Consider the following 54,488-nt stretch of genomic DNA (forward strand, 5'->3'; position numbering starts at 1 on the left):
TGGGAGTGGACACCTGCCTGGCGGAGGTCATGTCGATACCGGGCGCGCTCGACGCCATGCTGGTCGACGGCACGAGCGGCATGGCGGTCGCCTTCAGCAGCGCGTCCGGCGTGGACGCCGACAGGTCCGCCGCGGCGCTGACCGAGGCGCTGCGCGCCACGACCGACGGGCTGACCCGGACGTGTCCCGGCGAGATCGTGCGCATCGACGACATGCTCGTCACCACCGACCGGGGGCACCACCTGCTCCGGCTGCTGGAGACGGTCTTCGAGGGGCCGCTGGTCATCTACGTCCGCCTCGACCCGGAACGGTCGAACCTGGCCCTGGCCCGGTACCGCCTGCGGGCCATCTCCGACCTGCTGACCACCTGAGCCATGGCCGCGCTCGACTCACTCCTCGCCGGACTCGCCCGCGAACGCGCGACGGGGGCGCTCCGCGTGGGCCGGAACGGCACGATCTACCTGTCGGACGGGCGCGTGACGTACATGGAGTGCGCCCAGACGCCGGGCGTCGAGCGGCTGTTCGCGGCCAGGGGGCGGGTGCCGGAGTCGGCCCTGCGCGCCCTGCAGGCCGACGGCGGCCGCGCCCGGCTGCTCCAGGACGGCCCGGTCACCCTGGCCGAGCTCCAGTACGCCGTGCTCGGCGTGGTCCAGGACGCCGCCTTCTTCCTGCTGCCGGTGACGGGTGTGCGGCCGAAGTTCCGGCCCGGCGAGGAGCACTGGCTGGGCGGGCAGTGGTTCTTCGACGTCCAGGAGCTGGTGCGGGAGTCCGCCCGCCGCCGGGAGCAGCTGGCCGGCATCTGGCCCTCGCCGGAGGTGGACACCCAGCCCGTGCGGCCGGTCCCGCGCCTGCCCGGGCACGGGGTGGCGCTCAGCCAGGTGCAGTGGGAGGTCGTCGTACGGGCCGACCACAAGGCGACCCCGCTGGAGCTGGCCCGGCACCTGGGCCGGTCGGGCTACTCGGTGCTGCTGGCCGTCAGGAGGCTGGCCGCCGCCGGCCTCCTCGTCCCGCCGGATCCGGTACGGCCCGCGCAACGCCGTCCGGACGACGGGGAGGCGCTGCCCAGGCGGGTGCCCGGCGCGGTGGCAGTTCCCGCCGGGAACGGACGGGCGGGGGCCGCCGGGCCGGTGCCGACGGGCGACCCGACCGATCTGACGCTGCTGCTGCGGCTGAAGAAGGCGCTGGAGGAGATGCCGTGAGGTTCCCCTCACGACGCAGGAGGAGGCCACCCGTGGAGCTACGGCAAGAGCTCCTGGCGGAGATGGAGCTCCTGCGCGGCCGCACGCCGGACGTCACCGGCAGCGTCGCGTGCACTGTCGACGGCCTGCGGATCGCCTGCGACCTGCAAGGAGACACCGGCGAGCAGGTGGCGGCGCTGTCGGCGGCGCTGCTCGCGATGAGCGGCCGGATGCTGACCATGGCGGGCCGCGGGACGTTCGAGGAGACCCTCGTGTCCGGCACCGCCGGGTTCGTGGCCTTCTACGCCGCGGGCCCCACGATCGTCCTCACGGTTCTGGCAGGACCCGGCGCCAACGTCGGGCTCCTCCGGCTGGAGGGCAGGAAGACGGCGGCCTCCGTGGCCGCCGTGGCACGCAAGCACTGACCATCCCCACCGAAGCGGAGGAAAGCATGGCAGGCATGGACGTCTCCCTCAAAGAGATGATGAGCATCGACGGCACGATCGGGGCGGCGATCGTCGACCACGGCAGCGGCATGGCGCTCGGCACGCTCGGCGGCTCGAAGGAGCTGGACCTGCAGGTCGCGGCGGCGGGCAACACCGAGGTCATCAAGGCCAAACTGCGCACGATGGACTCGCTGGGCCTCAAGGACGGCATCGAGGACATCCTGATCACGCTGACCGCCCAGTACCACATCATCCGCCCGCTGACCGGCCGCAGCGGCAAGGGCCTGTTCCTCTACCTCGCCCTCGACCGCAACCGGGCCAACCTGGCCCTGGCCCGGCACATGCTCAAGGTCATCGAGGAGAAGCTGGAGCTCTGACCGGCCCGCGCAGCGAGGCTCCGCGGCGGGTCACGCGGCGGGCTCGGGCCGGGCGGGCGTCGCGGAGCCGGTGTGGGCGGTGATCTCGGCGACGATCGCGGGCCACAGGGCGCGGGGCAGGTCGTGGCCCATGCCGGGGTAGGTGACCAGGCGGGCGCCCGGGATGGCGGCGGCCGTGGCCCGCCCGCCGGCGAGCGGCACGAGCTGGTCGTCCTCGCCGTGGATGACCAGCGCGGGCACCTTCAGCCCGCCCAGCGCGGACGTGCGGTCGCCGGAGGCCATGATGGCGGCGAGCTGGCGGGCCGTGCCGGCCGGGTCGTGGCAGCGGTCGAAGGCGAGCCCGGCCAGCCTGGTGACGCGTTCGCGGTCCAGCTCCCAGCCGGGGGACCCGAGCACGGCCCAGGTCTTCAGCGCGCCGGCGACGACCCCCTCGCGGTCGGTCGCGGGCTTGGCGAAGAGCACCGCGGCGGCCGCCTCGGTCGGCGGGGCCGCCTGCGGGCCGGGCGTGGACATGATCGAGGTCAGGCTCAGCACGCGGGCGGGGTGCCGGATGGCCAGCGCCTGGGCGATCATCCCGCCCATCGAGGCGCCGACGACGTGCGCGGCGGGCAGGCCCAGGACGTCCATGAGCCCGGCGCTGTCGTCGGCCAGGTCGTCCAGCACGTACGGCGAGGGCGCGCCCCATGCGGGCACGCCCTCGTCGTGGAGATGGGTGGACAGGCCCGCGTCGCGGTTGTCGAACCTGACGACGTGGTGGCCCTGCTCGGCCAGGAGTTCGCAGAACTCGTCGTCCCAGTGGATGAGCTGGGCGCCGAGTCCCATGATGAGCAGCAGGGGCCTGCCCGCGGGTGAGCCGAAGCTCTCGTAGGCGATCTCGATGCCGTTGGCGGCTGCGCGCTGGATCACAGCGACCAGAATGTCATTCTGGTTGCGAGGCGTAAAGAGCGGTCTGTCCGGAGATCAGTCGTTGAGCAGCTTGCGCAGGCGCTCGCCGCCGAGCACCACGCCGCCGCCGGCCAGCACGAGCACGCCGGCCATGACGGTGCCGCCCATCGCGACGGTCTTCCCGACCTGGCCGCCGGCGGAACCGGCCGCGTCCTCGGCGGGCTTGTCGGCCAGCACCTTGGGAGGCTCGGCCGGGTTGTCGTCGAACCTGCCCCACGCGCCGGTGGAGAAGGCCACGGGGTAGTTCTTCTTGCCCTTGCCGTCGCCCCACTTGGTGATGACGTAGTCGATCTTGATGTGGCCCTGGCCGCCGTTGCCGTCCACGCCGAGGGTGTCGGGGTTGAAGGTGCCGCCGGTCAGCTCGGCGAAGGTCTTGGCGTCGAGGTCGAGCATGACGCCACGGCTGGAGGGCTCGCCGGGGCCGCGGTCGCCCACGAAGAACGGCATCTTCTTGCCGTTGTAGGTCACGTAACCCTCGGTCATGAGGGGCCAGCTCGGGCTGGCGGCCAGGCCCTTCTGCATGGGCTTGCCGCTGGCGGGGAGCCCGGTGTCGCCGGCCCGGCCGGAGGAGTCGTCCCAGAAGTAGGAGGCCTTCGTGGAACCCTTGAGCAGGATCTTCTGGTCGTCGCCGGTGTCGGCGTGGGCGCCGGTGGCGGAGATCGTCAGCGCGCCCATGGCGGACACGGACAGCAGGGCGAGAGAGCGCAGGCCAAATCGAGACATGAAGCAGTGAAGTCCTTCGCGAGGGGACAGGGGGAACGCGCGTGACTACGGTGCGTAACCGGGCAGAGCGCCGAAAAGGTGGTTACGCGGCGCGTGGGGGAAGTCAGGGAAGAGACCGCTCAGCAGGCGGTCGTCACTACACTGTCCGGGGGTACGACGAGGTGGTACATGCGTGAAGTCCTCTCCATCTCGCCTACCGGGTTAGCTGACGGGTTCGGGCGTGGAGATGCCCTACCGGCACATGGCCGGATTCACCCCAATGAGATGGGTCCCCGGTTCCCGACAAGTCGGGATTCGGCGCCAGCTGTCGTCCCTCTCCTGGTAGGGACTACGCCACCAGCTGGTAATTGGTTAAGACGGTACCCAGAGATTCGGACAAATACAAACGAATCGTCATGAACCGGGTAAAGATCTACCTATCGAGGTAAAGAGAAAGGGGGCACGGCATGCCGTACCCCCTGCTAAATCGGGCCTTTCAGCCGCCGCTCTTGCGCCTGAAGGATCTTTTACTCGCTGCCGGACCGTGCGCCCCGTGGATCTTCGACGGGTCCACGCCCCTGCCACCCGCGGCCGAGTCGGCCTGCTGCCCGCGCTTGCGTTCCAACGCCTCGCGGAACTTGCGCTTCATCTCGTCCTCGGGAGTCTCGCTGACTTCCGGCTCCGGTGTTTCCGCCATGAGGACCTCCTGGTTCTGGGGACATCCACAGCTTCGCACGACGTCGCTTACGACGCGAAACCGGCCTCCACTCTGCTTTCCGCCGCGGGCGCCTGCTCCAGCCGCCTGCCGGGCATCATGACCAGCGCGACCAGGGCGATCACCGCGCCCGCCACGCCCAGCGACGGGATGACCACGGCCGCCGCCGAGGCGTGCGCGGCCGCGAGCCCGTGGACCGGCGCGTCCGTGGTGATGACCGACGTGTACGCGGTGCCGGCCAGCGCCAGCGCCACCGAGCCGCCGATCTGCCGGAAGAAGGTGAGGTTGGCCGAGGCCGTGCCGATGTACCGCGGCGCGACGGCCTGCTGCACGGCCACGGTCAGCCCCGACAACATCGGCCCCATGCCGAGCCCGAGCAGCGCCATCCACCCGGCCAGCAGCAGGCCGTCGGTGCGCACGGTGAGGTTCAGGCAGAGCAGGCTGCCGGCCACCAGCAGGAACGGCGCCCCGACCAGCCACGGCTTGTACGTGCGCGTCCTGGACATCAGCGTGCCCATGAGCGCGCTGCCTGCCACCATCGCCAGCGTCATCGGGTAGATCCTCAGCCCGGACTCGGTGGCGCTGACGCCCAGCGCCTGCTGGAAGTAGCGCGGCAGGAACACCACGCCGGCGTACATGCAGAAGGCGGTGAAGAAGGAGGTCGCGTTGACCAGCGTGTACGTGCGGTCCCGGAACAGGTGCATCGGCATGACCGGGTTCGCCGCCCGCCGTTCGACCAGCACGAACGCGGCCAGCAGGACCAGCGCCAGCAGGATCGGCCCGGCCACGGGCGGGGAGGTCCAGGAGTTGCCGTCCAGGCCCTTCTCGGTCAGGCCGAGCAGCAGGGCGCTGATGGCCACGCTGAACACCGCGATGCCCGCGTAGTCCGGCCGGCCACCGCCGCCGGTGCCCGGACGGAACGGCAGCCGCAGCACCACGATCGCGATCAGCACGATCCCGAGCGGCACGTTCACGTAGAAGGCCCACCGCCAGCTCGCGTGGTCGGTGAACAACCCGCCCAGGAAGGGCCCGGCCAGGTACGTCAACGCCATCACGCCGCCGAGCGCGCCCTGCACGCGGGCGCCGTTGCGTCCGGGCGGGAACATCTCCATCACCAGGGCCAGCGACAGCGGCAGCAACGCGCCCGCGCCCAGCCCCTGCACGGCGCGGAAGGCGATGAGCTGGGTCATGTCCTGGGCGAGCCCGCACAACGCCGATCCGACGACGAACACCGACATCCCGACGAGCAGCAGCGGCTTCCTGCCGTGCTGGTCGGACAGCCGGCCGTACAGCGGCACGGTCAGGGTGGAGGTGAGCAGATAGGCCGTGACCACCCAGGTGTAGAGCCGGGTGCCGCCCAGCTCGCCGGTGATGCGGGGCAACGCGGTGCCGACGATCGTCTGGTCGAGCATCGCCAGGAACATCCCGCCGAGCACCGCCAGCAACACCAGACCGTTGCCCTTGGTCTTCATGTCATTAGTCACAGGTGAAGATTGATATGTAAGAGCTGACATGTCAAGCCTTCGCTATGCTGGCGGGCATGTCCCTGCGGATCGCGCTCCTCGGCCTGCTCGCCACCAAAGGCCCGGCCAGCGGCTACGACCTGGCCAAGAAGTTCGAGCACTCGCTCAACCACGTCTGGCAGGCGGGGCACACGCAGATCTATCCGGAACTGGTCAAGATGGCCGCCGACGGCCTGGTGACGGTCGAGCACGAGGGCGCCCGGGGCCGCAAGATCTACGCCATCACCGCCGAGGGCCGCGCGCTGGTCACCGAGTGGCTGGTCGGCCACGACCCGTCGGCGACCGTGCGCAGCGAGACCGCCCTCCAGGCGTTCCTGCTGGCCCTGCTCGACACCGGGCAGGCCGTCGCCGTCGTCGAGCGCATCAAGGCCCACTTCCAGGCCCGCCTCGCGACGCTCGACTGCCGGCCCGGGGGCCTGTTCGGCCAGTACGCGCTGTCCCTCGGCCTGCACCAGGCGCGTTCCGGCATCGAGTGGGCCGACGAGACCCTGGCCGCCCTGCGGCGCGAAGGGTAAAACGGAACTCTGCGGTTCCTGGTGTTGCGTTGGAAAAGCGCCGGATATACACCCAGGCATGATGCTCAACCTCCCAGTACGGCGATGAGCCTCCTGGGTCGTGACCTGGCGATCGACCTCGGCGCGGCCGGCACGAGGATCTACGCCAAGGGCAGGGGCATCGTGCTGGACGAGCCGTCGGTCGTCCTGCGCGACAGGCAGACGGGCAGGGTCGTCGGCTTCGGCGCCGAGGCCCTGGACGGCGCGGACGGCGCGGACGGCGCGGACGGCGAGACGTACTGGCCGATCAGCGACGGCCTGCCCCAGGACGGCGAGCTCGCCCGGCGCATGATCAGGCACTTCCTGCGCAAGGTGCACCGGCACCCGTTCCCCCGGCCGCGCCTGGTGATGGCCGTGCCCGACGAGTTCACGCCGATCGAGCGGGTGGCGCTGCGCGACGCCGGCTTCGAGGCGGAGGCCCGCGGGATCCTGCTGGTCAAACACGCGATCGCGGCCGCGCTCGGCGCGGGCCTGCCGGTCCGCGACGGCGCCGGGCACATGGTCGTCGACATCGGCCGGGACGCCACCAGGGTCGCCGTGCTCTCCTGCGGGGCCGTGGTCGCCGCCGGGACCGTGCGCGGCGGCGGGAACGCCGTGACCCGCGCGGTCGCCCGCCTGGTCGAGGACGAGCACGGCCTGCTGGCCGACGAGCGGGAGGCCGAGTCGGCCAAGCTGCGCGCGACGCGGGAGCCGGCCGGGAACGTGCTGATCCGCGGCAGGGACGCCGGCACCGGCGAGGAGCGCGCGGTGGCGCTGCCCGCGGCGCGCGTCCGCGAGGCGGCCGTCCAGCCGGTCGAGCACATCGTGCGGGCCGCGGAGTACACCATGGAACGCTGCCCTCCCGAGCTGACCGCCGACCTGGGCGAGCGCGGAATGGTGCTGGTCGGCGGCGGCGCGCTGCTGCCCGGACTGCGCCGGCGGCTGCAGGAGGGGCTGTCCATGCCGGTGCGGCGCGCGGAGCGGCCCAGCGACTCGGTGGCCCTGGGGCTCGGACGCTGCGTGGAGGACCTGGGGCTGATCGCCAAGCTGAGGCGCCGGTGAGCGACCTGTTCGACCTGGGGGTCTCCGTCGCCGACAAGACCGTCAGGACGATCGCCGTCTACGTGACGATCGCCGTGCTGCTTCGCATCGCCGGCAAACGCGGCATCGCGCAGCTCAACAACTTCGACTTCGTGGTCATGCTGCTGATGAGCAACGTCGTGCAGAATGCGATCATCGGCCCGGACAACTCGCTGATCGGCGGTCTGGTGGGCGTGGTGATCCTGGTGGCGGTCAACTCGGTCGTGGTGCGGCTGGCGGCGACCGTGCCCTCGGTCGGCAGGGCGTTCGAGGGCACGCCGGTCGTCCTGGCCCGCGACGGGCACTTCATCCCCTCGGCGCTGCGCCGGATGGGCGTCCGGCAGGCCGACCTCAACGTGATGCTCCAGCTCCGGGGGGCCGAGAGCGTCACCGACACCGACCTGGTACGCCTGGAGCCCGGCGGCTCGCTCCTGGTTCACCTGCGCCCCGAGGAGGAGGGAGCCGAACGCGGTGACCTGGAGGACCTGTGCCGGCGCCTCGACCGCATCGAACGCAAGCTGGACGAGCTGAGAACCGGCCCCTCCTGAGAATGCGCGGCCGGATTGCCTTTTGATATCGGCCATTAATATTGCGTTAATCCCCCTGCGCCCGGAATTGATCTCCGATATCGTCCCAACGTGCGCCTGGCTGGTCGCTCGGTCGTGATGTCCGCGGTGCTTGTATGCGTCGCGGTCGCGGCAGCCTGTACCTCCGGCCGCCAGTCCTCCTTCGAGGAGGCGGCCAGGCAGCTCACCGCCGACACCGACACCCTGCTCACCAGCGCCGCACTGCATGTGTCGCCGGCCGACCGCTCCGACGAGACCGAGGACCGCTCGTGCGTGCCCGGCCAGGTGCGCCGGCTCGTCCGGGCCGAGGGCGAGGCCGCCGACACCCCCGACGGCCTGCTGCACACCCTCCAGGACATGGGCTACGACCAGATCGTCGAGGATCTCGACCTGCGTGACGAGACCCCTGTCGTCTCGGTCGTGCGCAACCCCCGGACGAACCTGACGTTCGAGCTCACCGTGCTCGACGGGCCGAACGTCAGGATCGTCGGCAGGACGACCTGCTACTCCCCCGCCCCCGGGGCCGCTCTGTCCTGACCCGGGGCGCTTGTCTCAGGGCGCCGACAGCGCCTCCGTCGGCGACAGCCGGGAGGCGCGCACGGCCGGGTAGAGCCCGGCCACCGCGCCGATGAGCAGCGTGGCCGCCAGGCCCCCGACGGTCGCCCACGCGGGCACCACGGCCGGCCACCCGCGGGAGAAGGCGTAGCCGACGGTGACGCCGGCCCCCAGCAGGATCCCTCCCGCGCCGCCCAGCGCGGACAGCAGCAGCGACTCGGCGAGGAACTGGGTGCGGATCTGGCCGCGCGTCGCGCCGAGCGAACGGCGCAGGCCGATCTCCGCGCGGCGCTCCAGAACCGAGATGACCATCGTGTTGGCCACGCCGACGCCGCCCACGAGCAGCGCCACCGCCCCGACGCCGAGCAGCAGCCCGGCGAAGGCCTGGCTGGTCGCCTGCTTGGCGGCCAGCGCGTCGGACGGGCGGGAGACGTCCACCTCGTTGGGCGCCTCGGGGTTGGCCGTGCCGGCCAGGACCGACCGCACGTCCTCCAGCCTCGCCTCCTGCGAGCGGGTGTAGAGCGTGGTCGGATGCCCGTCGAAGTCCAGCCTGGACTCCGCGACCGGCCAGCCGACCAGGGCCGCGCTGTCCAGTTCCTCGGCCAGGGGCACCGGGTCGAGCAGCCCGACCACCGTGAACCGGATGCCGCCGATCACCACCTGCGTGTCGGGGGTGACCGTGCCGATGCCGAGCCGCTGGGCGGCGGCCGAGCCGAGCACCACGGCCGGGTAGCGTTCGGTGGCCGCGTTGAGCCAGGTGCCGCGGCGGACCGTCGCGCCCACGGTCGGCAGCAGGTCGAGGCGGGCGGCGATCGTGACCAGGCCGTTGGTCTGGGGCGTCGGGATCTCCTCGCTCCGGTAGACCTTCGCCTCGGGCACCTTGCCCGTGGACGAGACCGACTCCACCGGGCCGATGCGCTCGATCATCGCCTCGGCGTCCGTCGGCATCTGGGCCGCCTCGCCCAGGAGCGTGGTGCCGGAGGAGACGGTGAGCAGGTTCGTGCCCAGCGCGGACAGCGTACGGTCCAGCTCGGCGCTGGAGGAGGACGAGATGCCCACCACGCCGATCATCGCGGCGATGCCGATCGCGATGCCGAGCGCCGACAGGAACGCCCGCAGCGGGCGCGTACGCAGGCCGACCGCGCCCACCCGCATCACGTCGCGCGGGCGCATCCTGGCCGGGGAGAGCCTGGGACGCTCCAGGGTCGCCATCACGCCACCTCGGATTCGACGGGCTCGCGCACGCACCGGCCGCCGCCCTCTTCGCCGCGCCCGCGCCGCTCCGCACCGGGTTCAGAACCCGAGTCGGAGACGATCCGGCCGTCCCGCATGCTCACCTGGCGGGGAAGGCCGGCGGCGATCTCCCGGTCATGGGTGATGATCACGATGGTGGTGCCGCTCCCGTTCAGCTCGTGCAGCAGGTCCATCACGCCGGCGCCCGACACCGAGTCCAGCGCGCCGGTGGGCTCGTCGGCCAGCAGCAGCGGCGGGTCGCCGGCCACCGCCCTGGCGATGGCCACGCGCTGCCGCTCGCCGCCCGACAGCTCGTGCGGCTCGTGGTCGACGCGGTGCCCCAGGCCGACGCGGCGCAGCGCCGTCCCGGCCCGGCGGCGGCGTTCGGCCGGCGGCAGGCCGGTGTAGATCAGGCCGTCGGCCACGTTGTCCAGGGCGGTGACCTTGGCGGCCAGGTGGAAGTGCTGGAAGACGAAGCCGATCGTGGTCGCGCGCAGGGCCGAGAGCTGGTTGTCCGACAGCTTGGAGACGTCGTGGCCGTCGATCTCGACGCGGCCCGCCGACGGACGGTCGAGGGTGCCGACGACGTTGAGCATCGTGGACTTGCCCGAGCCCGACGGGCCGACGATGGCGACCAGCTCGCCGTGCCGGACCTCCAGCGACACCGAGTCCAGCGCGGTCACCCCGCCCGGATAGGTCCTGGACACGTCGGTGAGCACGATCATGCCCCGCCCCGCACCCGCGGGGGACGGGGTGGTGGGTTCGGAGGGAGTCGGGGTGGGGGTCATTTCGGGATTCCCACTGTCATGCCGTCGGTGAGCCCGTCGCCGGAGATCTCGACGCGGCCACCGGCGAACAACCCGGTCCGCACGGCGACGTACCGCGACCTGCCGCCCTCCACCACCTCCACCCCGAACCCGCCCTCCCGCAACGCGACCAGCGCCGACACCGGCACGGTCAGCACGCCCTTCCGCCGGTCGGCGGTGAACGTCACCTTCACCGCCGCCCGGTCCAGCCCCTTGGCGGCCTTGGCGTTCCCCAGCGAGACCTGCGCCTCCAGGCGGGTCTCCGGGTCGGCGTTCTGCCCGTCACCGGGGTCGATGATCGTGGCCACCTCGGTGATCCGGCCGGTGACGTCCCTGCCGTCCGGCATGGTGACCGAGACCTTGGTGCCCTTCCTGGCCATCCGCTGGTCCTCGGCGGCCAGTTCGGCGGTGACGACCTTCTTCGTGCCCGTGTAGGTGAGGATCTTCTGGCCGGGGCCGGTGGGCTGGCCCTGCTCGGCCTCCAGGCTCTCCACCCGGACCTTGCCGGGGGCGAAGACGACCCGTCCCAGCTCCACCACGCCGGTCTCGTCGAGGCCGCGGTCCTCCTGCCACTCCCGCACCGCCTGGGCGGTGTCGTAGGTGTACTCGTCGTCCACGGTGAAGCCGTCGTAGCCGAGCTTGCGCAGGTTGCGCTCCAGGTTCTCGACGTCCTTGCCCTCGCTGCCGATCCGCAGGTCCCGGTAGGCCGGGGTGGTGCCGTACAGGAGCATGACCGGCTTGTTGTCCAGGCGGTACAGGGACCGGCCGCGGGTGATCAGGTCGCCGCTGTCCGGGAGCCAGGTGACGGTGCCGGCCTTCCTGGCCATGGCCGTGGTGACCGGGCCGTAGCCCAGCTCGCCGTCGGCGTCCCTGGTGTCGTTCAGCGTCTGGCGGGTGACCGGGGTGGTGGCCGGCGGCAGCGCGCCGGCCGACGCGGAGGGGGCGGCGCCGCCGTCCAGCACCCCGCCTGGATTGACCGCCAGGACCGCCGCCCCCGCGACGGCGGCCACCCCGAGGAGGGCGAGGACCGCCCGCCCGCCGCGGCGGCGGCGGGCGCGGGGGGAAGGGGCGTCCGGCTCGGCCTTTCCGTCGATGGTGGCCGTGCCCATCAAGAGCCCCCCTGTCCCCCGCCGATGTTCATCCGGCACTTCTCCTGCGCGGCCTTGAAGTCGGGGTCCTCGCCGACCTCGGGCGTGATGCGCATCATGCCGCCCTCGGGGTCGGGGAACGCCTCCACGCCGTTGTCCCGCATGCACTGCGCCTGCTTGCGCATGTTCTCGGCCTGCTTGGGGTCGCCGCCCTTGCCCAGGTTCATGCCCGCGGGCTGGAGCGCCTTGCAGGCGTCCATCGCCTTCTGGACCTTCTCCGGGCCGCCGGAGCCCTTGTCGAACTTCATCTGGATCCGGCCGTCCGGGCCGGGGTCGGCGATGTCCAGGCCCTGTTCGCGCAGGCAGGTGGTGTACTTCACGGCCTGCGCGTTGCGGTCGGCGGTGGCCGGGGCGCCGGCCGTCGGCTTGGCGCCGGTGCCGGTCACCGACGCCACGTCCGATCCGCCTTCCTGGGCGCCGCACGCCGTCAGGAACAGCGCGGCCGCGGCCAGCGCCATGAGGGATCGTCCTCGCATGAATGTTCTCCTCCATCGAAAGCCGGTGGCCTTACGAGGGGAGATGCAATACGCGGACGTGTTTCTCCAGCGTTTCCATCTCCGGCTTATCCGGATCAAATACCACCCGCGCAAGAATCGAGCCGGAGGTACGGAATGCGGGTGCTGGTGGTGGAGGACGAGCGCGTGCTCGCCGGCGCGATCGCCGAATGGCTGCGCGACGAGACCCACGCGGTCGACCTCGCGCACGACGGCGCGGCGGCGCTGGAGCGGATCGCGGTCAACGACTACGACGTGGTCGTCCTGGACCGCGACCTGCCGCGCGTGCACGGCGACGACGTGTGCAGGGAGCTGGTCGCCTCCGAGTCCGACGCGCGGGTGCTGATGCTCACGGCCGCCGCCCAGCTCGACGACCGGGTCAGCGGGCTGTCCATCGGCGCCGACGACTACCTGTCCAAGCCGTTCGCCTTCCCCGAGCTGGCGGCGCGCGTCCTGGCACTGGGACGGCGCTCGCGGCCGGCCACTCCCCCGGTGCTGCGCCGGGCCGGGATCACGCTCGACCCGGGGCGCAGGGAGGTGTTCAGGAACGGGCGGTTCGTGCCGCTGTCGAAGAAGGAGTTCGCCGTCCTGGCCGAGCTGATGCGGGCGCAGGGCACGGTCGTCTCGGCCGAGCACCTGCTGGAGAAGGCGTGGGACGAGCACGCCGACCCGTTCACCGGCGCGGTGCGGCTGACGATACTCAAGCTGCGCCGCAAGCTGGCCGACCCGCCGGTGGTGGAGACGGTGCCGGGAGTGGGGTACCGGATCGCATGAGACTGCCCCACCCCACCCTCAGGCTGCGCCTCACCCTCGTGTACGGCGCCCTGTTCCTGGTGGCGGGGCTGGCCCTGCTGGGCGTCACGTACCTGCTGTTCAACCAGCAGCTCGCGCAGTCGTTCGAGAACCGGTTCGTGACCACTGCCGGCACCCGCAAGAACGTGATCTTCCTCAAGCAGGACGGCGTCGAGCTGGTCGGCCCCGCCGCCGTCGACTGGATGCGGCAGCAGGAGGAAGGGGTGCGGGAGGCCGCCGTGACCTCGCTGCTCACCCAGGGCGCGATCGCGCTCGTCGTCGTGTGCGGAACCGCCATCGGGCTCGGCTGGGTGGTGGCCGGACGCGTGCTGGCCCCGCTGCACCTGGTGACCGAGGCCGCGCGCAGGATCGCCGCCGCCCCCATGGCCGAACGCGGCCTGCACGAGCGCATCGCGCTCGGCGGCCCCCCGGACGAGGTCAAGACGCTGGCCGACACGTTCGACACGATGGTGGAGCGGCTCGACCACTCCTTCGACGGCCAGCGCAGGTTCGTCGCGAACGCCTCCCACGAGCTGCGCACGCCCCTGACGCTCAACCGGGCCCTGGTGGAGCTGGCGATGCACCGGCGTACCGCCTCCGACGACGTCAAGGAGCTGGGCGAGAGCCTGCTGCAGATCAACGCCCGCCACGAGCGGCTCATCTCGGGCCTGCTGCTGCTGGCCCGCTCCGAGCAGGAGATCGCCGACCGCTCCCCGGTGGACCTCGCCGACATCGTCTCGCACGTGGTCGCCCAGACCGCCCGCGCCGCCGCGGAGGCGAACGTCGTCGTGAAGGAGGAGGCCGGGCCCGCGCCGACCGCGGGCGACGCGCTGCTGCTCGAACGACTGGTGCACAACCTGGTCGAGAACGGCATCCGGCACAACCTGAGTGACGGCGGATGGGTCCGGGTGGTGAGCCGGGCGGCGCCCGGCGGCCTGGCCGAGGTCGAGGTGACCAACAGCGGGCCGAGCGTGCCGCCGTACGACGTGCCGCTGCTGTTCAAGCCGTTCCACCGGCACGGCGCCGAACGGGTGGTCACCGGGATGAGCGCGGGGCTCGGGCTGTCGATCGTGCGCTCGGTGGCCGTCGCGCACGGAGGCGACGTGACGGCCCGCCCGCGCGAGGGCGGCGGCCTGGTCGTCACCGCCACCCTCCCGGCCGGCTGACCCTGCTACTGGTGGGCGGCCGTGCGCAGTGAGCGGTAGAGCAGGCGCGGGTCGCCCAGGTGGTGGCGGAGCAGCTTCTCCAGGCCGCCGATCGGGACCAGGTTCTGGGGGGCGCGCGGGTCCTTGTAGTCGACGCCGGCCAGCCCCGGCAGGGCCAGCGTGACGGCGTTGGCCAGCTCGACGACCTGCGCGGGGTTGAGCTCGGCGCTGGCCTCGCAGCGGGCGATCCCCGCCCACGGCGCCGTCGACTGGACCGGCAGCCGCAGGTACCAGGCGTGCCGGCGCCAGCTCGTGCCCATGAGGAACACCGGCGTGCGCTGCCCCGGCGTGAGCGCGGCCACCACGGCCGACTGCGGCTGCGGCAGGTACGCCGCGTGGTGCGTCTTGATGTAGCCGACCGTCCGCGGCAGGTGGGTGCGCCCCCGCAGCGGGCCGTCCACCAGCAGCAGGTCGTCGCCCAGCGACCGGTGGCGGACCGCGAGGTCCACCTCCAGCTGGGTGACCTGGCGTTGCAGGGCGAGCGACAGCTCCTCGAAGCTGGAGTCGGCGGCCTTGTTCGGCAGGTAGGAGGCGTGCGCGGTCTTGACCTCGGGCGCGTACGGCGAGGCCGAGATCAGCGTCCTGTTGACCTCGATCGCGGCCAGCTCGGCCCCCTCACGCCCGCAGCGGACGATCCCGGCGGCGTAGGAGGCGGCGATCCCGGGGACGGGCATCGGCAGGTCGGGATCGTGCACCCACACGCGGGCGTCGATCCGGCGCACCCCGTCGGCGACCAGCAGCGTCTCGGGGGCGGCGGCGCCGGGGCCCGGCGTGACCGGCTTCCAGTCGGCGGCCGGCCGCTCGATGTCGAGGACCAGCTCGGCGCTGGTGGCGCCCAGCTCGGACAGGGCCTCGACGGCGATCGCGGCGGCGTAACCTGGATCCCAGGGGTCGACGGTGAAGCCCGGGCTCACGGCCCCACCTTGCGCACGTGCGAGCCCTTCGCGTCGCGCAGCACCTCGAAGCGCGCCGGCACCCGGTCGGCCAGCGCCGGGACGTGGGTGACGACGCCGATCATGCGTTCCTGACCGGCGGCCAGGCGTTCGAGGGTGGTGGCGACGGTGTCGAGGGTGGCCGGGTCGAGGGTGCCGAAGCCCTCGTCCAGGAAGATCGAGTCGAGCCCTCTGGCGACGGCCCCCGACAGCGCCAGGGCCAGGGACAGCGCGGCCTGGAAGGTCTCGCCGCCGGACAGCGTGCGGGCGCTGCGCCGCAGGCCCGCCTCGCCGTGGTCGATGACCTCGATGTCGCCGGTGCGTTCGCCGAGCGCCAGCTCGTACTGGCCGTCGGACAGCTCCATCAGCGTCTCGGACGCCGCGGCGACCAGCACGGCCAGCGCCTCGGCGCACAACCACCGCTCGAAGGCGTTGGCCCGCAGGCGCAGCGCGAGCTCGTGGGCGACCTTGGCCTCGTGATCCTTCTCCGCGACGGCGGTCTCCAGCTCGGCGGCGCGCCTGCGTTCCTCGCGGACCCGTTCGAGGGCGCCGTCGGCCCGCGCGACCGCTCCGGCGACGGCCGCGCCGAGCTGGTCGGGGGTGGCGTTGCGTGGGACGGTGACGCCGTGCTCGGCCAGGCGTTCGGTCAGCCGGTGGCGTTCGGCGGCGAGCCGGGCGGTGGCCTGGGCGAGCTCCTGCTCCCGCTCGGTCAGGGCGGCTCGGGCGGCCTCGGCGGCCCGGTCGCGCCAGCCGAGCAGCTCGGTCCAGGCGCGGTGGAGGTCGTCGCGGGTGAGCGGCGGCGGGGCCTCGCCGGAGGGCGCGAGCACGAGCATCCGGTCGCGGGTGGCCGCGAGGGTCTGCCAGGCGCTCTCGGCCTGCCGTTCGACCTGTTCGGCGGCGGTACGGGCGCGTTCGAGCTTCTTGCGCGTGTTGCGCATGGCCGTACGGGCCTCGGTGGCCAGGGCCTCGGCCTTGGCGATGGCGGCCAGGCGGCCTTCGATCTCGTTGCGGTCGCCGGGGGCGGGCAGCGCGGCCAGCTCGGCGTCGAGCCTGCCCGACTGCGTGGCCAGCATCGACGCCGACGTCTCGGCCTTGGCCAGGGCCGCCCGGCCGCGGGTCGCGTGGTCGCGGGCGGCTGCCAGGGCGCGGTCGGCGGCGCCGAGATCGGCGGGCCGGTCATGGTGGGGCAGCTCGGTGAGCGGGCGCAGGCAGAGCGGGCACGGCTCCCCCACGGCCAGCCGGTGGCTCAGACCGGCCGCGGTGTGGGCGTCGCGCAGCCGTTCGCGCTCGTGCTCGGCGTCGGTCAGGGCGCGTTCGGCGTCGGCGACGGCGGGGGTGAGGCGTTCCAGCGCCGTGGCGGCCTCGGCCGCCGCCCTGCGGGCGTCGGCGGCCTGGGCGGTGAGGCGCTCGCGGGCGTCGAGGGCGGCCAGCGCGGCCACCGGCTCGGCGCGGTCGCCCAGCGCGGCCAGCGCCTCGAACGCCTCGTGCTCGTCGGCCTCCACGGAGGCCGCCTCGGTCTCCAGCGCGGCGACCGCGTCGGCGGCCTCGCGGCGGGCCGAGGCCAGCGTCGGCACCGCGGGCGGCATGCGCAGCGCGGCCAGCGCCGACTGCCGCTCGGCCACGGACGCGCGTTCCTGCTCGGCCCGCCCGATGTCGGCCTCGCGGGAGCGCAGCAGGTCGAGGTCGGTGTCGATGGTGCCGGCCAGCCGCCGCAGCGCGGCCAGCCGGTCGGCCAGCTCGCGTTCGGCCTCGTCGGACGCGCCGGCCAGCTTGGCGAGCTGGTCGCGGGCGAAGGCGGCGGCGTTGCGCGCGGCCTCCTCGTCGCGGGCGGCCCGCTGCCTGATCAGCTCGTAGACGTCGGCGTCGAGGAGCTGCACCAGCAGGTCCTGGCGTTCGCGCGGCGCGGCGTGCAGGAACTCGGCGAACCGGCCCTGCGGCAGCACCACGCACTGGGTGAAGAACTTGTACTCCAGGCCGGTCACCCGCTGCACCTCGGGCGTGACGTTCTCGCCCTCGGCCAGCGGTTTCAGCACCATCTCGTACGCCGCGTCGAGCGGCGCCGCCGGGTCGAGCTCGTCGATCCTGGCCTCTTTGGTGCGGACGGTCCCCTTGGCGTCGCGGACCAGCGAGCGCACCACGCCGTAGCGCCGCCGGTCGCTCTCGAACACCAGCGCCACCTTGCCCGAGCTCGCCGACGGCGCCAGGGCGTGGGCAATGACGTTCTCCTTGCCCCAGCGCGGGACGGTGCCGTACAGGGCGAAGCAGATGGCGTCGATGATCGTGCTCTTGCCGGCGCCGGTCGGCCCGACCAGGGCGAAGTACTCGGTGTCGGAGAAGTCGACGGTGGCCGGCTCACGGAAACTGCCGAAGTGGTCGAGGTGCAGCAGCAGGGGACGCATCAGCCGGTCACCTCGTCGTAGAGCCGGTCGAACAGGGCGGCGACCTGGTCGTCGTGGCGGCCGGTCGCGGTCAGGTACTCGCGGAACAGCTCGCGCGGGCTGCGCGCGGCCGACCCGGCCCGGCGCACCGCGGGCACCGGCCGGAACCGCTCGTCGAGGACGACGTCGACCGAGCCGGGCAGCAGGTCGCGCACCTGGTCGGACAGGCCGACCCGGGGCTTCTCCTCCACGATGACCTTGAGCCAGTCGTCGCCCGCCTCCAGGCCCTCCAGCTGCTCCAGCGTGCCGCGCACCGTGCGCAACCGGCGCGCCGAGGCGAACGTCAGCTCCCGCACCACCGCGGGCCGCCCCGGCGTGACCTCCACCAGCAGCGCGCCCGGCGTGTTGCCCTCCTCGCCGAAGTCGACGGCCAGCGGCGAGCCGCTGTACCAGATCGGGCACGGGCCGGGGATCTGCTGCCTGCGGTGCAGGTGGCCGAGCGCGGCGTACTGGGTGGAGACCGGGAAGGCGTTGGACTCGAAGTAGTAGGAGAAGATCGACTGGGCCTCGCGCTCGCCGCCGCCGAACGCGCCGCCCGGCAGGGTGCCGTGCGTGGTGATCAGGTTGACGGTGTCGCTCTGGAAGCCCGCGGTCAGCGCGCCGATCAGCTCGGAGATGCGGGTGGCGTAGTCGCGGTTGTGGTCGGCGGTGGTGCCGGTGAGCACCTCCGCGGCGCGTACGACATAGCGGTGGGACAGGAACGGCAGCACGCCCAGCCGCACCGGCTCCCCCGAGCGCGCGGTGAAGGCCAGCGTGCCGCCCGCGTCGGGACGGCGGAAGACGCCCACCACGTGCATGCCGAGCTTGCCGAGCACCGGCCGGTAGACCTCGAAGAGCTGCGGGTTGTCGTGGTTGCCGGCCAGCACCACCACGTCACGGCCGTCGCCGCGCAGCGCCATGAGCGCGTTGAGCACCAGCGACTGGGCCTCCGGCGTCGGCGCCGAGGTGTCGAACAGGTCGCCGGCCACCACGACCGCGTCGACGTCGTGGGTGCGGGCCGCCGCGACCAGCTCGCGCAGCACGGCCCGGTGCTCGTCCATGCGGGAGCGGCCCTTGAGCACCTTGCCCACGTGCCAGTCCGCGGTGTGCAGGAATTTCACCGAGCTCCCTTCAGAACGGCGGAATGTCGTCTTCGACGCCCGGCAACCCCTGGAACGGATCGGCCGACGGGCTGACCCGCGAGGCCGCCTCGGCCGGCCGGGTCGCCCAGGCGGGGAACGGGAAGGCGACGGCCAGCGGCACCGGGATCTCCGGCTGGGCGACGAACATGGTGCCCGGTTTGGCGATCGTGGCGCGTTCCCTGACGGCCGGGGGCAGCCAGCCGTACTCGGAGCGGGCGGCCTCGGCCGGGTCGAGGCGACCGGCGACGCGTACGGCGCTGTTGGAGACGATGCGGCGCTCCACCTCGGAGGCGGTCTGCTGGGCGCCGATGAGGATCACGCCGAGCGACCGGCCGCGCTCGGCCACGTCGAGCAGGATCTCCTTGATCGGCGAGTCGCCCTCGCGCGGCGCGTACTTGTTCAGCTCGTCGAGCACCACGAACAGCAGCGGCTTGGCCGTGCCCGAGGTCTCCTTGCGGTGGAACTCGCCGCGCAGCACGACGCCCACCACGAACCGCTGGGCGCGTTCGGGCAGGTTGTGCAGGTCGACGATGGTGACCTGGGCGTCGGACGTGCGCACCGAGTGGGCCCGGAAGAACGGCAGGTCGCCGCGGACGATCGGGGACAGCGGCTTGACCGCGCTGCGCAGCCGGCGCAGGAAGGCGTTGACCGTGCCGAGGGGGGTCTGGGCGCCGGTCCACTCGATGCGGGTGGCCTCGTCCTGCAACTGGTCGGACAGCAGCTCGACCAGGTCGCCGAAGGTGCGGCAGGCGGTGCCCCTGATCATGACCGCGCCGCCGTCGCCGACCGGCTCGGCCCACGACTTCAGCCGGGCCGCCACCTGGCCCACCAGCAGGGAGTAGCCGGCGCGCTCGTCGTCGGCGTCGGCGAAGACGAACCGCAGCAGCTCCTCCTCGCACAGCTCGACCAGCGTCCAGTAGAACGAGCTGACGCCCTGGGTGCGGGCGGACACGTGCGGCACGCCGTTGGGGTCGCCGGGCCGCGGCGGCGCGAACACGTGCACGCTGCCGAACGGCTGGGCGGGCAGCCCGAGCCGGGCGTACGCGGCCCGCGCCTGCTCGTCGAGGCGCACGTTGTCGTGGTCGAGGAAGAGCAGGTCCTCGCCCTTGACGGAGAAGATCAGCGCCTTGGTGTTGGCCGACTCGGCGTCGAGCACGCCCGAGTTGAAGATCGAGTAGAGCAGGAACGTGGCGAAGGACGTCTTGGTGGCCACGCCGGAGACGCCGGAGATCGACACGTGCGCGCCGCGGGTGCCGTCGAGGAAGTCGAAGTTGACGTAGAGCGGCAGGCCGTCGCGGCCCATGCCCATGGGCACCCGGCGATCCATCACGTCGAAGTAGAGCGCCTGGTCGCGGTCGCCGGCCCCGGCCAGGAAGACCTTGGCGCCCGGCAGCGGCGGCACGAACACCTCGGGCTCGACCCTGGTCACCCGCACCTCGGCCACCTCGACCACGGCGGCGGGCAGCGCGCCCTCGGCGATGAGGAACACGTCGGAGTCGTAGGCGGCGCCCTCGTGCCTGGCCTCGACCGTGGTCACCACGCCGGCGACCAGCACCGGGCCGTGGCCGGGCACGTCGCGCCTGGTGACCACGACGTCGTCGAGCTGGAGCACCTTGCCGGGCTCCAGACCGACCCAGAACGACAGCGGCGAGGCGGCCTGGGTGCCCAGGACCCGGCCGACCGCCTCACCGGTCGCCATCGCCGCAGAAGACGCCTCGCGGCTCGCAGCCCCGTTGACCGTCACGAATCCCTCCACCACCAGACATGCCCTTCCAAAGGAGAGTAGTCGGGGGCCGGGGATGCGTCCGGCTCATTGCCGCCTTCGCCGCGCCGCGTCAGAGCGCGAAGGCCGCCTTGGTCCAGGCGAACTGGGCGTCGAGAACCTCGCCCAGCAGGCCGGCCAGCGCGGGATCGGGCCGCCCGGCCGACTGCCTCGGCCCGATGCGGCCGCCCTCGGCGCTCCGCCCGGCCACCAGCAGCACCCGCGCGCCCGCCCGGTCGACCGCCAGGGCCGCGGCCGGCTCCCACGCGCCGTCCCGGTGCGCCGCGGCGGGCCTGCGCGGCCCCTCCCGGTGCGCCGGAGGTCGCCACGCGGCCTGGCCCTCCGCGGGCGCGAGGGCAGGCGCGGGGGCGACGACCACCATCGCGTCGACCCGCATCGCCGTCGCCACCCGCCGCCGGGACTCGTCGAAGGCCGTCTCGGGCGGCACGGGCTGGGCCCGCATCGACTCGGCCATGGTGCGCAGCAGCGCGGGCAGGTCGAGCTCGCCCGCCGGCGGAGCCAGCTCGTACTGCAGATAGCCGACCAGCGGGAACGGCGGGTCGGGGAGGGTGTTGTAGCCGAGGAACAGCCTCGGCCACCCGGCCGACTCCGAGGGGCCGGTCAGCGCGCCGTGAGCCACCCGCCCGAGCTCGCCGCACCCGTGGTGGGGCAGGCCATTGACTGACCGCAACATCGCCATGCACGAATTGTTGCAGACCGATTACCTTCAGTTGCGCGTTCTCCACGAGAGCCCGGGGCCTCCGCCGTCCAGCGTGATCATCTTGATGGGAGCCATGGATACCACCCGGGTCCGACAGAACCGGCCCAGAACCGGCTCCGCACAGCACGTGTTGTCCGGATGTGGACGGTCCGGTCAACCTGTCGCATCCGTCCGCCGTCCCTTCTGTGTCACATCCGTCGCAAAGGGAAAACGTCGTGCGCCTGCCACTGATCCTGCCCTTGGCCGTCCTGCTGTTCGCCACGCCCGCGCCCGAGAGCGGCACGGTGGCGGCGTACACGTGCAGGACCACCGGTACGAACGAGACGCAGATCGTCAAGATGGACATCAAGCTCACCGTGCCCGCCACCGCCTCCGCAGGCCGGCAGATGACCATCGGCTGGCGCGGCTCGTACGTCGAGGGCGCCGAGCTCCGCGCCCCCGCCACCGGCCTGGACGGCGAGGTCAACCTCTACGCCTACGCCGCCGTCAGCGGGATCGACCGGCTGACCTCGGCGACGGGCGTCGGCAGCCCCGGCCTGATCGTCCCCGGGGCGGTCATCCCCCTCCCTCGGGACACGGTCGAGCTGCGGACCACGCCACGGGACCCGGGAACGGGCACGGTCCGGCCCGCGTCGGTGAACTTCGGGCCGACCCCGCAGAAACGCCTGATCGAGTGCGAACTCCAGGACAAGGACGCGCCGGCGTCGTACCCCCTGACCGTCACCGCCGCCGGCAGCACCCCGAGCACCCCGGACACGTCAGACACCCCGGACACCTCGGACACGGAGGCCACGCCACCGGACGAGAGCGCCGAGGACACGCCCACCGCCACGCCGACGGGCGGCGCGAACACCGGCGGCGGGGGCGAGGCGGGCCCCGACGGGCGGGCGCTGGTGCTGGCCGGCTCGCTGGTCCTCGCCGCCGCCCTCACCGGCTTACGCCTCCGCCGCCCGTCCCGCCCGTAGACGATCCGCGCCGGGCACGTGACTCGGCCGTCCGGGCCGGGCCACGTGTCATGCGTGCAGGTACGTGCTCCTATGATCCGATGCGTGGCCAAGTACTTCGACGTGCACCCTGACAATCCCCAGCCTCGCCTGATCGGCCAGGTGGTCGAGTCCCTGCATGCCGACGGGCTGATCGCCTACCCGACGGACTCGTGCTACGCGCTGGGGTGCCGGCTGGGCAACAAGGACGGCCTCGACCGGATCAGAGAGATCCGGCACCTCGGCAGCGATCATCACTTCACCCTGGTCTGCAAGGACTTCGCGCAGTTCGGTCAGTTCGTCCATGTGAGCAACGCGGTGTTCCGGCTGGTCAAGGCGGCGACGCCGGGCGGGTACACGTTCATCCTGCCGGCGACCAAGGAGGTGCCGCGGCGGTTGCTGCATCCCCGGAAGAAGACCGTCGGCGTCCGGATCCCCGATCACGTCGTCACCCAGGCGCTGCTGGCCGAGCTCGGCGAACCGCTGGTGTCGAGCACGCTGATCCTGCCCGGCGAGACGGAGCCCTCGACGCAGGGCTGGGAGATCAAGGAGAGCCTCGACCACATGGTGGACGCCGTCATCGATTCGGGGGAATGCGGCGCCACGCCGACGACCGTCGTGGACCTCTCACAGGACGAGCCCGAGATCCTTCGTCGCGGCACCGGAGACCCGTCCCTCTTCGAATAGGGCCGCCCGGCCGGCCCCCTTCGGGAGGCCGGCCGAGCCCGCTCTCACCCTGGACGGCCGGGAGCGGTGACCAGGGCGCTCTGCCCCGGTGCGACCTGCGTGACCACGGCGGGGGCGTCCGGGAAGCGGGCCTCCCAGCGGTAGGTGGTGGCGCTGGAGGTGTTGGTGAGCGTGGTGGCGGTCCTGCCGTCGTGCCGGACGGTGATCGTGCCGTCGCCCAAGGGGATGCCCGAGACCTCGGCCCAGGCGATGTCGTCGGGCAGGTGGGACAGCGTGGTCACGGCGTTCACGTCGGGTGTGACGCCGAGCAGGCCCTCGACGACCTGGCTGACGAGGGTGAAGGACACCTCCGGGTAGTCGCCGTTGAGCCCGCCCGCGACGTGCGGTTCCGCACGCCGGTCGAAGACGTGCCGCATCCAGCGCCAGGCGGCCGCGTTCCTGTCGTGGCGGAAGAAGGTGTCGGGCAGGTACGTGTAGGCCTCGATGTTGCGGGGACGCCCGGGGCCGGCGGCTTGGCCGTCGATGAAGTCGAGGTAGGCCTCGTTGCGCGGACCCGGCTCGATGAGGTCCTTGAGCGGCATGAACCAGCTGTTCTCACAGCCCCATCCGGTGACGGGGACGCCGTCCACGGTGTAGCCGCGCACCAGGTCCGCGGGGTTCTCGCCGACGCTCCAGACCTCGTTGAAGTGTCGCCTCAGCTCGGCGGCCCGGCGGGCGAAGTCCTCGCCGTCCAGGCCGCGGGCCCGGCTCAGGGCGCTCATCGCCAGGTATGCCTGGTACCGGGAGCCGACGGAGTCCCCCGCCTCCGCCAGGTGCTCGCCGGCCAGCTCGTTGTAGCTGGCCACGCCCTCGAAGATGCCCCTTCCGGTGGCACGCGGCACGATCTCCGTCAGCGCGTTGCGGTAGTAGGACCACAGCGCGGGATCCTCGGCGTAGGCGCGGTCCCAGGTCCATCGGTAGGCGGTCCCGGCCTTCTCCACCAGCTCGTACACCGCGGGCAGCTCGCGGACGAAGGAGTCGGGGCCGCGGTAGTCGATGGACAGGTAGGAGCCGTCGAAGTTGAACGCCCACACCGGGTGGAAGCCGTGCTCGGGGGTGGCCGAGGCGGCGAAGCAGCGCAGCATGGTGAGGTTGGCCTCGGCCATGCCGAGCAGGTGCGCGCCGACGATCTGGTGGGCGAAGTCGCGGGCGTAGAAGCCGCTGCGGTGTGCGTAACCCGCCCAGTACGAGGGCAGGTAGCGGCTCTGTCCCGTCCCCGCGGGCCGGTGCTCGTCGACGTCGACGGGGCCCTGCGAGCCGCCCTCGTGCCGCAGGCGCAGCGCCCTCGCCCGGGCCCACTCGAACATCGCGACCAGCTCGGAGCTGGCCGAGCCGATGCGCATCATGGGCCGATGCTGGGACGGATCACCAGCTCCCCGGGCAGCAGCAGCCCCGCCTGAGGGGTCGTGCCGTCCTCCACCGTCTGGATCAGACGGCCGATCAGCGCCCGCGCGATGCGCTGGAGCGGCAGCCGTACCGTGGTCAGTGCGGGATGGAGGAACGCGGTGAGGGGAAGGTCGTCGAAGGCGGCCAGGGCGAGATCGGCGCCGATCTCGATGCCCTCCTCCCTGGCCGCGGCGTAGACGCCGAGCGCGAGCCAGTCACCGGCGGCCACGACGGCCGTCGGGCGGTTGCGGCCGCGCAGCAGCTCACGGGTGACCGTGACGAGCTCCGCGGGTTCGTCGCCCGGCGCGGAGAACTCCTGCCCCACCAGGCCGTGCCTGCGGACGCCGGCGCGGAAGCCGTCTCTGCGGTCCTCCATCCACGGTTGCGCGCCGACGGAGGCCAGGAAGGCCACGCGCCGATGCCCCCTGGCGGCCAGCAGCCCGACCAGCTCGATGACCGCCTGAACGCTGTCGACGTCCACCCACGACTGCGGCTGGTCCGGCATCGTCCTGCCGAACGCGGCGAACGGGAACCCCGCCGCGGTCAGGTGCGCGACTCTGGGGTCGTCACGCATCACGTCCGACAGCAGGAAGGCGTCCACGGTGCGGGCCGCGATCACCTCGTCCAGTGCCTGCTCCTGACTCTGGCCCGGGCGCGGCCGCAGCAGCAGGATCCGGTAGCCGACCTCACCGGCCGAGGCCACCACGGCCTCCAGGAACCCGCCCATCAGCGGGTTGGGGTTGGCGGGGTCGTCCACCGGCGTCGGGTAGGCGATGATGCGCCTGGTGCCCGACTTGAGGCTGCGCGCCGACTGGTCGGGCCGGTAGCCGAGCTCCTCGATCAGCCGGGTCACCCGTTCCAGCGTCTCCGGCTTGAGCCGCTGGGGGGCGTTGAGCGCGTTGGAGATCGTCTGGCGGGACACGCCCGCCGCGCGGGCGACGTCCTCGATGGTGATCCCACGGCGTGCCGCCACTCAGTCTCTCCTCACCGTCAGCAGGCCCCCCACGGGTACCTCGACCACGCTCGCGCCGGAGGTGAAGCGCAGCTCGCCCTCGCTCACGAGCCGCCCGCCGCAGTCGCGGACCTCGGCCGTCGCGACACCCCGCCCGTACAGGACGACGCGGGTGTCGGGGGCGGCGTTGGCCACGAGCAGCTCCGCGATCTCCGGCACGTCCACAGGCAGGGCAGCGTACCGGGCCACGACCTCGCTCTCCTCACTGTAGGCCCGCACGAGCGGGTATCCGTGCTCGACCCCGTGCGGTTCCAGCACGCCGAGCTGCAGCGTGGCCAGGTGGCGCCGGAAGACGCCCAGCCAGAACCGGATGGCGGCGAGCTGGTCGGGCCGCTGGGCCGCCAGGTCCACGGAGATCTGCGGCACCGAGAAGAGCACGTTGATCAGGTGTACCGCGACCTGCTCGGCGGACTCGTCCGGATGCCAGAGGATCATGTCCGAGTGCACGGCCTGAGGTCCGGCGGTCAGCCGCAGGTCGATCGTCCGCTGCCGGTTCTCCTGCGGGCTGAGCGGGCAGTCCACCGCCCTGATCATGTTCGCGTACGGCCACAGCCCCGGGCTCGTGTACGGCTGGCGGTGCTCGATCAGCACGTCCGGCTTCGCCGCCCGGAGCCTGACGTCGAGCTCGCGCAGCAGCTCCGCCACCCCTTCGTCGGTGCCGAAACGGTCGACGAAGTCGATCTTCAGGCCGTCCGCGCCCCACTCCTCCACCGCTCGCGCCAGCTTGTCGACGAGGAACGCGCGCACCTCGGGGTGACGCGGGTCGAGGACGGCCGCGTCCATGTGGTCGAGGTAGCGCAGGAACTTCCCCTCGAAACGCTCGAACGCGGCGTTGTGCTTGCCCACGAACGGCAGCGCGTACCACAGCAGGTAGGCCATGCCGTCGCTCTGGACCCGCTGGATGTGCTGCCGGATGTCGGAGATGTTGGGCTCCCAGTCGCCGCAGAAGGCGTACCCCCGCGACCGGTCGGCCGTCTGCCACCCGTCGTCCACGATCATCGTGGCGCAGCCCAGCTCCTTCGCCAGACTGGCCTGGAGCTCCACCGACTCCCGCGAGACCTCCTGGTGCATGCTGTACCAGGTCGAGTACACGGGCAGCCGGGCCTGACGCGGCGTGGGCGGCAGGTCGCGGCCCTCCTGCCACCATCCGGCGACCTCGGTCAGCGCCGCGGAGAACTGCCGGTCCGACAGGTCCAGCCGGATCCGCAGCCCCTCGTTCTGCACGGTGAAGACGAACTCGCCGGTCTCCTCGATCACGCCGCCGGTGAAGCTGCCGGTCACCGAGGCCAGGGCCACCGTGCACAGGTTGGCCCCCGCCGTGCCGACAAGGCTGACGACGGGCGCGCCGGAGACCAGCCCGGCCGCCGCCGGAGAGCTCCAGATCGGCGGGATCCAGCGGGTGCCCGAGCCCGGCGTCCAGAAGGCCGCGGCGTCGACGCACGGCAGTCTCCACTGCGCCGCGGTCCCTTCTGGGGCGTCGATCAGCCAGACGTCCGGCGCGACCGGGGTGACCGTGATCGCCTCCGTACCGGCTATCGCCACCTCGACCTCGCCCGCGCGGACGACGGTCGTCTCCCCGAGGGCGTGCGGCTCCCAGATCTGCATGGTCAACCTTTCGTGGCCCCGGCCAGCAGGCCGGAGATGAACTGTTTCTGAAGGACGAGAAAGAGGATCATCATGGGCAGCGCGGAGATCGCGGTGCCCACCATGACCTGGCCGAAGTCGGTCCTGGCCAGCCCCTGGAGGGTGGCCAGCGCGACCGGCAGGGTGAACATCCCGGGCGTGCGCAGCGCGATCAGCGGCCACAGGAAGTCGTTCCACGCGCCGAGGAACAGGAAGACCGCCAGCGCCGCGAGCGCGGGCCGCATGACCGGCACCACCACCCGCCACAGCACCCGGAGCTCGCCCGCCCCGTCCACGCGCGCCGCGTCGAGCAACTCGTCGGGCACGGCCTGCAGCGACTGCCGGATGAGGAAGATCCCGAACGGAACGGTCAGGTTCGGCAGGATGAGCGCCGGGAAGGTGTCGATCAGCCCGAGGTCGTTCATCATCTCGAAGATCGGGATGATGGTGACGCCGCCCGGGATCACCAGCGTCGACAGCAGCAGGACGAAGAAGACGTTCCTGCCGCGGAACTCGAACTTGGCGAACGCGTAGCCCGCCAGCAACGCCACGACCAGCGCGATCGACGTCTGGACGGCCGCCACGAGCAGCGTGTTCCCCAGCACGCGGAGCAGGCCGATGGACTCCTCCAGCTTCGCGGTGTTCGCGCCGAGCTGGTCGCCCGGCGAGAACGTCGGCGTGGCGCCGAAGATGTCGGCGTTGGCGTGCGTGGCCGCCATGGTCAGCCAGTAGAACGGGCCGACGCACAGGGCGAAGCACGCGGCGAGCGCGAAGGTCAGCAGCCAGCCCTTCATTTCCTGCCTCCGGTGAGCTTGAGCTGCACCAGCCCGAAGCCGGCCACGATCAGCGTGAGCGCGTAGGCGATCGCCGAGGCGTAACCGAAGTCGAAGTAGCGGAAGCCGTTCTGGTACAGGTAGAGGGAGATCGTCAGGGTGGAGTTGTCCGGGCCGCCGCCGGTGAGCACGAACGGCTCGTCGAACAGTTGCAGCGTGCCGATCGCCGACAGCACGATCGTCAGCAGCAGGATCGGCCGCAGTTGCGGCACGGTGATCGACCAGAAGCGGCGGACCGCTCCCGCGCCGTCGACCATCGCCGCCTCGTACAGCTCCTTCGCGATGCTCTGCAGCCCGGCCAGGTAGATCACCGCGTTGTAGCCGCAGTAGTGCCAGGTCAGCGCGATGACGATGGCGATTCGCGCCCAGAAGGGGCTGCCCAGCCAGTCGATCGGGCTGACGCCGAACAGGCCGAGCAGCCAGTTGAGCAGGCCGGAGTCCTTGCTGAGGATCACCGAGAACATCACGCCGTAGGCGACCAGGCCGGTCAGCGAGGGCATGAAGACGCCGAGCCGCCACAGGGCGCGCAGCCGTACGAGCTTGGAGTTGAGGCCCAGCGCCAGCAGCAGCGCGAGGATCAGCATGATCGGCACCTGGACGACGAGGATCAGCGCCGTGTTCCACAACGACGTCCAGAACAGCGGGTCGTGCACCAGCCTGACGTAGTTGTCCAGTCCGGCGAAGGAACGCGCCGCCCCGGCGCCGGTCGTCAGGCTGATGTAGGCCGCCGCCAGGATCGGATAGCCCTTGAAGCAGACGAAGCCGAGCAGCGCGGGCAGCACCAGGAAGTACGGAACGTTTCTCCTGGTGAGCAGGCGGGCGGTCATCCCGCGAGCTTCCTGCCGGACTGCTGGGACAGCTGCTGGGCCGCCTGGCTCAGCGCGGCGGCCGGGTCGGCGCCCTTCAGCAGGACCTGGGTCTGCGCGTCACTGGCGAGCTTCAGCGCGCGGGCGTAGTCGCCGGAGTAGTAGGTGGCGTCCGCGCCCTCGCCCAGCGCGTCCACGAAGGTCTTGAGCGCGGGCTGCCCGCCGTAGTAGTCCGTGCCGGCGGTGAACCGCGGGTCGGCGTAGGCGGCGTTCAGAGCGGGGAAGACCCCGCCGTCCTTGAACATCTTGTTGATGACCTCGGGCCTGGTCAGCGCGTACTCAAGGAACTTGAACGCCTCCGCCTTGTGCGGGCTGGTTCCGGAGACCGACAGGTACGTGGAGTTGACGATCGCGGTGCGCTTGCCGCCCGGCACGACGGCCGGCGGCTGCATGACGCGCCAGAGCCCCTTCTGCTCCGGCCACGTCTCGGGGATGTAGCCGACGCCCCAGGCCGCCCACGGCAGCACCGCCACCTTGCCCTGGCTGATCAGCTTCTTCCGCGTCCCCTCGCCGGAGGTGTCGGCGACGATCCCGGCGTCGTTCATCTTCTTGATCAGGGTCATCGCCTGCACGGCGGGCGCCGAGGAGAGCGTGACCCCTCCCTGACGGTCGAAGTAGAAGGCGCCCTGCTGCTGCAGCAGCGACTGGAAGAGGTCCATGTCCACGCTACCGGCCGCCGGCTTGTTCAGGCCGATCAGATAAGCGCCCGTCTTCTCCTTGAGCTTCTTGCCCGCCTCGATCGCGTCGTCCCAGGTCCTGATCGCCGCGGAGTCGATGCCTGCCTTGTCGAACAGGTCCGAACGGTAGAAGAACCCGACCGGGTTGACCTCCCACGGCATCGCGTACGCCTTGCCGTCCTTGCCGGTGACCGTCGGCCACAGACCCTTGGCGAAGGCGTCCTTGTACTTGTCGGCGCCCAGCTCGCTCAGGTCCGCCAGCCCGCCGGGGAACTTCTCCATGTATCCGGGCAGGTAGTCGATGCCGATGTGCAGGACGTCCCCCAGGCCCTTGCCTCCCGCGGCCATCCCCACCGTGATCTTCTCCCAGATCGCGGGGTTCCCGACCACCTGGACGTCGACCTTGATGCCGGGGTTCGCCTGCTCGAAGTCCTTGGCCACCGAGGCCAGCCCGTCGGAGGCGGGCTTCCAGCTCCAGACCGTGATCTTCACCGGACCGGTGGGCCTCTGGTCGCTCCCGCCCCCGCCGCCGCAGGCCGTGACGGCCAGGGCGAGAGTCGCGGAGACGACCAGGACGGCACGTCGGTTCATGACGATTCCTTTCTCGGGGGGTGCAGGGCGGCGGCCAGACGCTGTACGGCCTCGCCCGAGGTGGTGGCATGGGGCGAGAGACGGATCCACTCGCCCCGCAGAGTCGTGGTGAGCCCGGCGGCGGCCAGCGCGGCATGGACGGCCGCCGGCTCCCGGCCGGGCATCGTGAAGGACCCGATCCCGCTCCACTCCCCGGCGCCACGTCTGGCGCCGGGCGGCGCCGGTCCGCCGGCGGGCGCGTCCAGCAGCACCCGTGCCCCGGCAGCGCGGGCCGTGTCGAGCAGCTCACCCAGCCGGTCGGCCGTCCTGCGGCCGATCTCCGCGACGCCGGCCTCCAGGACCAGCTCGATCGCGACGCCCAGGGCGGCGACGCCGGAATAGTCGGGATTGGTCATCGTGTGCGCGGCCGCTCCCGCGAGCGGCGGCCGGGGCGCGGGCCCCGCCAGCGGGCCCTCGACCCCCGACCACCCGCCGAGCCCTGGCGCCATCAGCCCGGCGACGCGGTCGCGGGCCAGGAAGACAGCCGCCCCCCATCCGGCGCGCAGCCACTTCTGCCCGCCGCAGACCAGCACGTCGGCGGCCTCCACCTCCAGCGGCACGGCGCCCAGCCCCTGGATGGCGTCCACGACCAGCACGCGTCCCGGCCCGAGCACCTCCTTCAGCGCGCCCAGCGGCGCCGGGTAGCCGGTGAGCGCGTCGACCGCGCTGACCGCGAGCGCCCGCACCGACGCGTCCAGGTGCTCGGCCAGCACCTGTGGGGTGAGGCGCGCTTCGTCGATCCACCGCACCCGGAGCCCGCCGCGCCCCTCGAACCGCAACCAGGGGTAGACGTTCGCGGGGAACTCACCCCGGGGCACCAGCACCACGCCCTCTCCGGGCAGCGCGGCGGCGGCGGCGAACAGCCCGTGGCTGGTGGAGGAGACGAACGCCACTTCGTGCTCGGCCGCCCGCAGCAGCCGCGCCGCCGCCGAGCGCGTCCGCGCCGCCCGCTCCTCGAACCAGGCCAGCGGCATGTCGCCGACGCGGCGGCGGGCCGACTCGGCCAAGACCGCCGCGACCGCGCTGGAGAGCGGCCCCAGCCGGGCGAAGTCGAGGTAGCCGGGTGGCTCCGCGAAAATTTGAACGTTCATATCCTCTGACGGCTCATCCAGGCATGACGAAGTGGGGAGTGTGTTGCTGACCGGGGATAACAGGGCTCAGCGATATGAACGTTCATATTACGCAGCTTCCTCATGGCCGCAAGCAAAGATTGCATAACGGCCCGGGGGACGCAGGGGCTCACACCTTCGGCCAGACCTGCGGGAAAATGCGAAAACCCCAGCTCAGCGTACTGAACTGGGGTTTCGTGCGGTGCGCCGCCAGGGACTCGAACCCCGGACCCGCTGATTAAGAGTCAGCTGCTCTAACCAACTGAGCTAGCGGCGCTTGCAGAGAGGAATATACCGGTGATCCGCATGTTGGTCGAATCGACCTGGGTCGGCCTCCTGCCGCTAGAATAAAGTTCGGCCTGCAGACAGGGAGCATCGATGTTCGACTCGCCCGCCGACGTGACGGCGCGGCTCGCCGCCGTGGACTACCTCTCCGACGACGCCATCTCCACCTCGGTGTTCCTCGCCGCCGCGCTGGGCAAGCCGCTGCTGGTCGAGGGGCCCGCCGGCGTGGGCAAGACGCAGCTCGCCAAGGCCGTGGCCCAGGCGACGGGCTCGGAGCTGGTCCGCCTCCAGTGCTACGAAGGTCTCGACGAGGCCCGCGCCCTGTACGAGTGGAACTACAAGAAGCAGCTGCTCCGCATCCAGGCCACCAGCGCCGACGACGACATCTTCACCGAGGAGTTCCTGCTCGAACGCCCGCTGCTGAAGGCGATCAGGTCGGCCGCCCCCACCGTGCTGCTCATCGACGAGACCGACAAGGCCGACGTCGAGGTCGAGGGCCTGCTGCTGGAGCTGCTGTCGGACTTCCAGGTCACCATCCCCGAGCTGGGCACGATCGCCGCCACCCGTAAGCCGTTCGTGCTGCTGACCTCCAACGCCACCCGCGAGCTGTCCGAGGCGCTCAAGCGGCGCTGCCTCTACCTGCACATCGAGTACCCGAAGCCGGAACGGGAGCGCGACATCGTGCTCGCGCAGGTGCCGACCATCCGCGCCGACCTGGCCGAACAGCTCGCCAGGACGGTCGCCACCATGCGGGCGCTGGAGCTGAAGAAGGCGCCGTCGGTCGCCGAGACCGTCGACTGGGCCAACACGCTGCTGGCCCTCGGCCGCGCGGAACTGGACGAGGCGACGGTGGCCGGGACGCTGGGCGTGGTGCTCAAGCACGCCTCCGACCAGACCCGGGCGATCAAGGAGCTGGGGCTGCCGGATGCCTGAGCGCGGATCGCTGGTGGACCGGCATGTCGGTTTCGTGCACGCGCTGCGCGAGGCGGGCCTGCCGGTGTCGCTCGCCGAGGGGCTCGACGCGGCCCGCGCGCTGCGGGTGATCGACCTGAGCGAGCGGGAGTCGCTGCGCGCCGCCTACGCGGCCACGCTGGTCAAGAAGCCGGCCTACCGTCCGGGCTTCGACGTGCTGTTCGACCTGTGGTTCCCGTCGTCCACGACCGGCATGTACGCCCCCCGCCCCGCCGAGGCCCGCCTGGACCCGCGCACGGCCCCGGTGGACGAGCTGCGCGAGCGCCTGGCGGAGCTGCTCACCGGCAGCACGGACGCCGAGCTGCGGGAGTTCGCCCAGGCCATGGTCGAGCGGTTCGGCCGCCAGCAGACCACTGGTCCTGGCCGCCAGAACTGGTTCTCCTACAGCGTCCTGCGCGCCCTGTCGCCCGAGACGCTGATGGCCCGCATCCTGCAGAACGTGCTGGCCGGGCAGGAGCGCGGCGGGCTGGCCGAGAAGACCGTGCGGCAGCGCGTCACCGGCAACATCCGGCGGTTCGAGGAGGCCGTGGCCACCGACGTGCGCCGGCGCATCGCCGAGGACTCGGGGATCGAGCGCATCGCCCGCTCGGCCGTGCGCCCGCCGCTCGACCAGATCGACTTCCTCCGCGTCACCAGGGCCGACCTGGCCAGGCTGCGCAAGGAGGTCCATCCGCTGGCCAGGCGGCTGGCCGCACGGCTGACGATCAAGCACAGGAAGGGGCGCAGGGGGCGGCTGGACTTCCGGCGCACCGTACGGGCCTCGCTGCAGAGCGGCGGCGTGCCGCTGACCACGCACTTCAGACCGCCCCGGCCGCACAAGCCCGAGCTGGTCATCCTCTGCGACACCAGCGACTCGGTCTCGTCGTTCGCCCACTTCACGCTGCTGCTGACGTACGCGCTGCGGGAGCAGTTCACGAAGGTGCGGGCGTTCGGGTTCGTGGACAGGGTGGACGAGATCACCCGCTTCTTCGTGCCCGGCGCGGACGTCGTGGAGGCCATGACGCGGCTCGCGGACGAGGCCGACATGTCGCGCTTCGGACGCACGAACTACGGCCACGCCCTGGAGGGCTTCGCCGAGCGCCACTCCGACGCCATCGGCCCGAGAACCTCGCTGCTGATCCTCGGCGACGCCCGCTCCAACTACCAGCCGCCGGCCCTCGACGTGCTCAGGCGCCTGACGTCGGGGGCCCGCCACGCCTACTGGCTCAACCCCGAGCCCAGGCAGCAGTGGGACACCGGCGACTCGGTCGCGAGCGAGTACGGCACCGTGGTCGAGATGCACGAGTGCCGCAACGTCGCCCAGCTCACCGCGTTCATCGAGACGCTGGCCTGACGGCGGTCAGACCTTCTGCAGCTCCCTGGCCGCGGTGCGGGCCAGCAGCTCGACCTGCTCGTCGGTGAACACCACGCCGTCGACCGCCTTGATGCGTCTGGCCACCAGGCGCGGCTTGAGCAGCGTGAGCCCCTCGCCGACCACGACGCCGCCGCGCGGCAGCAGCCCGCAGTGGACGGCCAGCATGGGCGAGATCGTGACCTCGATCCCGGTCTCGCGGGTCAGCAGCTCGGCGAAGGCCTCGGCGGTGTCCACCAGCGGTTTGGCCCATTTGGTGCCGTACTTCTCGCTGAAGAACAGCCTGCCGTTGTAGCAGCCGATCTCGGTGTCGGGGCTCCAGGACTCGTTGTCGATGACCCAGATGCCGGTCGGGCCGATCACGAGGTGGTCGATGGAGGCCTGGTCGCGGATCGCGCGGCCGTCGAGCACCTGGTAGCCGCGCCGGGCGAGCTGCCTGCGCAGCAGCCGGCCGGTGATCAGCTCGCCGCGCCGGGCGCCGCGCCAGACGGCCGTCGCGCGGAAGGAGCGCCAGTCGATGTACCAGTCGACGGCGGCCACGAGACCGGCGGTGACGGCCCCCCAGAACAGCATGTACTCCGAGCCGAACCGCAGCGCGAGCAGGATGCCGCCCACCGCGCCCACGCCCGCCTTGACGTACCGGGACCGGCGCCGGTTGGGCGCGTCCTCACGCCAGAACTTCTCGTACCACCACTGCGGGGATGAGCCTGTGTACTTTTCGTCCTGCTGCACGTAGATAGAGCCACCGGGCACGGCAAACTCCCCGAATGAGTAGAAACCCTCAGGATCTGCCACTCCGAAGATCCCTCGCCGGTCTAAGGCATACCCAAGCACGAACCAAGGTGAGCCTAAGGTGACGCAAATAAAACCTGCAAGACCGTCAACCGACCAGTCGGTATGCTATGGCGGGTGACAAGGGGGACGATGTGAAGGAAGAACCCGTCCGGCAGCGGTTGCTCGCCGAGGCGACCAGGCTGTTCGCGGCCCGTGGATTCGAGGGGACCTCGGTCCAGGAGATCGTCCAGGCGGCCGGCGTCACCAAGGGCGCCATGTACCACTATTTTGACTCAAAAGACGATCTGCTGCACGAGATCTACGCCCGCCTGCTCCGCATGCAGATGGACCGGCTGACGCGCATCGCCGACGGCCCCGGCACGATCCGCGAGCGGCTGCACCGGGCCGCGGCCGACGTCGTGGAGACGACGACCGCCAACCTCGACGACTCCAAGATCTTCTTCAGGTCGATGCACCTGCTCGCGACCGAGAAGCAGAAGACCGTGCGCGCCGAGCGCCGCCGCTACCACGAACGATTCCGCGACCTGGTGGCCGAGGGGCAGCGCACGGGCGTCCTCAGCGACCGGGTGCCCGCCGAACTGGTCGTGGACTACTTCTTCGGCTCGGTGCACCACCTGGGCACCTGGTTCCACGCGGACGGGCCGCTGACCGGCGCCCAGGTGGGCAAGCACTTCGCCGACCTACTGCTGAACTCCCTCGGGGCCGGGGACGCCGGCGAGTGAGGCCAGCGCCTCCCGATGGTCGCCGGGCGTGCCGAGCGCGATCTCGGTGGCCTTGGCGCGCTTGAGATACAGATGCACGGGATGCTCCCAGGTCATCCCGATCCCGCCGTGGAGCTGCACCGCCTCCTCGGCGGCGTGCACCGCCACCCCGGCGTTCCACGACTGCGCCACCGCGACCGCGATGTCCCCGGGATCGGCGGCCGCGCCGCGGGCGGCGGCCCTGGCCCTGACCACGTCCAGCCAGAGGTCGGCCAGCCGGTGCTTGATCGCCTGGAACGAGCCGACCGGCCGGGCGAACTGGTGGCGCTCCTTGACGTAGGCGAGCGTCGTGTCCAGGCACCACTCGGCCACGCCGACCTGCTCGGAGGCCAGCAGCCCGGCCCCGAACCTCAGCACGCCGGCCAGGTCGCACTCCCCCACGTCGCGGGCCGGCGTCCCGGACAGGGTGACGGTGGCGACCGGCCTGGTCAGGTCGAGCGAGGGCACGACCTCGACGGTGGCGTCCTCGACCTCGTACAGCCTGCCCTCGAAGGGGACGAGGAGCACGTCGGCCACGTCCGCGCCGGCCACGCCGGTGACGGCGCCGGACAGCCGCCCGCTCTCCAGCCGCACCGACGACCCGCGCTCCGGCCGGTACGGCGAGGCCGCGAACGACACGACCAGGGCCGCCGTCCTGCGGCCCTCGGCCAGCTCGCCGAGCAGGGCGTCACCGGTGGGCAGCAGCGCCTTGGTGGCCAGCACCGCGCTGGTCAGGAACGGCACCGGCGCCACGGCCCGGCCCAGCTCCTCCAGCACGACGGCCACCTCGCTGGCCGACGCGCCCGCGCCGCCCAGCTCCTCGGGCACGAGGAGCCCGGCGACGCCGATCTCGCCCGCCAGCGTCTTCCACAGGTCCAGGTCGTAGGGCTGCGACTCGACGCGCCCGAGCACCGCGGCGGGCGGGCAGCGGTCGGCGAGCAGGCCGCGCACGGCCGCCCGCAGCTCCTCCTCGACCTCGGAGTAGAGCAGAGTCATCGCGGCAGGTCCTTCCAGGGCACGTCCTTGTCGACGCGGGGCTCGGAGGGCAGGCCGAGCACCCGTTCGGAGATGATGTTGCGCAGGATCTCGGACGTGCCGCCCTCGATCGAGTTGCCCTTGGCCCGCAGGTAGCGGTAGCCGGGGCCGCGGCCGTAGAAGTCGACGTCCTCCGAGCGGCGGAACGTCCAGTCGTCGTAGCCCAGGTCGCGGCGGAGCTCGACGTCGAAGCCGGACAGCGCCTGGTTGAGCTTGGCGAACGACAACTTCATGCCCGAGCCCTCGGGACCGGGCTGGCCGGCGGCGAGCTGCTCGCGCAGCCGGGCCCCGGACAGGCGGGTGACCTCGGCCTCCACCCACAGCGCCAGCAGCCGCTGGTGCAGGTCGTGGGTGCGCAGCTCGGGGTGCGCGCGCCAGGCTTCCAGCACCGCGCCGACCATGCCGCCGCCGCGCCGGACGGGCGCGCCGCCGATCGCGACGCGCTCGTTCATCAGCGTGGTCTGCGCGACCCGCCAGCCGTCGCCGACCTCGCCCAGCCGCAGGTCGTCGGAGAGCCGCACGCCGGTCAGGAACACCTCGTTGAACTCGGCCTCGCCGGTGATCTGCCGCAGCGGCCGCACCTCGACGCCGGGGGCGTGCATGTCGCAGACGAAGTACGTCATGCCGCGGTGCTTGGGCACGTCCGGGTCGGTGCGGGTGACCAGGATCGCCCAGCGGGAGTGGTGGGCGCCCGACGTCCAGACCTTCTGGCCGTCGACCACCCACTCGTCGCCGTCCCGGACCGCGCGGGTGGCGAGCGTGGCCAGGTCCGAGCCGGCGCCGGGCTCGCTGAAGAGCTGGCACCAGATCTCCTCGCCGGTCCACAGCGGGCGCAGGAAGCGCCGTCTCTGCTCCGGCGTGCCGAACGCCAGGATCGTCGGCGCGGCCATGCCGAGGCCGATGCCCTGGACGCCGCTGTTGATCTGCGGCGTGCCGGCCAGCTCGTGCTCGACCACCTGCTGCAGCTCCCTGGCCGCGCCGAGGCCGCCGAGCCCCTCGGGGAACCAGACCCAGGCCAGCCCGGCGTCGAACCTGGCCCGCAGGAACTCCAGCCGGTCCCCCTCGGGGTCGTGCTCGCCCAGGAACGCGCGCACGCGCTCCTTGATCTGCGCTTCGTTCACATGAACCTCTTCAGCTCGCGATAGGCCAGGGACCGCTTGTGCACCTCGTCGGGACCGTCGGCCAGGCGCAGGGACCGGGCGCCCGCCCAGAGCGCGGCCAGCGGGAAGTCCTGGGAGACGCCGCCCGCGCCGTGCACCTGGATGGCCTTGTCCAGGATCCATTCGACGGTGATCGGGGTGGAGATCTTGATGGCCTGGATCTCGGTGTGGGCGCCCTGGTTGCCCACGGTGTCCATGAGCCAGGCGGTCTTGAGCACGAGCAGGCGCAACTGCTCGATCCTGATGCGGGACTCGGCGATCCAGTCCTGGACCACGCCCTGCTGGGCGACCGGCTTGCCGAACGCCGTCCTGGCCAGGGCCCGCTCGCACATCAGCTCGACCGCGCGCTCGGCCATGCCGATCAGGCGCATGCAGTGGTGGATGCGGCCGGGGCCGAGCCTGGCCTGCGCGATGGCGAAGCCGCCGCCCTCCTCGCCGATCAGGTTCTCGGCCGGTACGCGCACGTCCTCGAAGATCACCTCGGCGTGGCCGCCGTGGTCGGCGTCGGTGTAGCCGAAGACGTGCATGCCGCGCTTGACGTGCAGCCCCGGGGTGTCGCGCGGCACCAGGACCATGCTCTGCTGGCGGTGCTTGGGCGCGTCGGGGTTCGTCTTGCCCATGACGACGAAGATCTTGCAGTTGGGGTTCATCGCGCCGGAGATGAACCACTTGCGGCCGTTGATGACGTACTCGCCGCCGTCGCGGACGATCGAGGTGGCGATGTTGGTGGCGTCGGAGGAGGCGACGTCGGGCTCGGTCATCGCGAAGGCCGACCGGATCTCGCCGTCGAGCAGCGGGCGCAGCCACTCCTCGCGCTGCCACTGGCTGCCGAACATCGACAACACTTCCATGTTGCCGGTGTCGGGGGCGGCGCAGTTGGTGGCGGTGGGGGCGATGCTGGGGCTGCGGCCCATGATCTCGGCCAGCGGGGCGTACTGGAGGTTCGTCAGGCCGGCGCCGTGCGCGCCCGGCAGGAACAGGTTCCACAGGCCGCGCTTCCTCGCCTCGTCCTTGAGGTCGTCGAGCAGCGGTGGCGGGCTCCAGCCGGCGGCCGCGGCCTGCTCCTCGAAGGCGGGCTCGGCCGGATAGACGCATTCGTCCATGAAGCGGAGCAGGCGCTCGCGCAGGTCCTCGGTGACGGTGTCGAAGGCGAAGTCCATGCCGGTGAGCCTACCGACCGGCCGGTATGGATGTCGACAGGTGGTTCCCCGCAAAAAGGGCCAGGTGGCCGTCAACCTGCGACGGGACCGCCGCCTATCGTGGCGGCATGACCGCCAAGCTGCCCGCGCCCGTGGTGCTGGAGAACGACGTCGTGCGCCTCGAACCGCTCACCCTGGACCACGTCCCCGACCTGTTCGCCGCCGGCGGCGGGGACGACGAGCTGTGGCGCTGGCTGCCGATCGCCACCCCGCGCACCGAGGAGGACCTGACCAGGACGGCCCGCGCGCTCATCGGCGACGACCAGCACGTGCCGTTCGCGGTGATCCCCAAGGAGACCGGACGGCCGGGCGGCTGGACGACCTACATCGACGTGCCCGGCTTCGACGACAGCGTCGAGATCGGCTGGACCTGGTACGGCCGCGCCCACTGGCGCACCGCGGTGAACACCAACTGCAAGCTGCTGCTGCTCGACCACGCCTTCGGCCTCGGGTTCAACCGGGTCCTGCTCAAGACCGACGTGCTGAACCTGCGCTCCCAGGCCGCCATCCGGCGCATCGGCGGCGTGCACGAGGGAACCCTGCGCCGCCACCGCAGAAGGCCCGACGGCACCTGGCGCGACACGGTCTATTTCGGCATCCTCGAAGAGGAATGGCCGGAGCACCGGGCTCGACTGAACCGCTGAACGGAAGGCGGCATCTAATCCCGCATGACTGATCGGCTGGGAGGCTACTGGCTCGGCGCCCGGCTCGACGGCGGCGGGCGGACCACCGTCCGCGAGGCCTACGACGAGTCGGGCGGTCGCCATGCCCTCCACCTGCCCGGACCGGGCGCGTACGCGACGGTCCCGCAGGTGCGCTCGGTGCACGCGGCGCGACTGGTCGAGGCGTGCCCGCAGGGCGATCCGCCGTACCTGGTCAGCGAGTACATCGAGGGGCCGACGCTGCGCCAGGTCGTCGAGCGGCACGGCCCCTTCGCCGGTGACGACCTCTACCGCCTGGCCGCCGCCACGGCCACCGCGCTGGCCGCGGTGCACGAAGCCGGGGCGGTGCACGGGTCGCTCACGCCCGACAAGATCATCTTGGGCGCCGAGGGGCCGCGCCTGGTCGGGCTGGGGCTGGCCGACGCCGAGGCCGGCCCGGCGGACGACGTGCGGGCGTGGGGGCGCGTCCTGCTGTTCGCCGCGTACGGGCTCACCGAGCGATTAGGCAACGGGGAGCGCCTCGACCGGCTGTTACGCGGCCTGGTCGCCGCCGCGCTCCACGACGACCCCGAGCGGCGCCCGGACGCCCGCCACCTGCTCATGTCCCTGCTCGACGCCCCGCAGTCCCAGCTCGGCCGCCTGCTGCCGCCGGAGCCCATCGACGACCCGCCGCTCGGCGTCCGCGCCGAGGCCCTCTACCTCCAGCTCTGCCGGGCGGACCAGGATCTGGTGCCCGAGGTCTTCCTGCGCCTGGTCGGGCTCGACGAGTCCGGCGGCGACACCGTGGCCCCCGCCCTCCGCGACGACCTGGTCGCCGGACGCGCCCCCGACGAGGTGGCCGCGATCGACCGGGTGCTGGAGGCGTACGGGAAGGCCGGAATCCTGACGATCGGCGACGGGGGATCCCTCACGATCACCTACACGGCGCTGCTGCGGGCCTGGCCGCGCCTGCACGAATGGCTGGACGGCGAGCGGGAGGGCCTGGCCGTGCACCGGGAGCTGGCCAGGGCGGCCCGCGCCTGGGAGGCGGGCGGGCGCCGCGAGTCCGACCTCTACCAGGGCGAACCCCTCGACCGGGCGATGGCGTGGGCGGCCGGCGGGCGCCGACGGGTCACCCTGAGCCCCGGCGAGCAGACCTTCCTGGACGAGGGGCTCGCGCGGGCCCGCGGCGGCGCGCGCAGGCGCCGGAGGCTCGTGGTCGGGCTGCTGTCGGGCCTGTTGTCGGTCGCGCTGCTGGCGGCGCTGCTCGCGGTGTGGCAGCGGGGGGCCGCCGACGGGCGGCTGGAGCAGGCGATGGCCAAGGTCGCCGCGTCGCGGGCCGAGGCGCTGCGGGTGGCCGATCCGGTGACCGCGCGCCGGCTGAGCCTGGCGGCCTGGCGGCTGGCCCAGGTGCCGCAGGCGCGGCGGGCGCTGACGGCGGCGGCCGCCGACCCCGCCGTGGACGTCTTCACCGACCCGCAGGCCGGGCCGCGCTCGCTGTACGCGATCAGCGACGACGGCTCCCGGCTGGCCGCGCTGACCGACGACACGGTACGCGTCTACGACGTCCCCGGGCACCGGCGGCTGGCCGAGACGGCCGGTCCCGAGCAGAGCGTGCGGGCGATGGCCTGGTCCCCCGACGGGCGCACGCTGGCCTTCGTCGGCGTGGACCGGTCGTACCTGTGGGACACCGCGTCGGGGCAGGGCGTGGGGCCGCCGTTCGGGAGGGGGCTGGGGGCGCCGGGCGAGCAGTCGGCGTGGTTCAGCCCGGGCGGCGGGCTGCTGTTCGCGGCGGCCCGGCAGTCGGGCGAGCGGTGGGCCTGGGACCTGCGGGCCCGCCGGGCGGCCTTCGTCGGCGAGTACGCGGTGGCCGGTCCCGGCGATCGGGTGGCGCTGACGTTCGAGGGACGGCGCTCGGCGATCAGGCGCGGCGGCCGCGTCACGCCCGCGCCGTGGCTGGACCGGATGCCGTGGGAGTACACGACGTTCGCGCCGGACGGCGAGCGGGTGGCCATCGCCGAGGAGACCGGCATCCAGATCTACGACCTGGACGGCGTGCCCGTGCTCGGCACCCGGCTGCGCCCCTCCCCCGGCCACCTGCGCTTCAGCCCGGACGGGCGGCTGCTGGCCGGGACGGACAACGACCGGGTGCGGGTGTGGCGCGTCCCGGACCGCGTGCTGCTGGCCGAACGCCAGGTGCCGGTGGGCGGCGCGGACCGGCCGCCGCGGGCGGTGCTGGCGGACGACGGGCGTACGGCCCGCGTGCTGGCCGCCGGCGGGACGGTGCTCACGCTGGACCTGGCCCGCTCGCCCGCGGCCGGTGACCCGGCGTCGGCGGTGTGCGCCCGCTACGGGGGCCTGTCGGCCGCCGACTGGGCCCGGCACCTGCCCGAGGTGCCCTACCGGGCGACCTGCCCCGGCTGACCCTTGCCGATTCCGGCCGATCACGGGGTTACGCGAGTTTTTCTCGAATTCGTGGCGTGGATCTTGAACCAACCCCCTTGCCGGGCACGTAACCGTAGTCATACGGTCACCGTGAGCTGTTGGTCGAAGAGAAGGAGAGTTCCCCCCGTATGGGCAGGCATGAGGCACCCCCCAAGGACGAGTCGCCGGAGGCCGGGTCCGGCGCGGCCGACGGCCACCGGGAGCCTCGCGGCAAACACGCGAGGGACGGCGAGGACGCGGGCGGCGAGGAGTAGGCCGCCCGAGGCCACGCATGGCCGACACGGGCGCCGGCGGTCCTATCCGCCGGCGCCCTCGTCACGCAGCATGCCGGTCAGCAGGTCGCGCAGCGCGAGGGTGAGCTCCTGCACAGAGGGCACGGAGCCCGCGCCGGCGATCGCGTCGAACATCAGCCCCTCCCCGAAGGCCACGAGCTGGCGGGCGTGGCGCACCGGGTCCTTCGACCCCAGGGCGGCCAGCATGGCGGGCGCCGGGTCGCGGAAGTGGCGGCCCGCCCGGTTGTAGATCTCGCGCAGCTCCGGACGCCTGGTGGCCTCCAGGGCCAGCTCGTAGCGGGCCAAGGTGCGCCTGCGGTCGTCGAGCTGCACGCGCACCGCCTCGGCCAGCCGGGCGGGCAGGTCGTCGAGGGTGAGCGGCACCGGCTCGTAGGCGATCGCCATGGCCTTCATCTCCAGCTCGGTGAGCCGGGACAGGGTCAGCTCCAGCAGGGCGGCCCGGGTGCGGGCCAGGTTGGACGTGGACCCGGGCGGCAGCCCGGCCGCCTCGTCCACGGCGCGGTGGGTGAGGCCGCGCATGCCCCGCTCGGCCAGCAGGGTGATGGCCGTGTCGGCGACGGCGTCAGCTCGTTTCACGGACCGAATACTACAGGGGTAGTGCGAGCGGACTACAGGCGTAGTACGCTGACACTACAGACGTAGTAACCAAGGAGGCGTCATGCCCAAGGCTGTGGTGATCGGTGGCGGCATCGGAGGGCTGGCCTGCGGCGTGGCCCTGCGCCGCAAGGGGTGGGAGGTGAGCGTCCTGGAGCGGGCGGCCGCCGTCGAGCCCGTCGGGTCGGGGCTGGCGGTCGCCGCCAACGCGCTCAAGGCGCTCGACACGCTGGGGTTGGGCGACCGGGTGCGCGAGCTGTCCACGGTGGAGGGGCCGCTCGGCGTGCGGCGGGCGGACGGCCGCTGGCTGACGCGTACCACCACCGATCACGCCGACGCCCGGTACGGGGACTCGGTGGTCGTCATGCTGCGGGCGACCCTCATGGACGTGCTCGCCGACGCCCTGGAACCGGGCGTCCTGCGGCTGGGCGTCACCGTGACGGGCGTGGAGGCCGAGCGCGGGATCGTGCGCACGGACGCGGGCGAGATCGAGGCCGACCTGGTCGTGGGCGCCGACGGCATCCGCTCGGCGACCCGGCGGGCGCTCTTCCCCGGCCATCCGGGGCCGGTGTACTCGGGGGTGACGGCGTGGCGGGCGCTCGTCCCGCGGAACGGGCTGGAGATCCCCCGGTCGGAGAGCTGGGGCAGGGGGCTGGTGTTCGGCGTCCACCAGCTCACCGACGACCTGGTCTACCTGTACGCCACCGACCTGTCACCCGCCGGCGCGGCCCACGGGGACGAGCGGGAGGAGCTGCTGCGCAGGTTCGGCGGCTGGCACGAGCCGATCCCGGCGCTGCTGCGGGCCGCCGACCCGGCCCGGATCATCCGCAACGACGTCCACTACCTGAAGACGCCGCTGCCCGCCCTGCACCGGGGCAAGGTGGCGCTGGTGGGCGACGCGGCCCATCCGATGACCCCGAACCTGGGCCAGGGCGCCTGCCAGGCGCTGGAGGACGCCGTGGTGCTCGCGCACGTGGCCGACGGCGACCTGGCCGCCTACACCGCCGCGCGGCTGGCGCGCACGTCGGGGGTCGTGCGGCGGTCGATGACGATCTGCCGGGTCACCAAGCTGCGCAACCCGCTCGCGGTACGGCTGCGCGACCTCGCGGTGACCGTGGCGGGCCGGCTCAGCCCGGAGCTGATGCTGCGTTCGATGGACGACGTGCTGGCCTGGCGTCCGCCGGTGGAGGCGGTCACTGACCGGACGCGGGCCGCCGACCGGTGACCGCGCCCTCGGACGCCGTCTCGGAGGCCGCCTTGGACGCCGTGTTGGACGCGGCCTCGGCGGCCACGGTCGCCGAGGTGAGCACCGGGGGCACGGGAGCGGGGGCCGGGGCCGGCTTGGAGTGGTCGGGGGTGAGGCGGCCGAGGGTGATCGTGCCGCCGATGGTCAGCGCCCCGGCCAGCAGGGCGGGGATGGCCGTGGACGGGCTGGCAGGCAGCGGTTCGCCGAGCAGGATCGCCCCCGCCAGCACCGACGTGATCGGGTCGATGACCTGGACGCCGGCGTAGGCGATGCCGAAGTAGCCGACCGCGTACGAGCGCTGGAGCAGCACCACCGCGCAGACCAGCAGCACCGGCACGGCCAGCGTGAACCAGTGGATCAGCCGCCCCCAGTCGCCCTCCAGCCCGCCGCCGACCACCCGGACGAACGTCGAGACGCTCGCCGTCACCACCCCGGCGCCCACCGAGAGCAGCAGCGCCCGCGCGGGCCCGTGGAACCGCCGCGCGAGCACCTGCGAGACCAGCGCGATCGCCGCGATGACGCCCAGGAAGGCGAGCGCGGCGCCAGTGCTCAGCCGGGGCGTGACGTTGTGCTGCGGCACCAGCAGCATGAGCCAGAGCAGGCCCACGGCCACGGCGATCGAGCCGAGGATCTCCGCCCGGTACGGCCTGCGCCCGTACATGAAGGCGGCCAGCGGCACCGCGAACACCAGGGTGGCCACGCTGATCGGCTGCACGGCCACCAGCGGCGCGAAGCTGAGCGCCACGGCGTGCAGGCACGCCCCGGTGAAGCCGATGACGCCGCCGATCCACCAGCGGGGGCGCCGGACCAGCTTGAGCGAGGCGCCCGCGGCCACGGCCTCGTACTGTTGGAGGGCGGCGCCGAGCGCGTATCCCAGCGCTCCGGCCAGCGCGATGAGCAGCCCGATCCAGGTCATCGGCGCCCACGCAGGGGCAGGGGTCCGTGCAGGAGCATTGCTCCAGCTTAAGAGCCGAGCGGAGCACTACCATCATTCTTTAGGCTGATAATTCGCCCAATTGGGGCCGCCACCTGCACGAACTTGTGGCTGATCCTTGAGCCCCCGCAGGGGCGTCGCGGAGCTTACGATTGCTCGGGAACCACGCAGAACAGGTGGCCCTCCGGGTCCTGCAGCACGATCCAGCGCGTGCCCTCCTCGGTGACGCCCGGCTGGAACTCCGGCTTGACCGCCCCGAGCGCGGTGTACTCCTCGACCGCCTTGTCCAGGTCGGGCACGCGGAAGTCGAGATGGAACTTCTTGTCGGCGCTGGGCCACTCGCCCGGCTTGTAACCGGGGACGCGGCCGAAGTAGATGTTCGTGGTGCCGTCGCCGATCGCCGCGTACTCCTCCTCCGAGTACTGGATCTCGAAGCCGGTCACCTCGTGGTAGAAGGCGGCCAGCTTCCGGGGGTCGTCGCAGTCGATGGTGAAGGCGATGAGCTTGGCTTTCGTTGTCATGCGTCCATGCTCGCAGGCGTACCTGTCATCTTCTGTCAGGTACGCCCGGCGGTTTCAGCCGCGGCGCGTGGCGGCGGTCACCCGCTTGAGGATCCGGTCCCATTCCGTGCCGAACGGGTTGTCCTGCACCAGGTACGTCCAGGTGGCCGACGGGCGCTTGAGGTCGGGCTCGGGGGCCTCGAACGACTCCAGCGAGCGGCGTTCGACCTCGGCCTGCAGCGCCTTGTACTCGGCCACGGCCTCCCGCTGGAACTCGTCGACCGGGCTCATCCGGCCCAGCGCGCGCAGGTGGATGCCCTCGCGCAGGTCGTTGAGGAAGGCCAGGTGCTCGGTCCAGCAGGTGTCGATGGCGTGCAGGACGATCTGGCGGGCCGTCTCGTCCCTGGTGTCCTCGGGCAGCTCGGCCCAGCGCTCGGGGTCGGCCTCGGCCAGCGCCTTGGCGGCGGCGTCGCCGTGGAGGACCTTGTCGCGCCATTCGAGGATCAGCTCACGCTGGTGTTCGAGCAGGCGGGTGTAGCGCCAGGTGTTGCGGTGGATCTCCAGGTTGACGCCCTCGGCCACCCGCTGGGCGTGGCCCACGATGTACGCCCCGCGCCGGTGGCGCACCAGGCCGTCGGGGTCGGCGGCGGGCGGCCGCTCGTCGGGGACGAACTGGGTGATCAGGTCGTCGGTCATGCTGACGAAGAACACCGAGCCGCCCGGGTCGCCCTGGCGGCCGGCCCGGCCGCGGAGCTGGTCGTCGAGGCGGCTGCTGGCGTGGCGGCCGGAGCCGATCACGTAGAGGCCGCCGAGCTCGGCCACGCCCTCGCCGAGCCGGATGTCGGTGCCGCGACCGGCCATCTGGGTGGAGACGGTGATCGCGCCGCGCTCGCCCGCCCTGGAGATGATCGCGGCCTCTTCGGCGTCGTTCTTGGCGTTGAGGACGACCGGCTCCATGCCGCGGCGCTGCAGGAGCTTGGCGAGGTTCTCCGACTCGGCCACGTCGAGGGTGCCGATGAGGATCGGCCGGCCCGTCTCGTGCACCTCCTGGATCTCCTCGACCAGCGCGGCGTCCTTGTCGGGGACGGTCGGGTAGATGCGGTCGGGCTCGTCCTGCCGCACGCACGGCCGGTTGGACGGGATGACCGCGACCTTGAGGCCGTAGAACTCGCCGAGCTGCTCGTTGACCGCGACGGCGGTGCCCGTCATGCCGCAGATCTGCGGATAGCGGCGGATCAGCCCCTGGACGGTGATCGAGTCGAGGATCTCGCCCTTCTCGCTCGGCGGCAGCGCCTCCTTGGCCTCCACGGCCGCCTGGAGGCCGTCGGGCCAGCGCTGCAGCAGCGCGACCCGGCCGCGCGAGGGGTTGATCAGCTGCACCCTGCCGTCGCGCACGATGTAGTCGACGTCGCGGGCGAGCAGCGCGTGGGCGTGCAGGGCGAGGTTGAGCTCGATGAGGGTGCCGGGCTCGTGCTCGTCGTAGAGCTCGACGCCGAGGATGTTCTCGACGCTGTCGGCGCCCTTGGGGGTGAGGTAGACGTTGCGCGCCTGCTCGTCGATCTCGTAGTGGTAGCCGCGGACGAGCGTGCGCACCAGCGCCGCCATCTCCGGCACCGCGTTGCCGGGGTCGGCCGCGCCGGCCATCACCAGCGGCACCCTGGCCTCGTCGACCAGCACGGAGTCGGCCTCGTCGATCAGCGCCACCTCGGGCGCGGGCACGACGATCTCGGCCGGGTCGGTGCGCAGCCGGTCGCGCAGCACGTCGAAGCCGATCTCGCTGACCGGCCCGTACGTGACGTCCTTGGCGTAGGCGGCCCGGCGCTCCTCCGGGGTGGAGTTCTGGTCGATCCAGCCCACGCTGACGCCCAGCGCCTCGTAGAGCGGGCCCATCCACTCGGCGTCGCGCCTGGCCAGGTAGTCGTTGACGGACATCACGTGGACGCGCTTGCCCTGCAACGCGTAGCCGGCGGCGGCCATGGCGCCCGACAGGGTCTTGCCCTCGCCGGTCGCCATCTCGGCCACCTTGCCGTCGAGCAGGGCGAGCGTGCCCAGCAACTGCACGTCGTACGGCCGCAGCCCGAGGGTGCGGTCGGCGGCCTCGCGCACGACGGCGCAGAACTCGGCCAGATCGTCCATGGCCGGCGTCGGCAGCTCGTCGAGCTTCCCGACCCGGCCGGCGCGCTCTTCGGCCGCCTTGACGATCTTCAGATAGGGGCTCAGGTTCACGCCGCCTGGACGATCCAGGAGGTTTCTGAATATTCCCTTTATCGAGGCCACAGTTCCTCCAACGCACGTTTCGCCGGCGCCGTTCCGTTATGCCGAAATGAGAGAACGGAGCGACGATACGGCAAGCGTCGCCGTACCGGACCTTAACTCATCACGGGCCCTGGACCTCACATCTCCGTTTCCGCTTTCAGCGCGAGAACGGCGACCGCGGCGAGCAGGAGCGCGCACCCGCCCCAGGCGAGCGGGGTCAGCCGCTCGCCGAACAGCAGGACGCCGATCAGCGCCGCCCCGGCCGCCTCGCCCAGCGAGATGATCGAGACCGTGGTGGCCGGCAACGCGGTGAGCGCCCGGAAGAACAGGCCGTAGGCCAGGGCGGTGGGCACCGCGCCCAGGTAGACCAGCAGCGCCACCGACGACATGCTCAGCTCGGGCAGCACGCCCGCGGGCAGGGCGAAGGGCGCCAGGCAGGCCGCCCCGACCGCGAACCCGCCGACCGCGGTGGCCTGCGGATCGGCCGCCCTGTGGTGCCGGGAGAAGAGCGTCACGCCGGCGTACCCGGCGGCCGACAGCAGGGCGTACCCGATGCCGGACAGAGAGCGGGTCTGGACGACGGACTCCCAGGTGAGCAGGACGAGCCCGACCGGCGCGGCGGCCAGCGAGGCGCGGGCGACCGGTCCGAGCGGCTCGCGCAGCAGCAGCCGCCCGCCGAGGGCGGTGAAGATCGGCGTCGCGCCCATGGTCACGACCGTCGCGACCGCGACGCCGGACCCGGCGATGGCCGCGAAGTACGCGGTCTGGTAGACGGCCATGCCGGCCCCGACCGGCAGGACGTGCCAGGTGAGCCGGCGCGGACGCGCCGCGCGGCGGGTGAGCGCGAGCAGGAAGGCGGCGCCGAGCAGGTAGCGCCAGAGCGAGACGCCGACGGGGCCGAGGTGGCCCGACTCGAACAGCAGCGCGCCGGCGGCGCCGCCGGTGCCCCAGGCCGTGGCGGCCACGGAGACGTAGACGGCGCCACGGCGGGCGGAGACAGGGGTCATGACAGGAGTTCTCCGGATGGAGTGGTTGGAATGGGCCCGTATGCGGGCAGCAACCACCCCCGGATCGGTCAGACCCGGAGAATCCTGAAACGCCGCCGCCCGCTAGAGGGCCGGCGGCGGGGAGCAGACGAGGAATCGACGCGGCATGGCGTCACCCTAGCCGTCCGTCCGCCGCGAAGGCACCCGGGTTTCACGGCTTGCGGGCCACGCCGCCCAGCAGCAGCTCTTCCCAAGGGGCCAGCGGGCCGGGCAGCCGCTCGTCGGGGTGCCATTCGGGGAAGTGCACCACCCCGGGCTCGACCAGCACGAGCCCGTCGAAGTACGCCTCGATCGCCGCGCGCTCGCGGAAGTGGCCGGTGCCCATGGTGGCCTGGAGCAGCGCCTCCAGGGCCTTGGCCTTGGGGTTGCCGGAGGCGAGCATGTTGGAGACGGCCAGGTGGCTGCCGGGGGCGAGTTCGGCGACGTACCGCCGGACCAGGCCGTGGGGGTCGTCGGCGTCGGGGAACAGGTGCAGCAGCCCGATGGCCAGCAGGGCCGTGGGCTGGTCGAGGTCGATCAGGCGGCCCAGCTCGGGGTGGCCGAGCACGGCGTCGACGTCGCGGGCGTCGGCGGTGATCGCGGTGGCGCCGGGGTTGCCGCTCATGATGGCGCGGGCGTGCGGCTCGACCATGGGGTCGATGTCCACGTAGACGACCCTGGTACGGGGGTCGGCGAACTGGGCGACCTCGTGCGTGTTCTCGATGGTCGGCAGCCCGGCGCCGAGGTCGATGATCTGCCTGATGCCCGCCTCGCGGACGAGGAAGTCGACGATCCGGCCGATGAAGGCCCGGTTGCACCAGACGAGGTCGACCACCTCGGGCACGGCGTCCTTGAGCCGGCGCGCCACCGAGCGGTCGACGGAGAAGTTCTCCACGCCGCCGAGCAGGCAGTCGTGCACGCGGGCCACGCTGGGACGCGTGACGTCGACGCCCGGAGGGGCCCACTCCTGCGCCTCGCCGACGGTCATCCGGCCCCCTTTCCAGTCCGTGACGCGGATCGTAGCCGCCGCCACCGACGCTTTGTTGGGGGTTTACCGGAGTCTGTCCGGGTAGCGGAGGTCTTGCCCGAGAAAAGACGGAAGAAGAGAGGAAGAGAGCCCGATGGAGCTCTGGAACTATCGTCCTGACGTCTATGACCGCGGTCAGAGTCTGGATCTCGTGGGGTACCACGTCCAGGCGACCGACGGGAAGATCGGGTCCGTCGACGAGGCGACGTACGAGGTCGGCGAGAGCTACATCATCGTCGACACCGGTCCCTGGATCTTCGGCAAGAAGGTCATGCTGCCGGCGCAGGTCGTCACGCGCATCGACCCTCAGGAGCGCAACGTGCACGTCGCGCGCACCAAGGCCGAGATCAAGGACGCGCCCGAGTTCGACGAGGGCAGGTACAAGGAGCCCGAGTACCGCACGCGGCTGGGCGACTACTACGGCCGCTACGGCGGGTGACCCTCGCAGTCTGCCCTAGAGGGAGGGCCGCGTCCGATCGGGGCGCGGCCCTCCGCCCGTTCCGGGCCGCCCTCCTCAGGGCTGCCGGGTCAGGGCTGCCGGGTCAGGGCTGCCGGGTCAGGGCTGCCGGGTCAGGGCTGCCGGGTCAGGGCTGCCGGGTCAGGGCTGCCGGGTCAGGGCTGCCGGGTCAGGGCCACCGGCTCTCGCCGCTGGCCACCACCGGCTCGCTCAGCACGCCCAGCCGCTCCAGCAGCGTCACGAACGTCGTCGCGTACGGCGAGTCGGCCACCACCGCCACCACCCGCGGCCAGTCCACCTGCTCGCGCAGCGCCCGCACCTGGGCCAGCAGGGAGCCGTAGTCGCAGGCGTGCTCCGACAGCGGCAGCAGCCACGAGATGACCAGGTCGGTGGCCTCCAGCACGGGCACGATCACCGCCGACGCCTTCAACGGCTCGGCCCGGTCCAGCAGCTCCTCGGTGATCTCATGGTCGGAGACCCGGAAGATCAGATCGACCAGCCGGCCCTCGTCGTACGCCTTGACCAGCCAGTCCTCCGGCGGCTTGGCGGTCTCGAAGCCCAGCCCGCGCAGGGCTTCCAGGGCGGCGGGCACGTCATGCTCGGTGAGCACGAAGTCCACGTCGTGCAAGGAGGGGGCGGCGCCTCTGGCGTAGGCCGCGCAGCCGCCGGCCAGCGCGAACTTCACCCCGGCGTCCTTCAGCCCGGAGCTGGCGCGCTTCAACGTGTCAAGGATGGCGTCAGTGACCGCATGACCATGGCTGCTCATGGTTCCGGGCTACCCTCACGATCGTCATGTAGACGTCGGGAACAGCCCAAGAGACAGCGCCGGGGACGGCGCGTAGAGGCAGGGGTTGAGGGTAGCGCCACACCCTATGACCGAGATGCTGGAGAAGACGGAACGGGCCTACGGCAACGGGCATGATCGTCCGCTGGGCGGCTACCTGGGCATCCTCGCCACGTACGGCGCGGGGGTGGCCGCGGCGGCGGCGGCCGCGGTGCTCACCAAGCGGAAGCTGCCCGAACGGGTCGGCGTCCTCGACCTCGCGCTCATGGCGGCCTGCACGCACAAGGTCTCCCGGCGCCTGGCCAAGGACCCGGTCATGAGCCCTCTGCGGGCGCCCTTCACCAGGTACGAGGGCCAGGGCGGCCCCTCAGAGGTCCAGGAGGAGCCGCGCGGGCCGATGGGCGAGCTGCTGGCCTGCCCGTTCTGCCTGGCCCAGTGGGCGGCCACCGCGTACGCCGTCGGCCTGGTCTTCGCCCCCAGGGTGACCAGGCTCGTCGGCGCCACGATGACCGCGGTGGCCATCTCCGACTGGCTGCAGCTCGGGTACGCCAAGCTGATGAAGTCGGCCGACTAGCTGTCAGCGCACTCTCGGGAGCACCTCGCGTTCGTAGAAGTCGAAGAACGCGTCCTGCTCCGTGCCGATCTGGTTGACGTAGACCTCGTCGAACCCCGCGTCCACGTACTCCTTGAGCGCCCGCGCGTGGACCTCGGGGTCGGGGCCGACCGGGCTGCCGCCCACGGCCTCGTCCTCGGTGACCGACTCGGCGAGCTGCTCGAAGTGGCGCGGCAGCGGCAGGATCTGCGACGCCTCCCCCTTGATCCCCTGCGTGGGCCACAGGCGGTGGACGGTCTTGCGCGCGGTGGCCTCGTCGGCGGCGTAGCACGCCTTGAGGCCGCCGAGCGCCGGTTTGCCCGCGCCGCCCGCCTCGCGGAAGCGCGTGACCGACTCGGCGTCCGGCGCGGTGGAGATGTAGCCGTCGGCCAGCCGGCCGGCCAGCGTCGTGGACTTCTCGCCGAATCCCGACATCAGGATGGGCACCGGCTCGTCGGGGAGCGTGTAGAGCCGGGCCGTGTCCACGCGGTAGTGGGCGCCCCGGTGGGTCACCAGCCTGCCGGTGAACAACTCGCGCATCAGCCCGACGGCCTCTTCGAGCATCTCCAGGCGCTCGCTGAGCGGCGGCCAGCGCGACTCGACGACGTGCTCGTTCAGCGCCTCGCCGGTGCCCACGCCGAGCCGGAAACGTCCGCCGGTGAGCGCTCCCGTGGTGGCGGCGGCCTGCGCGACGACGACCGGGTGCGTACGGATGAGGGGGCAGGTGACGGCGGTGGTGATGGGCAGGGAGGTCGCCTCGGCCAGCGCGCCGATCACGGACCAGACGAAGGGCGCCTGGCCCTGCTCGTCCAGCCAGGGGTGGAAGTGGTCGGAGATCCACAGAGCCTCGAAACCGGCGCGTTCGGCGGCTTTGGCCTGACGTACCAGTTCTTTGGGTCCGTGTTCCTCACACGACAAGAAATAGCCGAATGTCGTCATGAATCACCACCTGCCCGTTACGGCGGAGGAAAACATGTTACTGAGTCGCGCGTGGGGGCAGTTGCAGTCACATGGCTACTTTGCTTTGGATCATCGCCGTAATCCTCGTCATCTCCGGGATCTACGTGATTCTGGCCCGTCGCGACCTCCTCTGGGGGATCGTGCTCATCGTCCTCGGCTTCCTCGTGGGCCCGGGCGGGGTCAGCATCTTCAATGTGTAGGGCGCACGCCGCCCCGCACTCCGTCCGTGACAACCCGCTGGGCCGAACCTCGAGAACGGCCCAGCGGACCACCTAGTTTTGCCGAAATATCAGCACCACCAGCCCTCAATCCCGATTGATCGGGCATGGGGAGCGAGTGAGCAGATTTCCGCCGTTCAGCCGCTACGAGATGAACGCGGCTTCGGCACGGGTCCGTGAGCAACTTGTTCACGTACGCCGCCACCTGCGTACCCAGGCCATCCTCGACGAGGCCACGGCCCGCCTGGCCACCCGGCTCAACATCCGCCCAGGCGAGGCCGCCGAGCAACTCGCCAGGATGGCCCAGCACAGCGGTCTGGACCTGACCGAGGTCGCCAAGGGCATCGAACGGCCGTCCGAGCAGGTGCTCGAACGGCCCGAAGTGCCCGAGTGGGTACGCGGCATGCTGGCGGGCGTGCACGCCTCGGCCCTCTTCCTCACCCCCGTCCACGACGACGCGGGCCGCGTCGTGGACTTCCTCGTCCTGGCCGCCAACAAGCACGCCAGGACCCCCGCCGGGCGCACGGCCGACGACCTGGCCGGGCGCCGCCTGCTGTCGGTCAGCCCCGGCGTGGCCAGTTCCGGCCTGCTGGACGACTACATCGCCGTGTACGAGTCGGGCGAGTCCCTGCACCACATGCCGCTGGAGTTCGTCGAGGCCATGGACTACCGGCTGTGGCCGGCGACCCTGGCCGTGCGCGCCGCGCGCGTGGACGAGGGCCTGCTGGTGAGCTGGCGCATCCTCGACGACGAAGAGCTGCTGGTCTCCGGCTGGGAACGCGCCCAGCGCCTGGCCGAGCTGGGCTGGGGCGAGTGGAACCTGGCGACCGAGCGCACCCTGTGGACGCCGCAGATGTACGAGATGTTCGGCCGCGCCCGCGCCGACGGCCCGATGCCCCTGGAGGAGCTGCCCGCCGTGGTGGTCGCCGAGGACCTGCCCGTCATGGACGAGCAGATCCGCACGCTGCTGGAGTTCCGCGAGGCCGTGGAGAACGAGTTCCGCATCCAGCACCGGCACGGCGTACGCCACCTGTGCGTCTACAGCGAGCCGATCCTCGACGGGGACGGCGTGCCGGTCAAGGTCCGCTGCCTGGTCCAGGACGTCACCAAGAACCGCCGCAGGGAACGCGCGCTGGCCGTGGCGCACGAGCAGGCGACCAAGGAGAAGGAGCGGGCCGAGCAGGAGCACCGGATCACCGTCCAGCTGCAGAACACGATCCTGCCGATCCGCCGGGGCCTCATCCCGCTGCCGGGGCTCGCCGTCGGCGTGCGCTACCTGCCGAGCGAGGACCTGGCCAGGCTCGGCGGCGACTGGTTCAAGGCCCGGCTGATCACCGACGGCCGCGTGCTGCTGGCCATCGGCGACGCCATGGGCCACGGCCTGACCGCCGCGAGCATCATGTTGCAGATGCGCTCGGGGCTGGCCGGCCTGGCGTACACCGGCGCTCCCGCCGGTCAGCTCGCCACCTGGCTGAACGACCTCATCGTGCACTCCAACGAGGACGTCACCGTCACCGGCACCGCGATCATCGGCCACTTCGACCCCGAGCGCCGCACCTTCGCCTGGACCAACGCCGGGCACCTCGCGCCCGTCCTCATCAGGGACGGGCACGGGCAGGCCATCGACGGGGTCACCGGCACGCTGCTGGGGGCCTTCGACGCGGCCGAGTACGACATGACCGTCACCCAGCTCGAACCCGGCGACACCCTGGTCCTGTACACCGACGGCGTCGTGGAGCGGCGCGGGCAGGACCTGGACGTCGGCATGGCCGCGCTCCTGCGGGCCTCGCGCTCGTGCGTGGGGGACGATCCCGAGCAGATGATCGACTGCCTGCTGCGGCGGCTCGGCGCCGACGACTCCA

The 54,488-nt window shown here is 72.1% G+C and carries 55 protein-coding genes, 1 tRNA gene and 1 riboswitch (2 of these 57 only partly in view); of the genes, 23 read left to right on the top strand and 33 right to left on the bottom strand.

The features are described from left to right. The 4 genes in view from ACWEJ6_RS00550 to ACWEJ6_RS00565 are tightly spaced (at most 32 nt apart) and all read left to right on the top strand, a layout consistent with a single transcriptional unit that may run on beyond the window. On the top strand, positions 1–371 hold the 3' portion of the coding sequence (locus tag ACWEJ6_RS00550) for a roadblock/LC7 domain-containing protein (RefSeq protein WP_352352017.1). 4 nt of this gene lie to the left of the window's left edge; only the last 371 of its 375 coding nucleotides appear in the window; the start codon falls outside the window, past its left edge; it ends in the stop codon at positions 369–371. A gap of 3 nt (positions 372–374) precedes the next feature. Further along, positions 375–1,199, top strand: a complete 825-nt coding sequence (locus ACWEJ6_RS00555; protein ID WP_452420317.1) for a DUF4388 domain-containing protein — start codon at positions 375–377, stop codon at positions 1,197–1,199. Positions 1,200–1,231: 32 nt separating this feature from the next. Continuing rightward, positions 1,232–1,603 (top strand): roadblock/LC7 domain-containing protein, encoded by a 372-nt coding sequence (locus ACWEJ6_RS00560; RefSeq protein ID WP_452420319.1) that lies wholly within the window; start codon positions 1,232–1,234, stop codon positions 1,601–1,603. Positions 1,604–1,629: 26 nt separating this feature from the next. Then, positions 1,630–2,001, top strand: a complete 372-nt coding sequence (locus tag ACWEJ6_RS00565; RefSeq protein WP_352352019.1) for a hypothetical protein — start codon at positions 1,630–1,632, stop codon at positions 1,999–2,001. 30 nt (positions 2,002–2,031) lie between these two features. Here the strand turns inward: ACWEJ6_RS00565 and ACWEJ6_RS00570 are convergent, their stop codons facing one another. The 4 genes from ACWEJ6_RS00570 to ACWEJ6_RS00585 all read right to left on the bottom strand — a co-directional run bounded on the left by ACWEJ6_RS00570 (position 2,032) and on the right by ACWEJ6_RS00585 (position 5,847). Continuing rightward, the gene (locus ACWEJ6_RS00570) at positions 2,032–2,907 is read right to left on the bottom strand and encodes an alpha/beta fold hydrolase (RefSeq protein WP_452420321.1); all 876 of its coding nucleotides are present in this window, start codon (positions 2,905–2,907) and stop codon (positions 2,032–2,034) included. Positions 2,908–2,961: 54 nt separating this feature from the next. Then, the gene (locus ACWEJ6_RS00575) at positions 2,962–3,669 is read right to left on the bottom strand and encodes a hypothetical protein (protein ID WP_387670800.1); all 708 of its coding nucleotides are present in this window, start codon (positions 3,667–3,669) and stop codon (positions 2,962–2,964) included. Between the two features lie 175 nt (positions 3,670–3,844). Further along, positions 3,845–3,979, bottom strand: a riboswitch (cyclic di-AMP (ydaO/yuaA leader). Positions 3,980–4,144: 165 nt separating this feature from the next. Beyond that, entirely contained in the window at positions 4,145–4,345 is a 201-nt protein-coding gene (locus ACWEJ6_RS00580) for a DUF5302 domain-containing protein (RefSeq protein WP_352323331.1), read from the bottom strand. A gap of 47 nt (positions 4,346–4,392) precedes the next feature. After that, positions 4,393–5,847 carry an MDR family MFS transporter gene (locus ACWEJ6_RS00585; protein WP_452420324.1) on the bottom strand — a complete coding sequence of 485 codons (1,455 nt, stop codon included), beginning with the start codon at positions 5,845–5,847 and terminating at the stop codon, positions 4,393–4,395. 56 nt (positions 5,848–5,903) lie between these two features. On the opposite strand from ACWEJ6_RS00585, the gene ACWEJ6_RS00590 reads away from it, so the two are divergent. The 4 genes from ACWEJ6_RS00590 (at position 5,904) to ACWEJ6_RS00605 (ending at position 8,602) form a co-directional block, all read left to right on the top strand. Continuing rightward, the gene (locus ACWEJ6_RS00590) at positions 5,904–6,401 is read left to right on the top strand and encodes a PadR family transcriptional regulator (RefSeq protein ID WP_358288189.1); all 498 of its coding nucleotides are present in this window, start codon (positions 5,904–5,906) and stop codon (positions 6,399–6,401) included. Positions 6,402–6,485: 84 nt separating this feature from the next. Then, positions 6,486–7,481: a rod shape-determining protein gene (locus tag ACWEJ6_RS00595; protein ID WP_452420326.1), complete on the top strand. Its 996-nt coding sequence runs from the start codon at positions 6,486–6,488 to the stop codon at positions 7,479–7,481. Beyond that, positions 7,478–8,047 (top strand): DUF421 domain-containing protein, encoded by a 570-nt coding sequence (locus tag ACWEJ6_RS00600; RefSeq protein WP_387670804.1) that lies wholly within the window; start codon positions 7,478–7,480, stop codon positions 8,045–8,047. The genes ACWEJ6_RS00595 and ACWEJ6_RS00600 overlap by 4 nt, the downstream gene beginning before the upstream one ends. A 90-nt stretch (positions 8,048–8,137) precedes the next feature. Beyond that, positions 8,138–8,602, top strand: coding sequence for a hypothetical protein (locus tag ACWEJ6_RS00605; RefSeq protein ID WP_452420328.1), 465 nt, complete (start codon positions 8,138–8,140; stop codon positions 8,600–8,602). 15 nt (positions 8,603–8,617) lie between these two features. Here the strand turns inward: ACWEJ6_RS00605 and ACWEJ6_RS00610 are convergent, their stop codons facing one another. Genes ACWEJ6_RS00610 through ACWEJ6_RS00625 form a run of 4 tightly spaced genes read right to left on the bottom strand, consistent with a single transcriptional unit; the run spans position 8,618 to position 12,283 of the window. Beyond that, complete coding sequence (locus ACWEJ6_RS00610; protein ID WP_452420330.1) at positions 8,618–9,832, bottom strand: ABC transporter permease; 1,215 nt, start codon at positions 9,830–9,832, stop codon at positions 8,618–8,620. After that, positions 9,832–10,578, bottom strand: a complete 747-nt coding sequence (locus tag ACWEJ6_RS00615) for an ABC transporter ATP-binding protein (protein WP_452420332.1) — start codon at positions 10,576–10,578, stop codon at positions 9,832–9,834. The genes ACWEJ6_RS00610 and ACWEJ6_RS00615 overlap by 1 nt, the downstream gene beginning before the upstream one ends. A gap of 59 nt (positions 10,579–10,637) precedes the next feature. Then, positions 10,638–11,768, bottom strand: a complete 1,131-nt coding sequence (locus tag ACWEJ6_RS00620) for an efflux RND transporter periplasmic adaptor subunit (RefSeq protein ID WP_452420334.1) — start codon at positions 11,766–11,768, stop codon at positions 10,638–10,640. Continuing rightward, a complete protein-coding gene (locus ACWEJ6_RS00625; RefSeq protein WP_358288207.1) occupies positions 11,768–12,283 on the bottom strand; it encodes a hypothetical protein in 516 nt (171 codons plus the stop codon). Before ACWEJ6_RS00625 ends, ACWEJ6_RS00620 begins: the two co-directional genes overlap by 1 nt. Positions 12,284–12,418: 135 nt before the next feature. Between ACWEJ6_RS00625 and ACWEJ6_RS00630 the strand changes: the two genes are divergently transcribed. Together ACWEJ6_RS00630 and ACWEJ6_RS00635 are read left to right on the top strand one after the other, a co-directional pair. Next, the gene (locus ACWEJ6_RS00630; protein WP_352352030.1) at positions 12,419–13,075 is read left to right on the top strand and encodes a response regulator transcription factor; all 657 of its coding nucleotides are present in this window, start codon (positions 12,419–12,421) and stop codon (positions 13,073–13,075) included. Continuing rightward, positions 13,072–14,259 carry a sensor histidine kinase gene (locus ACWEJ6_RS00635; RefSeq protein ID WP_452420337.1) on the top strand — a complete coding sequence of 396 codons (1,188 nt, stop codon included), beginning with the start codon at positions 13,072–13,074 and terminating at the stop codon, positions 14,257–14,259. The genes ACWEJ6_RS00630 and ACWEJ6_RS00635 overlap by 4 nt, the downstream gene beginning before the upstream one ends. A gap of 5 nt (positions 14,260–14,264) precedes the next feature. On the opposite strand, the gene ACWEJ6_RS00640 is transcribed toward ACWEJ6_RS00635, so the two are convergent. The 5 genes from ACWEJ6_RS00640 to ACWEJ6_RS00660 all read right to left on the bottom strand — a co-directional run bounded on the left by ACWEJ6_RS00640 (position 14,265) and on the right by ACWEJ6_RS00660 (position 21,251). Next, positions 14,265–15,212, bottom strand: coding sequence for a hypothetical protein (locus ACWEJ6_RS00640; protein WP_452420339.1), 948 nt, complete (start codon positions 15,210–15,212; stop codon positions 14,265–14,267). After that, the gene (locus tag ACWEJ6_RS00645) at positions 15,209–17,629 is read right to left on the bottom strand and encodes an AAA family ATPase (RefSeq protein WP_452420341.1); all 2,421 of its coding nucleotides are present in this window, start codon (positions 17,627–17,629) and stop codon (positions 15,209–15,211) included. Before ACWEJ6_RS00645 ends, ACWEJ6_RS00640 begins: the two co-directional genes overlap by 4 nt. Continuing rightward, the gene (locus tag ACWEJ6_RS00650) at positions 17,629–18,768 is read right to left on the bottom strand and encodes an exonuclease SbcCD subunit D (RefSeq protein WP_387670816.1); all 1,140 of its coding nucleotides are present in this window, start codon (positions 18,766–18,768) and stop codon (positions 17,629–17,631) included. The genes ACWEJ6_RS00645 and ACWEJ6_RS00650 overlap by 1 nt, the downstream gene beginning before the upstream one ends. Before the next feature lie 10 nt (positions 18,769–18,778). Further along, positions 18,779–20,488, bottom strand: a complete 1,710-nt coding sequence (locus tag ACWEJ6_RS00655) for an ATP-binding protein (protein WP_397166079.1) — start codon at positions 20,486–20,488, stop codon at positions 18,779–18,781. A gap of 136 nt (positions 20,489–20,624) precedes the next feature. After that, complete coding sequence (locus tag ACWEJ6_RS00660; RefSeq protein WP_387670820.1) at positions 20,625–21,251, bottom strand: hypothetical protein; 627 nt, start codon at positions 21,249–21,251, stop codon at positions 20,625–20,627. Positions 21,252–21,487: 236 nt separating this feature from the next. On the opposite strand from ACWEJ6_RS00660, the gene ACWEJ6_RS00665 reads away from it, so the two are divergent. Together ACWEJ6_RS00665 and ACWEJ6_RS00670 are read left to right on the top strand one after the other, a co-directional pair. Beyond that, complete coding sequence (locus ACWEJ6_RS00665) at positions 21,488–22,237, top strand: hypothetical protein (RefSeq protein WP_452420343.1); 750 nt, start codon at positions 21,488–21,490, stop codon at positions 22,235–22,237. 84 nt (positions 22,238–22,321) lie between these two features. Further along, positions 22,322–22,942, top strand: a complete 621-nt coding sequence (locus ACWEJ6_RS00670; RefSeq protein ID WP_452420345.1) for an L-threonylcarbamoyladenylate synthase — start codon at positions 22,322–22,324, stop codon at positions 22,940–22,942. Positions 22,943–22,986: 44 nt separating this feature from the next. On the opposite strand, the gene ACWEJ6_RS00675 is transcribed toward ACWEJ6_RS00670, so the two are convergent. The 8 genes from ACWEJ6_RS00675 to ACWEJ6_RS00710 form a co-directional block, all read right to left on the bottom strand. Beyond that, positions 22,987–24,327 (bottom strand): hypothetical protein, encoded by a 1,341-nt coding sequence (locus ACWEJ6_RS00675; RefSeq protein WP_452420347.1) that lies wholly within the window; start codon positions 24,325–24,327, stop codon positions 22,987–22,989. After that, on the bottom strand, positions 24,324–25,340 hold the full coding sequence (locus tag ACWEJ6_RS00680; RefSeq protein WP_452420349.1) for a LacI family DNA-binding transcriptional regulator: 1,017 nt from the start codon (positions 25,338–25,340) through the stop codon (positions 24,324–24,326). The genes ACWEJ6_RS00675 and ACWEJ6_RS00680 overlap by 4 nt, the downstream gene beginning before the upstream one ends. Next, entirely contained in the window at positions 25,341–26,984 is a 1,644-nt protein-coding gene (locus ACWEJ6_RS00685) for a glycoside hydrolase family 36 protein (RefSeq protein WP_452420351.1), read from the bottom strand. Between the two features lie 2 nt (positions 26,985–26,986). Continuing rightward, positions 26,987–27,796: a carbohydrate ABC transporter permease gene (locus ACWEJ6_RS00690; RefSeq protein WP_452420353.1), complete on the bottom strand. Its 810-nt coding sequence runs from the start codon at positions 27,794–27,796 to the stop codon at positions 26,987–26,989. Beyond that, positions 27,793–28,662: a carbohydrate ABC transporter permease gene (locus ACWEJ6_RS00695; protein ID WP_387670834.1), complete on the bottom strand. Its 870-nt coding sequence runs from the start codon at positions 28,660–28,662 to the stop codon at positions 27,793–27,795. Before ACWEJ6_RS00695 ends, ACWEJ6_RS00690 begins: the two co-directional genes overlap by 4 nt. Then, positions 28,659–29,969 (bottom strand): ABC transporter substrate-binding protein, encoded by a 1,311-nt coding sequence (locus tag ACWEJ6_RS00700; RefSeq protein WP_452420355.1) that lies wholly within the window; start codon positions 29,967–29,969, stop codon positions 28,659–28,661. The genes ACWEJ6_RS00695 and ACWEJ6_RS00700 overlap by 4 nt, the downstream gene beginning before the upstream one ends. Beyond that, positions 29,966–31,099, bottom strand: coding sequence for an aminotransferase class V-fold PLP-dependent enzyme (locus ACWEJ6_RS00705; RefSeq protein ID WP_452420357.1), 1,134 nt, complete (start codon positions 31,097–31,099; stop codon positions 29,966–29,968). Before ACWEJ6_RS00705 ends, ACWEJ6_RS00700 begins: the two co-directional genes overlap by 4 nt. Before the next feature lie 221 nt (positions 31,100–31,320). Continuing rightward, positions 31,321–31,394: transfer RNA gene (locus tag ACWEJ6_RS00710), tRNA-Lys, on the bottom strand. Between the two features lie 101 nt (positions 31,395–31,495). On the opposite strand from ACWEJ6_RS00710, the gene ACWEJ6_RS00715 reads away from it, so the two are divergent. Both ACWEJ6_RS00715 and ACWEJ6_RS00720 read left to right on the top strand, forming a co-directional pair. Then, positions 31,496–32,335 (top strand): AAA family ATPase, encoded by an 840-nt coding sequence (locus ACWEJ6_RS00715; protein WP_452420359.1) that lies wholly within the window; start codon positions 31,496–31,498, stop codon positions 32,333–32,335. Beyond that, complete coding sequence (locus ACWEJ6_RS00720) at positions 32,328–33,707, top strand: vWA domain-containing protein (protein WP_452420361.1); 1,380 nt, start codon at positions 32,328–32,330, stop codon at positions 33,705–33,707. The genes ACWEJ6_RS00715 and ACWEJ6_RS00720 overlap by 8 nt, the downstream gene beginning before the upstream one ends. A 6-nt stretch (positions 33,708–33,713) precedes the next feature. Here ACWEJ6_RS00720 and ACWEJ6_RS00725 read toward each other — a convergent pair whose 3' ends face one another. After that, positions 33,714–34,478 carry a nuclease-related domain-containing protein gene (locus tag ACWEJ6_RS00725; protein ID WP_358288252.1) on the bottom strand — a complete coding sequence of 255 codons (765 nt, stop codon included), beginning with the start codon at positions 34,476–34,478 and terminating at the stop codon, positions 33,714–33,716. A 149-nt stretch (positions 34,479–34,627) separates the two neighbouring features. Between ACWEJ6_RS00725 and ACWEJ6_RS00730 the strand changes: the two genes are divergently transcribed. Beyond that, on the top strand, positions 34,628–35,242 hold the full coding sequence (locus ACWEJ6_RS00730; protein ID WP_387655549.1) for a TetR/AcrR family transcriptional regulator: 615 nt from the start codon (positions 34,628–34,630) through the stop codon (positions 35,240–35,242). Here ACWEJ6_RS00730 and ACWEJ6_RS00735 read toward each other — a convergent pair. Genes ACWEJ6_RS00735 through ACWEJ6_RS00745 form a run of 3 tightly spaced genes read right to left on the bottom strand, consistent with a single transcriptional unit; the run spans position 35,201 to position 38,615 of the window. Continuing rightward, a complete protein-coding gene (locus tag ACWEJ6_RS00735; RefSeq protein ID WP_387670843.1) occupies positions 35,201–36,256 on the bottom strand; it encodes an acyl-CoA dehydrogenase family protein in 1,056 nt (351 codons plus the stop codon). The two genes, ACWEJ6_RS00730 and ACWEJ6_RS00735, sit on opposite strands and share 42 nt — an antisense overlap. Then, positions 36,253–37,416, bottom strand: coding sequence for an acyl-CoA dehydrogenase family protein (locus tag ACWEJ6_RS00740; protein ID WP_387670845.1), 1,164 nt, complete (start codon positions 37,414–37,416; stop codon positions 36,253–36,255). Before ACWEJ6_RS00740 ends, ACWEJ6_RS00735 begins: the two co-directional genes overlap by 4 nt. Continuing rightward, positions 37,413–38,615 (bottom strand): acyl-CoA dehydrogenase family protein, encoded by a 1,203-nt coding sequence (locus ACWEJ6_RS00745; RefSeq protein ID WP_352352052.1) that lies wholly within the window; start codon positions 38,613–38,615, stop codon positions 37,413–37,415. Before ACWEJ6_RS00745 ends, ACWEJ6_RS00740 begins: the two co-directional genes overlap by 4 nt. Positions 38,616–38,722: 107 nt before the next feature. Here ACWEJ6_RS00745 and ACWEJ6_RS00750 point away from each other — a divergent pair, with 107 nt between their 5' ends. From ACWEJ6_RS00750 to ACWEJ6_RS00760, 3 genes are all read left to right on the top strand, one after another. Further along, positions 38,723–39,298, top strand: a complete 576-nt coding sequence (locus ACWEJ6_RS00750) for a GNAT family N-acetyltransferase (RefSeq protein ID WP_358288267.1) — start codon at positions 38,723–38,725, stop codon at positions 39,296–39,298. 24 nt (positions 39,299–39,322) lie between these two features. Further along, the gene (locus ACWEJ6_RS00755) at positions 39,323–41,719 is read left to right on the top strand and encodes an nSTAND1 domain-containing NTPase (RefSeq protein WP_452420364.1); all 2,397 of its coding nucleotides are present in this window, start codon (positions 39,323–39,325) and stop codon (positions 41,717–41,719) included. A gap of 149 nt (positions 41,720–41,868) precedes the next feature. Next, on the top strand, positions 41,869–41,994 hold the full coding sequence (locus ACWEJ6_RS00760; RefSeq protein WP_358288272.1) for a hypothetical protein: 126 nt from the start codon (positions 41,869–41,871) through the stop codon (positions 41,992–41,994). Positions 41,995–42,036: 42 nt separating this feature from the next. Here ACWEJ6_RS00760 and ACWEJ6_RS00765 read toward each other — a convergent pair whose 3' ends face one another. Beyond that, complete coding sequence (locus ACWEJ6_RS00765; protein ID WP_452420366.1) at positions 42,037–42,609, bottom strand: TetR/AcrR family transcriptional regulator; 573 nt, start codon at positions 42,607–42,609, stop codon at positions 42,037–42,039. A gap of 82 nt (positions 42,610–42,691) precedes the next feature. Here ACWEJ6_RS00765 and ACWEJ6_RS00770 point away from each other — a divergent pair, with 82 nt between their 5' ends. Then, the gene (locus tag ACWEJ6_RS00770) at positions 42,692–43,852 is read left to right on the top strand and encodes an FAD-dependent monooxygenase (protein ID WP_452420368.1); all 1,161 of its coding nucleotides are present in this window, start codon (positions 42,692–42,694) and stop codon (positions 43,850–43,852) included. Here ACWEJ6_RS00770 and ACWEJ6_RS00775 read toward each other — a convergent pair. The 5 genes from ACWEJ6_RS00775 to ACWEJ6_RS00795 form a co-directional block, all read right to left on the bottom strand. Further along, positions 43,821–44,789, bottom strand: coding sequence for a DMT family transporter (locus ACWEJ6_RS00775; RefSeq protein ID WP_452420370.1), 969 nt, complete (start codon positions 44,787–44,789; stop codon positions 43,821–43,823). The genes ACWEJ6_RS00770 and ACWEJ6_RS00775 overlap by 32 nt on opposite strands. Before the next feature lie 164 nt (positions 44,790–44,953). Continuing rightward, positions 44,954–45,328, bottom strand: a complete 375-nt coding sequence (locus tag ACWEJ6_RS00780; protein ID WP_452420372.1) for a VOC family protein — start codon at positions 45,326–45,328, stop codon at positions 44,954–44,956. A gap of 54 nt (positions 45,329–45,382) precedes the next feature. Further along, positions 45,383–47,533, bottom strand: a complete 2,151-nt coding sequence (secA2, locus tag ACWEJ6_RS00785; protein WP_387670858.1) for an accessory Sec system translocase SecA2 — start codon at positions 47,531–47,533, stop codon at positions 45,383–45,385. A gap of 167 nt (positions 47,534–47,700) precedes the next feature. Continuing rightward, positions 47,701–48,570, bottom strand: a complete 870-nt coding sequence (locus ACWEJ6_RS00790; RefSeq protein ID WP_452420374.1) for a DMT family transporter — start codon at positions 48,568–48,570, stop codon at positions 47,701–47,703. 190 nt (positions 48,571–48,760) lie between these two features. Beyond that, entirely contained in the window at positions 48,761–49,576 is an 816-nt protein-coding gene (locus ACWEJ6_RS00795; protein ID WP_452420376.1) for an SAM-dependent methyltransferase, read from the bottom strand. A gap of 190 nt (positions 49,577–49,766) precedes the next feature. Between ACWEJ6_RS00795 and ACWEJ6_RS00800 the strand changes: the two genes are divergently transcribed. Beyond that, the gene (locus tag ACWEJ6_RS00800) at positions 49,767–50,054 is read left to right on the top strand and encodes a PRC-barrel domain containing protein (RefSeq protein ID WP_352352063.1); all 288 of its coding nucleotides are present in this window, start codon (positions 49,767–49,769) and stop codon (positions 50,052–50,054) included. 187 nt (positions 50,055–50,241) lie between these two features. Here ACWEJ6_RS00800 and ACWEJ6_RS00805 read toward each other — a convergent pair whose 3' ends face one another. Next, positions 50,242–50,793 (bottom strand): nucleotidyltransferase, encoded by a 552-nt coding sequence (locus ACWEJ6_RS00805; RefSeq protein WP_352319540.1) that lies wholly within the window; start codon positions 50,791–50,793, stop codon positions 50,242–50,244. A gap of 151 nt (positions 50,794–50,944) precedes the next feature. Here ACWEJ6_RS00805 and ACWEJ6_RS00810 point away from each other — a divergent pair, with 151 nt between their 5' ends. Continuing rightward, a complete protein-coding gene (locus tag ACWEJ6_RS00810) occupies positions 50,945–51,430 on the top strand; it encodes a DUF1360 domain-containing protein (RefSeq protein ID WP_397166112.1) in 486 nt (161 codons plus the stop codon). Positions 51,431–51,433: 3 nt separating this feature from the next. Here the strand turns inward: ACWEJ6_RS00810 and ACWEJ6_RS00815 are convergent, their stop codons facing one another. Further along, entirely contained in the window at positions 51,434–52,387 is a 954-nt protein-coding gene (locus ACWEJ6_RS00815; protein WP_452420379.1) for a TIGR03557 family F420-dependent LLM class oxidoreductase, read from the bottom strand. Positions 52,388–52,458: 71 nt separating this feature from the next. Here ACWEJ6_RS00815 and ACWEJ6_RS00820 point away from each other — a divergent pair, with 71 nt between their 5' ends. Together ACWEJ6_RS00820 and ACWEJ6_RS00825 are read left to right on the top strand one after the other, a co-directional pair. Then, entirely contained in the window at positions 52,459–52,608 is a 150-nt protein-coding gene (locus ACWEJ6_RS00820; RefSeq protein ID WP_165959640.1) for a GPGG-motif small membrane protein, read from the top strand. A gap of 136 nt (positions 52,609–52,744) precedes the next feature. Next, a protein-coding gene (locus ACWEJ6_RS00825) for a PP2C family protein-serine/threonine phosphatase (RefSeq protein WP_452420381.1) crosses the window boundary here: on the top strand, positions 52,745–54,488 show its 5' portion. Its footprint extends 38 nt past the window's final position; only the first 1,744 of its 1,782 coding nucleotides appear in the window; its start codon is at positions 52,745–52,747; the stop codon falls past the right edge of the window.

Source organism: Nonomuraea sp. NPDC004702, from assembly GCF_053601695.1.

Coding starts and splice junctions, on each gene's coding strand:
- ACWEJ6_RS00675 (WP_452420347.1), bottom strand. CDS start 24,327: ATGATGCGCATCGGCTCGGCCAGCTCCGAGCTGGTCGCGATGTTCGAG.
- ACWEJ6_RS00780 (WP_452420372.1), bottom strand. CDS start 45,328: ATGACAACGAAAGCCAAGCTCATCGCCTTCACCATCGACTGCGACGAC.
- ACWEJ6_RS00575 (WP_387670800.1), bottom strand. CDS start 3,669: ATGTCTCGATTTGGCCTGCGCTCTCTCGCCCTGCTGTCCGTGTCCGCC.
- ACWEJ6_RS00715 (WP_452420359.1), top strand. CDS start 31,496: ATGTTCGACTCGCCCGCCGACGTGACGGCGCGGCTCGCCGCCGTGGAC.
- ACWEJ6_RS00815 (WP_452420379.1), bottom strand. CDS start 52,387: ATGACGACATTCGGCTATTTCTTGTCGTGTGAGGAACACGGACCCAAA.
- ACWEJ6_RS00620 (WP_452420334.1), bottom strand. CDS start 11,768: ATGGGCACGGCCACCATCGACGGAAAGGCCGAGCCGGACGCCCCTTCC.
- ACWEJ6_RS00565 (WP_352352019.1), top strand. CDS start 1,630: ATGGCAGGCATGGACGTCTCCCTCAAAGAGATGATGAGCATCGACGGC.
- ACWEJ6_RS00635 (WP_452420337.1), top strand. CDS start 13,072: ATGAGACTGCCCCACCCCACCCTCAGGCTGCGCCTCACCCTCGTGTAC.
- ACWEJ6_RS00735 (WP_387670843.1), bottom strand. CDS start 36,256: ATGACTCTGCTCTACTCCGAGGTCGAGGAGGAGCTGCGGGCGGCCGTG.
- ACWEJ6_RS00630 (WP_352352030.1), top strand. CDS start 12,419: ATGCGGGTGCTGGTGGTGGAGGACGAGCGCGTGCTCGCCGGCGCGATC.
- ACWEJ6_RS00730 (WP_387655549.1), top strand. CDS start 34,628: ATGGCGGGTGACAAGGGGGACGATGTGAAGGAAGAACCCGTCCGGCAG.
- ACWEJ6_RS00615 (WP_452420332.1), bottom strand. CDS start 10,578: ATGATCGTGCTCACCGACGTGTCCAGGACCTATCCGGGCGGGGTGACC.
- ACWEJ6_RS00770 (WP_452420368.1), top strand. CDS start 42,692: ATGCCCAAGGCTGTGGTGATCGGTGGCGGCATCGGAGGGCTGGCCTGC.
- ACWEJ6_RS00625 (WP_358288207.1), bottom strand. CDS start 12,283: ATGCGAGGACGATCCCTCATGGCGCTGGCCGCGGCCGCGCTGTTCCTG.
- ACWEJ6_RS00775 (WP_452420370.1), bottom strand. CDS start 44,789: ATGACCTGGATCGGGCTGCTCATCGCGCTGGCCGGAGCGCTGGGATAC.
- ACWEJ6_RS00750 (WP_358288267.1), top strand. CDS start 38,723: ATGACCGCCAAGCTGCCCGCGCCCGTGGTGCTGGAGAACGACGTCGTG.
- ACWEJ6_RS00695 (WP_387670834.1), bottom strand. CDS start 28,662: ATGACCGCCCGCCTGCTCACCAGGAGAAACGTTCCGTACTTCCTGGTG.
- ACWEJ6_RS00610 (WP_452420330.1), bottom strand. CDS start 9,832: ATGGCGACCCTGGAGCGTCCCAGGCTCTCCCCGGCCAGGATGCGCCCG.
- ACWEJ6_RS00645 (WP_452420341.1), bottom strand. CDS start 17,629: ATGCGTCCCCTGCTGCTGCACCTCGACCACTTCGGCAGTTTCCGTGAG.
- ACWEJ6_RS00700 (WP_452420355.1), bottom strand. CDS start 29,969: ATGAACCGACGTGCCGTCCTGGTCGTCTCCGCGACTCTCGCCCTGGCC.
- ACWEJ6_RS00720 (WP_452420361.1), top strand. CDS start 32,328: ATGCCTGAGCGCGGATCGCTGGTGGACCGGCATGTCGGTTTCGTGCAC.
- ACWEJ6_RS00820 (WP_165959640.1), top strand. CDS start 52,459: ATGGCTACTTTGCTTTGGATCATCGCCGTAATCCTCGTCATCTCCGGG.
- ACWEJ6_RS00810 (WP_397166112.1), top strand. CDS start 50,945: ATGACCGAGATGCTGGAGAAGACGGAACGGGCCTACGGCAACGGGCAT.
- ACWEJ6_RS00590 (WP_358288189.1), top strand. CDS start 5,904: ATGTCCCTGCGGATCGCGCTCCTCGGCCTGCTCGCCACCAAAGGCCCG.
- ACWEJ6_RS00705 (WP_452420357.1), bottom strand. CDS start 31,099: ATGAACGTTCAAATTTTCGCGGAGCCACCCGGCTACCTCGACTTCGCC.
- ACWEJ6_RS00655 (WP_397166079.1), bottom strand. CDS start 20,488: ATGGCGACCGGTGAGGCGGTCGGCCGGGTCCTGGGCACCCAGGCCGCC.
- ACWEJ6_RS00690 (WP_452420353.1), bottom strand. CDS start 27,796: ATGAAGGGCTGGCTGCTGACCTTCGCGCTCGCCGCGTGCTTCGCCCTG.
- ACWEJ6_RS00795 (WP_452420376.1), bottom strand. CDS start 49,576: ATGACCGTCGGCGAGGCGCAGGAGTGGGCCCCTCCGGGCGTCGACGTC.
- ACWEJ6_RS00580 (WP_352323331.1), bottom strand. CDS start 4,345: ATGGCGGAAACACCGGAGCCGGAAGTCAGCGAGACTCCCGAGGACGAG.
- ACWEJ6_RS00685 (WP_452420351.1), bottom strand. CDS start 26,984: ATGCAGATCTGGGAGCCGCACGCCCTCGGGGAGACGACCGTCGTCCGC.
- ACWEJ6_RS00595 (WP_452420326.1), top strand. CDS start 6,486: ATGAGCCTCCTGGGTCGTGACCTGGCGATCGACCTCGGCGCGGCCGGC.
- ACWEJ6_RS00660 (WP_387670820.1), bottom strand. CDS start 21,251: ATGGCGATGTTGCGGTCAGTCAATGGCCTGCCCCACCACGGGTGCGGC.
- ACWEJ6_RS00760 (WP_358288272.1), top strand. CDS start 41,869: ATGGGCAGGCATGAGGCACCCCCCAAGGACGAGTCGCCGGAGGCCGGG.
- ACWEJ6_RS00555 (WP_452420317.1), top strand. CDS start 375: ATGGCCGCGCTCGACTCACTCCTCGCCGGACTCGCCCGCGAACGCGCG.
- ACWEJ6_RS00790 (WP_452420374.1), bottom strand. CDS start 48,570: ATGACCCCTGTCTCCGCCCGCCGTGGCGCCGTCTACGTCTCCGTGGCC.
- ACWEJ6_RS00745 (WP_352352052.1), bottom strand. CDS start 38,615: ATGGACTTCGCCTTCGACACCGTCACCGAGGACCTGCGCGAGCGCCTG.
- ACWEJ6_RS00755 (WP_452420364.1), top strand. CDS start 39,323: ATGACTGATCGGCTGGGAGGCTACTGGCTCGGCGCCCGGCTCGACGGC.